Source organism: Deinococcus aerophilus (genome assembly GCF_014647075.1).
Classification (GTDB): Bacteria; Deinococcota; Deinococci; order Deinococcales; family Deinococcaceae; genus Deinococcus; species Deinococcus aerophilus.
The window spans coordinates 1-53,747 of sequence record NZ_BMOM01000006.1 but is presented as its reverse complement, the minus strand read 5'-3'; the positions used below and the strand labels follow the sequence as shown (position 1 = coordinate 53,747).

At 68.9% G+C, this 53,747-nt stretch carries 63 protein-coding genes and 1 riboswitch; of the genes, 18 read left to right on the top strand and 45 right to left on the bottom strand.

From position 1 onward, the window contains the following. Positions 1-237: 237 nt before the first annotated feature. A complete protein-coding gene (gene ndk / locus IEY21_RS05570; protein WP_188902212.1) occupies positions 238-654 on the bottom strand; it encodes a nucleoside-diphosphate kinase in 417 nt (138 codons plus the stop codon). A gap of 99 nt (positions 655-753) precedes the next feature. Here ndk and IEY21_RS05565 point away from each other — a divergent pair, with 99 nt between their 5' ends. The 4 genes from IEY21_RS05565 (at position 754) to IEY21_RS05550 (ending at position 5,814) form a co-directional block, all read left to right on the top strand. Then, complete coding sequence (locus IEY21_RS05565; protein WP_229752909.1) at positions 754-2,733, top strand: ABC transporter permease; 1,980 nt, start codon at positions 754-756, stop codon at positions 2,731-2,733. Then, positions 2,733-3,647, top strand: coding sequence for an ABC transporter permease (locus IEY21_RS05560; RefSeq protein WP_188902210.1), 915 nt, complete (start codon positions 2,733-2,735; stop codon positions 3,645-3,647). The genes IEY21_RS05565 and IEY21_RS05560 overlap by 1 nt, the downstream gene beginning before the upstream one ends. Before the next feature lie 82 nt (positions 3,648-3,729). Then, positions 3,730-4,503 (top strand): helix-turn-helix domain-containing protein, encoded by a 774-nt coding sequence (locus tag IEY21_RS05555; protein ID WP_188902208.1) that lies wholly within the window; start codon positions 3,730-3,732, stop codon positions 4,501-4,503. A 195-nt stretch (positions 4,504-4,698) separates the two neighbouring features. Next, the gene (locus tag IEY21_RS05550; protein WP_188902413.1) at positions 4,699-5,814 is read left to right on the top strand and encodes an AI-2E family transporter; all 1,116 of its coding nucleotides are present in this window, start codon (positions 4,699-4,701) and stop codon (positions 5,812-5,814) included. A gap of 70 nt (positions 5,815-5,884) precedes the next feature. Here the strand turns inward: IEY21_RS05550 and IEY21_RS05545 are convergent, their stop codons facing one another. After that, positions 5,885-6,247, bottom strand: coding sequence for a VOC family protein (locus IEY21_RS05545; RefSeq protein WP_188902206.1), 363 nt, complete (start codon positions 6,245-6,247; stop codon positions 5,885-5,887). 329 nt (positions 6,248-6,576) lie between these two features. On the opposite strand from IEY21_RS05545, the gene IEY21_RS05540 reads away from it, so the two are divergent. Both IEY21_RS05540 and IEY21_RS05535 read left to right on the top strand, forming a co-directional pair. After that, positions 6,577-7,596 carry an aldo/keto reductase gene (locus IEY21_RS05540; RefSeq protein WP_188902204.1) on the top strand — a complete coding sequence of 340 codons (1,020 nt, stop codon included), beginning with the start codon at positions 6,577-6,579 and terminating at the stop codon, positions 7,594-7,596. 80 nt (positions 7,597-7,676) lie between these two features. Beyond that, the gene (locus tag IEY21_RS05535; RefSeq protein WP_188902411.1) at positions 7,677-8,423 is read left to right on the top strand and encodes a chlorite dismutase family protein; all 747 of its coding nucleotides are present in this window, start codon (positions 7,677-7,679) and stop codon (positions 8,421-8,423) included. A gap of 99 nt (positions 8,424-8,522) precedes the next feature. Here the strand turns inward: IEY21_RS05535 and IEY21_RS05530 are convergent, their stop codons facing one another. From IEY21_RS05530 to IEY21_RS05475, 12 genes are all read right to left on the bottom strand, one after another. Beyond that, positions 8,523-9,320 carry a cytochrome C gene (locus IEY21_RS05530; protein WP_188902202.1) on the bottom strand — a complete coding sequence of 266 codons (798 nt, stop codon included), beginning with the start codon at positions 9,318-9,320 and terminating at the stop codon, positions 8,523-8,525. A 283-nt stretch (positions 9,321-9,603) separates the two neighbouring features. Then, positions 9,604-10,272, bottom strand: a complete 669-nt coding sequence (locus tag IEY21_RS05525) for a response regulator (protein WP_188902200.1) — start codon at positions 10,270-10,272, stop codon at positions 9,604-9,606. 13 nt (positions 10,273-10,285) lie between these two features. After that, entirely contained in the window at positions 10,286-11,305 is a 1,020-nt protein-coding gene (locus IEY21_RS05520) for a DUF4097 family beta strand repeat-containing protein (RefSeq protein ID WP_229752908.1), read from the bottom strand. Then, on the bottom strand, positions 11,302-13,020 hold the full coding sequence (locus tag IEY21_RS05515) for a sensor histidine kinase (protein ID WP_188902198.1): 1,719 nt from the start codon (positions 13,018-13,020) through the stop codon (positions 11,302-11,304). The genes IEY21_RS05520 and IEY21_RS05515 overlap by 4 nt, the downstream gene beginning before the upstream one ends. Before the next feature lie 122 nt (positions 13,021-13,142). Next, positions 13,143-13,946 (bottom strand): BON domain-containing protein, encoded by an 804-nt coding sequence (locus IEY21_RS05510; protein ID WP_188902196.1) that lies wholly within the window; start codon positions 13,944-13,946, stop codon positions 13,143-13,145. Between the two features lie 80 nt (positions 13,947-14,026). Further along, positions 14,027-15,445: a M1 family metallopeptidase gene (locus IEY21_RS05505; protein WP_188902194.1), complete on the bottom strand. Its 1,419-nt coding sequence runs from the start codon at positions 15,443-15,445 to the stop codon at positions 14,027-14,029. Between the two features lie 84 nt (positions 15,446-15,529). Continuing rightward, the gene (locus IEY21_RS05500) at positions 15,530-16,006 is read right to left on the bottom strand and encodes an NUDIX domain-containing protein (RefSeq protein ID WP_188902192.1); all 477 of its coding nucleotides are present in this window, start codon (positions 16,004-16,006) and stop codon (positions 15,530-15,532) included. 86 nt (positions 16,007-16,092) lie between these two features. Further along, positions 16,093-16,545: an acyl-CoA thioesterase gene (locus IEY21_RS05495; RefSeq protein WP_268237777.1), complete on the bottom strand. Its 453-nt coding sequence runs from the start codon at positions 16,543-16,545 to the stop codon at positions 16,093-16,095. Further along, a complete protein-coding gene (gene rbfA / locus IEY21_RS05490) occupies positions 16,542-16,826 on the bottom strand; it encodes a 30S ribosome-binding factor RbfA (protein ID WP_188902191.1) in 285 nt (94 codons plus the stop codon). Before rbfA ends, IEY21_RS05495 begins: the two co-directional genes overlap by 4 nt. Positions 16,827-16,926: 100 nt before the next feature. After that, positions 16,927-18,255 carry a LysM peptidoglycan-binding domain-containing protein gene (locus IEY21_RS05485; protein WP_188902189.1) on the bottom strand — a complete coding sequence of 443 codons (1,329 nt, stop codon included), beginning with the start codon at positions 18,253-18,255 and terminating at the stop codon, positions 16,927-16,929. A 223-nt stretch (positions 18,256-18,478) separates the two neighbouring features. After that, on the bottom strand, positions 18,479-18,961 hold the full coding sequence (locus IEY21_RS05480; protein WP_188902187.1) for a hypothetical protein: 483 nt from the start codon (positions 18,959-18,961) through the stop codon (positions 18,479-18,481). A 28-nt stretch (positions 18,962-18,989) separates the two neighbouring features. Beyond that, positions 18,990-21,059 carry a vWA domain-containing protein gene (locus IEY21_RS05475; RefSeq protein WP_188902185.1) on the bottom strand — a complete coding sequence of 690 codons (2,070 nt, stop codon included), beginning with the start codon at positions 21,057-21,059 and terminating at the stop codon, positions 18,990-18,992. Between the two features lie 281 nt (positions 21,060-21,340). On the opposite strand from IEY21_RS05475, the gene IEY21_RS05470 reads away from it, so the two are divergent. Next, positions 21,341-23,368: a DNA topoisomerase subunit B gene (locus IEY21_RS05470; RefSeq protein WP_188902183.1), complete on the top strand. Its 2,028-nt coding sequence runs from the start codon at positions 21,341-21,343 to the stop codon at positions 23,366-23,368. A gap of 177 nt (positions 23,369-23,545) precedes the next feature. On the opposite strand, the gene IEY21_RS05465 is transcribed toward IEY21_RS05470, so the two are convergent. The 3 genes from IEY21_RS05465 to IEY21_RS05455 form a co-directional block, all read right to left on the bottom strand. After that, positions 23,546-25,885 (bottom strand): tetratricopeptide repeat protein, encoded by a 2,340-nt coding sequence (locus IEY21_RS05465; protein WP_188902181.1) that lies wholly within the window; start codon positions 25,883-25,885, stop codon positions 23,546-23,548. Between the two features lie 170 nt (positions 25,886-26,055). Next, positions 26,056-26,535 carry an acyl-CoA thioesterase gene (locus tag IEY21_RS05460; RefSeq protein ID WP_188902179.1) on the bottom strand — a complete coding sequence of 160 codons (480 nt, stop codon included), beginning with the start codon at positions 26,533-26,535 and terminating at the stop codon, positions 26,056-26,058. Continuing rightward, a complete protein-coding gene (locus tag IEY21_RS05455; RefSeq protein ID WP_188902177.1) occupies positions 26,532-26,867 on the bottom strand; it encodes a 4a-hydroxytetrahydrobiopterin dehydratase in 336 nt (111 codons plus the stop codon). Before IEY21_RS05455 ends, IEY21_RS05460 begins: the two co-directional genes overlap by 4 nt. A gap of 222 nt (positions 26,868-27,089) precedes the next feature. Here IEY21_RS05455 and IEY21_RS05450 point away from each other — a divergent pair, with 222 nt between their 5' ends. The 4 genes from IEY21_RS05450 to mutL all read left to right on the top strand — a co-directional run bounded on the left by IEY21_RS05450 (position 27,090) and on the right by mutL (position 33,099). After that, positions 27,090-27,254, top strand: a complete 165-nt coding sequence (locus tag IEY21_RS05450) for a hypothetical protein (RefSeq protein WP_188902175.1) — start codon at positions 27,090-27,092, stop codon at positions 27,252-27,254. 86 nt (positions 27,255-27,340) lie between these two features. Continuing rightward, positions 27,341-29,893, top strand: a complete 2,553-nt coding sequence (gene mutS / locus IEY21_RS05445) for a DNA mismatch repair protein MutS (RefSeq protein ID WP_188902173.1) — start codon at positions 27,341-27,343, stop codon at positions 29,891-29,893. Between the two features lie 66 nt (positions 29,894-29,959). After that, positions 29,960-31,357, top strand: coding sequence for an FAD-binding oxidoreductase (locus IEY21_RS05440; protein WP_188902171.1), 1,398 nt, complete (start codon positions 29,960-29,962; stop codon positions 31,355-31,357). Between the two features lie 77 nt (positions 31,358-31,434). After that, complete coding sequence (gene mutL / locus IEY21_RS05435) at positions 31,435-33,099, top strand: DNA mismatch repair endonuclease MutL (protein WP_188902169.1); 1,665 nt, start codon at positions 31,435-31,437, stop codon at positions 33,097-33,099. A gap of 4 nt (positions 33,100-33,103) precedes the next feature. On the opposite strand, the gene IEY21_RS05430 is transcribed toward mutL, so the two are convergent. Beyond that, positions 33,104-33,574, bottom strand: a complete 471-nt coding sequence (locus IEY21_RS05430) for a YbaY family lipoprotein (RefSeq protein ID WP_188902167.1) — start codon at positions 33,572-33,574, stop codon at positions 33,104-33,106. Positions 33,575-33,694: 120 nt separating this feature from the next. On the opposite strand from IEY21_RS05430, the gene IEY21_RS05425 reads away from it, so the two are divergent. Beyond that, the gene (locus IEY21_RS05425) at positions 33,695-34,324 is read left to right on the top strand and encodes a DNA-3-methyladenine glycosylase family protein (protein ID WP_229752907.1); all 630 of its coding nucleotides are present in this window, start codon (positions 33,695-33,697) and stop codon (positions 34,322-34,324) included. A gap of 4 nt (positions 34,325-34,328) precedes the next feature. Here the strand turns inward: IEY21_RS05425 and IEY21_RS05420 are convergent, their stop codons facing one another. Continuing rightward, on the bottom strand, positions 34,329-35,024 hold the full coding sequence (locus tag IEY21_RS05420) for a flavin reductase family protein (RefSeq protein ID WP_188902164.1): 696 nt from the start codon (positions 35,022-35,024) through the stop codon (positions 34,329-34,331). A gap of 68 nt (positions 35,025-35,092) precedes the next feature. Between IEY21_RS05420 and xseB the strand changes: the two genes are divergently transcribed. After that, on the top strand, positions 35,093-35,350 hold the full coding sequence (xseB, locus tag IEY21_RS05415; RefSeq protein WP_188902162.1) for an exodeoxyribonuclease VII small subunit: 258 nt from the start codon (positions 35,093-35,095) through the stop codon (positions 35,348-35,350). Positions 35,351-35,352: 2 nt separating this feature from the next. Here xseB and IEY21_RS05410 read toward each other — a convergent pair whose 3' ends face one another. Then, positions 35,353-35,976: an SDR family oxidoreductase gene (locus IEY21_RS05410; protein ID WP_188902160.1), complete on the bottom strand. Its 624-nt coding sequence runs from the start codon at positions 35,974-35,976 to the stop codon at positions 35,353-35,355. Positions 35,977-36,049: 73 nt separating this feature from the next. Here IEY21_RS05410 and IEY21_RS05405 point away from each other — a divergent pair, with 73 nt between their 5' ends. The 5 genes from IEY21_RS05405 (at position 36,050) to IEY21_RS05385 (ending at position 40,184) form a co-directional block, all read left to right on the top strand. After that, entirely contained in the window at positions 36,050-36,727 is a 678-nt protein-coding gene (locus IEY21_RS05405) for a lysophospholipid acyltransferase family protein (protein WP_188902158.1), read from the top strand. A 23-nt stretch (positions 36,728-36,750) separates the two neighbouring features. Beyond that, a riboswitch (cobalamin riboswitch) is annotated at positions 36,751-36,885 on the top strand. 151 nt (positions 36,886-37,036) lie between these two features. Continuing rightward, the gene (locus IEY21_RS05400; protein ID WP_188902156.1) at positions 37,037-37,912 is read left to right on the top strand and encodes an ABC transporter substrate-binding protein; all 876 of its coding nucleotides are present in this window, start codon (positions 37,037-37,039) and stop codon (positions 37,910-37,912) included. A gap of 111 nt (positions 37,913-38,023) precedes the next feature. After that, positions 38,024-38,989 carry a FecCD family ABC transporter permease gene (locus IEY21_RS05395; RefSeq protein WP_308424821.1) on the top strand — a complete coding sequence of 322 codons (966 nt, stop codon included), beginning with the start codon at positions 38,024-38,026 and terminating at the stop codon, positions 38,987-38,989. 5 nt (positions 38,990-38,994) lie between these two features. Beyond that, the gene (locus tag IEY21_RS05390) at positions 38,995-39,804 is read left to right on the top strand and encodes an ABC transporter ATP-binding protein (RefSeq protein ID WP_188902154.1); all 810 of its coding nucleotides are present in this window, start codon (positions 38,995-38,997) and stop codon (positions 39,802-39,804) included. 5 nt (positions 39,805-39,809) lie between these two features. Further along, positions 39,810-40,184 (top strand): (2Fe-2S) ferredoxin domain-containing protein, encoded by a 375-nt coding sequence (locus tag IEY21_RS05385; RefSeq protein WP_188902152.1) that lies wholly within the window; start codon positions 39,810-39,812, stop codon positions 40,182-40,184. Between the two features lie 37 nt (positions 40,185-40,221). Here the strand turns inward: IEY21_RS05385 and IEY21_RS05380 are convergent, their stop codons facing one another. The 25 genes from IEY21_RS05380 to IEY21_RS05260 all read right to left on the bottom strand — a co-directional run. After that, a complete protein-coding gene (locus IEY21_RS05380) occupies positions 40,222-41,904 on the bottom strand; it encodes an HRDC domain-containing protein (protein ID WP_188902150.1) in 1,683 nt (560 codons plus the stop codon). Between the two features lie 148 nt (positions 41,905-42,052). Continuing rightward, positions 42,053-42,655 (bottom strand): adenylate kinase, encoded by a 603-nt coding sequence (locus IEY21_RS05375; protein ID WP_188902148.1) that lies wholly within the window; start codon positions 42,653-42,655, stop codon positions 42,053-42,055. A 141-nt stretch (positions 42,656-42,796) separates the two neighbouring features. After that, the gene (secY, locus tag IEY21_RS05370; RefSeq protein WP_188902146.1) at positions 42,797-44,134 is read right to left on the bottom strand and encodes a preprotein translocase subunit SecY; all 1,338 of its coding nucleotides are present in this window, start codon (positions 44,132-44,134) and stop codon (positions 42,797-42,799) included. Position 44,135: 1 nt separating this feature from the next. Further along, the gene (rplO, locus tag IEY21_RS05365; protein ID WP_188902144.1) at positions 44,136-44,600 is read right to left on the bottom strand and encodes a 50S ribosomal protein L15; all 465 of its coding nucleotides are present in this window, start codon (positions 44,598-44,600) and stop codon (positions 44,136-44,138) included. Further along, positions 44,597-44,764 (bottom strand): 50S ribosomal protein L30, encoded by a 168-nt coding sequence (rpmD, locus tag IEY21_RS05360; protein WP_188902404.1) that lies wholly within the window; start codon positions 44,762-44,764, stop codon positions 44,597-44,599. Before rpmD ends, rplO begins: the two co-directional genes overlap by 4 nt. Before the next feature lie 11 nt (positions 44,765-44,775). Then, positions 44,776-45,372, bottom strand: coding sequence for a 30S ribosomal protein S5 (gene rpsE, locus IEY21_RS05355; protein WP_188902142.1), 597 nt, complete (start codon positions 45,370-45,372; stop codon positions 44,776-44,778). After that, positions 45,362-45,706, bottom strand: a complete 345-nt coding sequence (gene rplR / locus IEY21_RS05350; RefSeq protein WP_188902140.1) for a 50S ribosomal protein L18 — start codon at positions 45,704-45,706, stop codon at positions 45,362-45,364. The genes rpsE and rplR overlap by 11 nt, the downstream gene beginning before the upstream one ends. Further along, the gene (gene rplF, locus IEY21_RS05345; RefSeq protein ID WP_188902139.1) at positions 45,706-46,263 is read right to left on the bottom strand and encodes a 50S ribosomal protein L6; all 558 of its coding nucleotides are present in this window, start codon (positions 46,261-46,263) and stop codon (positions 45,706-45,708) included. The genes rplR and rplF overlap by 1 nt, the downstream gene beginning before the upstream one ends. A 74-nt stretch (positions 46,264-46,337) precedes the next feature. After that, a complete protein-coding gene (rpsH, locus tag IEY21_RS05340; RefSeq protein ID WP_188902137.1) occupies positions 46,338-46,739 on the bottom strand; it encodes a 30S ribosomal protein S8 in 402 nt (133 codons plus the stop codon). Positions 46,740-47,034: 295 nt separating this feature from the next. After that, positions 47,035-47,220 carry a type Z 30S ribosomal protein S14 gene (locus tag IEY21_RS05335; protein WP_012693992.1) on the bottom strand — a complete coding sequence of 62 codons (186 nt, stop codon included), beginning with the start codon at positions 47,218-47,220 and terminating at the stop codon, positions 47,035-47,037. Positions 47,221-47,240: 20 nt separating this feature from the next. Next, a complete protein-coding gene (gene rplE, locus IEY21_RS05330; RefSeq protein WP_188902135.1) occupies positions 47,241-47,780 on the bottom strand; it encodes a 50S ribosomal protein L5 in 540 nt (179 codons plus the stop codon). Positions 47,781-47,838: 58 nt separating this feature from the next. Next, on the bottom strand, positions 47,839-48,186 hold the full coding sequence (rplX, locus tag IEY21_RS05325; protein ID WP_373290482.1) for a 50S ribosomal protein L24: 348 nt from the start codon (positions 48,184-48,186) through the stop codon (positions 47,839-47,841). Beyond that, positions 48,186-48,590 carry a 50S ribosomal protein L14 gene (rplN, locus tag IEY21_RS05320; protein WP_188902133.1) on the bottom strand — a complete coding sequence of 135 codons (405 nt, stop codon included), beginning with the start codon at positions 48,588-48,590 and terminating at the stop codon, positions 48,186-48,188. The genes rplX and rplN overlap by 1 nt, the downstream gene beginning before the upstream one ends. Continuing rightward, complete coding sequence (gene rpsQ, locus IEY21_RS05315; RefSeq protein ID WP_188902131.1) at positions 48,587-48,877, bottom strand: 30S ribosomal protein S17; 291 nt, start codon at positions 48,875-48,877, stop codon at positions 48,587-48,589. The genes rplN and rpsQ overlap by 4 nt, the downstream gene beginning before the upstream one ends. Continuing rightward, the gene (rpmC, locus tag IEY21_RS05310) at positions 48,874-49,092 is read right to left on the bottom strand and encodes a 50S ribosomal protein L29 (RefSeq protein WP_188902129.1); all 219 of its coding nucleotides are present in this window, start codon (positions 49,090-49,092) and stop codon (positions 48,874-48,876) included. The genes rpsQ and rpmC overlap by 4 nt, the downstream gene beginning before the upstream one ends. Next, a complete protein-coding gene (gene rplP / locus IEY21_RS05305; protein WP_188902400.1) occupies positions 49,079-49,504 on the bottom strand; it encodes a 50S ribosomal protein L16 in 426 nt (141 codons plus the stop codon). The genes rpmC and rplP overlap by 14 nt, the downstream gene beginning before the upstream one ends. Beyond that, positions 49,504-50,250, bottom strand: a complete 747-nt coding sequence (gene rpsC / locus IEY21_RS05300) for a 30S ribosomal protein S3 (RefSeq protein ID WP_188902127.1) — start codon at positions 50,248-50,250, stop codon at positions 49,504-49,506. The genes rplP and rpsC overlap by 1 nt, the downstream gene beginning before the upstream one ends. Next, complete coding sequence (gene rplV / locus IEY21_RS05295; RefSeq protein ID WP_188902125.1) at positions 50,250-50,666, bottom strand: 50S ribosomal protein L22; 417 nt, start codon at positions 50,664-50,666, stop codon at positions 50,250-50,252. The genes rpsC and rplV overlap by 1 nt, the downstream gene beginning before the upstream one ends. Then, positions 50,663-50,950, bottom strand: a complete 288-nt coding sequence (gene rpsS, locus IEY21_RS05290) for a 30S ribosomal protein S19 (protein WP_188902123.1) — start codon at positions 50,948-50,950, stop codon at positions 50,663-50,665. The genes rplV and rpsS overlap by 4 nt, the downstream gene beginning before the upstream one ends. Before the next feature lie 14 nt (positions 50,951-50,964). Then, positions 50,965-51,798, bottom strand: coding sequence for a 50S ribosomal protein L2 (rplB, locus tag IEY21_RS05285; RefSeq protein WP_188902121.1), 834 nt, complete (start codon positions 51,796-51,798; stop codon positions 50,965-50,967). 14 nt (positions 51,799-51,812) lie between these two features. Further along, complete coding sequence (locus tag IEY21_RS05280) at positions 51,813-52,100, bottom strand: 50S ribosomal protein L23 (protein WP_188902119.1); 288 nt, start codon at positions 52,098-52,100, stop codon at positions 51,813-51,815. Continuing rightward, positions 52,097-52,717, bottom strand: a complete 621-nt coding sequence (gene rplD, locus IEY21_RS05275) for a 50S ribosomal protein L4 (RefSeq protein ID WP_188902117.1) — start codon at positions 52,715-52,717, stop codon at positions 52,097-52,099. Before rplD ends, IEY21_RS05280 begins: the two co-directional genes overlap by 4 nt. A gap of 2 nt (positions 52,718-52,719) precedes the next feature. Continuing rightward, positions 52,720-53,340, bottom strand: coding sequence for a 50S ribosomal protein L3 (gene rplC / locus IEY21_RS05270; RefSeq protein WP_188902115.1), 621 nt, complete (start codon positions 53,338-53,340; stop codon positions 52,720-52,722). Next, positions 53,337-53,660: a 30S ribosomal protein S10 gene (gene rpsJ / locus IEY21_RS05265; RefSeq protein ID WP_014685998.1), complete on the bottom strand. Its 324-nt coding sequence runs from the start codon at positions 53,658-53,660 to the stop codon at positions 53,337-53,339. The genes rplC and rpsJ overlap by 4 nt, the downstream gene beginning before the upstream one ends. A gap of 5 nt (positions 53,661-53,665) precedes the next feature. Continuing rightward, the coding region (locus IEY21_RS05260) for an EF-Tu C-terminal domain-related protein (protein WP_188902398.1) at positions 53,666-53,747 on the bottom strand (82 nt) is incomplete at its 5' end.

Genomic DNA, 53,747 nt, shown 5'->3' with positions numbered 1-53,747 from the left:
TTCCAGGCGTCCCAGCACGGCATCCGGTCCACCCAGCCCGGCAGCGACACGGACCTGACGTGCCCCGGCGGTGACCGGTCCCCCCCACCACCAGACCGCAAAGGTTAAGACCTTTCGACGTTAAGCGCTGTCCATCCGGTGTGCGGTCTTCCCATCCGCGGGGCGTACGTGTGAGGCGGCAATGAACAGGGCCCCGACCAGCATGCACCGGTCGGGGCCCTCAAAAGAGGCGGACGCTCAGCTGAGCAGTTCGCCTTCCGCGAAGAACAGACCCAGTTCGCGCTCGGCGCTCTCGGGGCTGTCGCTGCCGTGGGTGACGTTCTCGCCGGTGGTGGTGGCGAAGTCCGCACGGATGGTGCCGGGGGCCGCGTTGGCCGGGTTGGTGGCGCCCATCATGGCGCGCCAGCCCAGAATGGCGTTTTCGCCTTCCAGCGCGATGGCCACCACCGGACCGCCGGTGATGAAGTCCACCAGCTCGCCGAAGAAGGGGCGCTCCTTGTGTTCACCGTAGTGGGCCTCGGCGGTCTGGCGGGAAATCACCATCTGCTTGAGGCCCACCACACGGTAGCCCTTGCGCTGAAGGCGGGCGAGAATTTCAGGGGTCAGGCCGCGGCGCACGCCGTCGGGCTTGATCATGGCAAAAGTACGTTCCATACCGCCCGGGAGAATAGCAGGACCGGCCAGGGACAACGGGAGGGGTCGGGACACCACGCCGTCTGCCCTTCCCCCGGGCTGCCCCCGTACAATGGCCGCGTGACCCACCTCTCTCAATCTCGTCCATCCGGGGACGCGGCGCGCGTCGCGCTGATCGCCTGCGCGGTGGCCGCCGCCGGAATGCTGCTGTTTCCCCTGGCAGCGCTGGGCCGGGGCTTCAGTGCCGACGCCGTCCTGCTGCACCTCAGCGGCTCGGTTCTGAACCTGGCCTCCAACCAGCAAGCTCCCCTGCCCGCCACCGCCACGCCCCTGGCCCTGGGCTGGGCCACGCTCGCGCTGCTGGCCGTCACCCTCTTTGGGGCCGCGCGGCGCACCGGCTGGTTCTGGGTCTCCGGCCTGCTGACCTTCCTCATGGCAGTCACGGCGGTCGTGATGCTCGACGGCGCGCTGGCCCACCAGATCGAGCGTGTGGCGACCGACTCCACCCTGCGGGCAGGAGCGCGGCGGCAACTGCGCAACTTCTATGACGGCGGCGGCATGAACCTGGGTCTGTTCCTGCCCATGCTCGCGGGCCTGATCGCCACCGGGGCGGGGCTCAGCGCGCGGTCGTGGTGGCTCGACCGCTTCAACCGCATGCGCGGGCTGCTGGTCCCCATCTCGGCCATCACGCTGGCTGTGGTGGTGGGCGCGGTCGTGGTTCTCGCCGTGCAGCCCGCCGTCAATCCCACCGGCAAGGCGCTGACGCTGTGGGGCGGCTGGCTGGCCAAAAGCGACGTGGTGTATTTCGTGTATTCCACCCTGTTTGCTCCGATCACCCGCCTCTCGCCGCTGCTGTCCAGCCTCAAGCTGGCGACCCCGCTGATCTTCACCGGCCTGTCGGTGGCCTTCGCGTTCCGCACCGGTCTGTTCAACATCGGCGCGCCGGGGCAGCTTACCGCCGGGGCCATCGGGGCCATGCTCGTCGGGGTGTACGGCCCCGCCTCGCTGGGCTGGGCGCTGCTGCCGCTGTCGGTGATCGCGGCCGGAGCCGGCGGCGCGCTGTGGGGCGCGATTCCGGGCATCCTGAAGGCCCGCTTCGGCTCCAGCGAGGTCATCAACACCATCATGCTCAACTACGTCGCCTCGGCAATCTTCATCTTCATGATCGGCAGCGACTCGTTTCCGTTCCTGGGCCGCGACTACCCGCTGCCCTTCAAGGCCCCCGGCTTTGAAGCCAAGAGCGAGGAGCTGCAACAGGCCGCCCAGCTGCCCAGCCTGCTCGACGTGTTCAATGTGGGTGCGCCGGGCGGAGGGTACGTGCTGAGCATCGGCATCGTGGTTGCGCTGATTGCCTTCTTCGTGGCGCGCCCTCTTCTGAAGACGGTTCGCAACGGCGCCGTGATCGCGCTGGTGATTGCCGTGGTGTTCGGAGCACTGACGTGGCGCATCGGCGTGCCGGCCGACGTGGCCGGCAGCCGCCTGAACGGATCGTTCCTGATCGCACTGGCGTGCGTGGCGCTGTTCGGCACCCTGATGTGGCGCACCGCGACCGGCTACGCGCTGCGCGCAGTGGGCCTCTCGCCCAAGGCGGCCGAGTACGGCGGCATCAGCGTGGCGCGCGGCACCATCCTGGCCATGACGCTGGCGGGCATGTTCGCCGGGCTGGCCGGCACCCATTACGTCAACGGCGGCGCGCTCGACGAGTACCGCCTGAAAAGCAACATGCCGGTCAGCGTGGGCTTTGACGGCATCGCCGTGGCCCTGATGGGCCAGAACACTCCCACCGGGGTGGTACTTGCCAGCCTGCTGTTCGGCACGGTGGACACCGGCGGCGTGGACGTGGACCAGCAGCTCGAAGCCGTCAACAAGGACATCGTGACCGTACTCAAGGCCCTGATCGTACTGTTCATCGCCGCCGGGGGCTTCCTCAGCCGCCGCGTGGTCGATCCACCGCCACCGCAACTGGTCGCGGCCACAGACCGCACCGGAAAGGATGACGGCGGCAAGCTCTCGCCCGGCGAGGCCGCGCGGCAGGCGGGCACGCCCAACCCGAACGTGGGCTACAGCAGCGAAGAGAACACCCGTGAGGGAGGCAAATAATGGAAGGTCTGTTCGCACAACTGCTGACCGCCGCCTTCCTGGCGACCTTTATCCGCAGCGTGGTGCCGCTGCTGCTCACCGCCCTGGGCGGCCTGTTCAGCGAGCGCAGCGGCGTGGTCAACATCGCCCTGGACGGCCTGATCATCTTCGGGGCGCTGGGCGGGGCCGTGATCACCAAGGTCCTTGAGCCCACCCTGGGCCCGGTGTCGCCGTGGTTCGGCTGGCTGGGGGGCGCCCTGGTCGGCGGCATCATCGCGTGGATTCACGCGGTCGTCAGCATCAAGTACCGCGCCGATCAGGTCATCAGCGGCACCGCCATCAACCTGCTCGCCTCGGGCGTGCCGCCGGTTATCCTGACTGCGCTGTACGGCAGCTCCACCGAGAGCCCCAAGGTCGAGACCGCCCTGCCGCTGTGGGGTGTGGGCGAGCTGCGCTTCTCGCCGCCGGTGTACTTCGCCTTCCTGGTGGTGGCGGTCACGTGGTACGTGCTGTACCGCACGCCCTACGGCCTGCGCCTGCGCGCCACCGGAGAGCAGCCCGGCGCGGCGGCGAGCATGGGCATCAACGTCCGGCGCATGCGCTACAGCGCCGTGATCCTCTCGGGTGTGCTGGCCGGCACGGCGGGCGTGTTCCTGAGCATCGGCAACCTGGACTCGTACGTGCGCAACATCAGTGCGGGGGGCGGCTTCATTGCGCTGGCCGCCCTGATCTTCGGGCAGTGGAAACCGCTGGGCGTGCTGGGCGCCACCGTGCTGTTCGGCTTTCTGCAGGCGCTGTCCATCGCGCTGGGGGGCACCAACCTGCTGCCGCCCACGCTGGTCACGGCCCTGCCGTACCTGATCACCATCCTGGCCCTGATCTTCACCGGACGCAGCCGTGCGCCGCGCGCCCTGGGCCGCCCCTATGACGGCTAAGGAATGCCTGCGAACACCTTGACCTTGGGGAGCCGGTGACCTCCCGGATGACGCAACGCGCTGAAGAGGAGGCCGGGGGCCAGTGAGCTTTGGCGAGATTCTGCGGCACACCCGGGAGGCGCAGGGCCTGACCCTGCGCGAGGTGGCCCTGAGCACCAACATTCGCCGGGACTACCTGCAGGCCCTGGAAGACGAACAGACCGAGCTGCTGCCCGAGCGCACCTACGCCCGCGCCTACCTGCAGCGCTACGCCCGTGAACTGAACCTGGACCCCTCTCCCCTGCTGGGGGCCTTTGACCGGGCCCACCTGAGCGGCACGGATGCTGCCCTCGGTGCCGCCGACCAGTGGCCCATGACCCTGCCGGAGGACCCGTCCGCGACCGCGCCCTCCCCCTGGGACGGCGGGCGCGGGGTCATCGTCGCCGTGTTGGTGGCGCTGCTGGTGCTGGTGGGGGGACTGCTGTACCGCAGCCGAGCCCCCGCCAGCGTGACTCTCACGCCGTCCGTCCCCACTGCCCCGGTCCAGCCGGACCCGGCCCCCTCCGTGGCTCCAGCGGACCCGGCAGACTCCCCGCAGGGCGCGGTGCGGCTCTCGGTCCGCAGCGTGCCGGGCGGCGCGCGGGTCTACCTGGACAACCGCAACCTGGGACCAAGCCCGGTGCTTGCCTTTCCGGTAGACGCCCGCTCCCAGGCCGAGCTGCGGGTGGAGGCGGCCGGATACGTCCCGTTGCGGCAGACCATCGCCCTGAACCGCAGCCGCAACCTGCGTGCCGATCTGGCACCCTCGGGGGGAAGCAGCCGCTTAACCGATCTGGATACCGGGGAGCAGATTCTTCCGGCCCCGGCCGTTCCGTGATGGGCCGCCGCACAGCGGCCCTTTATCCCTCATTGTGAACACGCACCGCCGCCGCCGGGTGACGTACAGTGAGGCGCAGTGAATCCCAACGGCCTGCCTCCCGATCCTCCTGTGGCCCCCGGCGCCGCGCCACGCACCCAGGCCAGCATTCAGGACACACCCAGTCCCCTGTCGGCCCGTCCGTCCCTGAGCACCCTGGGTCCCCGCGAACCCAACGCCTTCGCGTACCTGTGGCGCAATCCCTGGGTCCGCGCGGCGGCGTTTCTGCTGGTCTTTTACCTGGCCTTCCGGCTTTACGGAAAGATCCACACCGTCGTGGTGGATTTTCTGGTCGCCTTCCTGATCGCCTACCTCGCCAATCCGCTGCTCAACTGGTTGCAGCGCGGGCGGGTCAAACGCGGCCTGGGCGTGTTCTTCGTGTTCCTGATTTTCCTGGGCATCTTTGGGCTGGCGGGATTGCTGCTCGTCACGGTCTCGGCCCAGCTGATCAACCTGTTCCAGAAACTTCCGAATCAGATTGGCACGCTGGGTGACATCCTGGACCGCATGACAGTCTGGCTGACCGACCGGGGCATCACCGGCCTGACCAACACCCGCGAACAGATCATCACAGCCGCCCAGAATTACTTTCAGAACCTCGGGGACAACCTCGTGCCGCTGCTCCAGAACGCCCTGAACTCCACCGGAACCCTGTTCAACAGCGTCCTGCAGATCGGTGGGGTGGTGGGTCAGGTGGTGCTGATCTTGCTGCTGAGCATCTACCTGATGGCCGATTACAGCCGCGTGAACGCCACCCTGCTGGGCATCTTCCCGCGCCCGTGGCAGCCCCGCGTCCTGGAGTTCAGCAGCCTGATGGGCACGGCAGTGGGCGGCTACGTGCGCGGACAGCTGCTGATCGCGCTGTTCATCGGCGTGTTCGTGTGGCTGGGCCTGACCCTGATCGGCATTCCCAGCGCGGCCGCCATCGGCTTTCTGGCCGGGGCCTTCAACATCGTGCCGTACCTGGGGCCGATCATCGGGGCCACGCCCGCCATCCTGCTGGCGCTGACCATGCCCAACGTGCTGCTGACGGTCATTCTGGTGATCGTGGTGTTCGTGACCGCCAACCAGATCGAGGGCAACTTCCTCAGCCCCTACATCCTCAGCCGCACCACCGACCTGCATCCGGTCACGGTGCTGGTGGCCATTCTGGTCGGGGTGGCGTTGCTCGGCTTCGTGGGAGCGCTGCTCGCCGTGCCCGTGGTGGCCCTGGGCAAGCTGGCCCTGCAGAAGTACTACTATCCCAGCCGCATCTACACCGAAGGGCCCTGAGCGCGGCTGGGGTACAGGGGGGGGCCAAGAACGGAACGGCCCCCCTCTCCTCTGGCCCTGCGCGTGCCCCTCAGTCGCCGGCTTCCAGCAGTTCCACCTGCCGCCCGTCCGGGTCGAGCACAAAGGCCATGTCGCGGCCGCTGGGGCTGGGGGTCAGGTCGCGGCTGATGGTCACGCCTGCCTCCCGCAGGGCGGGCAGAATCTCCCGCAGGCCCGTCACGAACACGGCGATGTGCTCGGCCCAGTGGGCGTGGGGGCGGGGCGGCTCACCCGCGATCTGGAAGAATTGCAGCCGCCCGTCTCCCAGCCGAATCACGCCGCGCCGGTGGCCCTCGGCGGTGGTCAGGCGTTTCTCGGTCACGCCGCCCAGCCGTTCATAGAAGGCAAGGACGGCCTCCAGATCAGCCGTCAGGAAGGAAACGTGCTTGAGCATGGCCGCAGGGTAGCGCCTGGGCGCCTGGGCGCCTGCGTGGGGGCGTGGAGGCGCGGCCAGGGTGCCCATTGGGCCCCGCCCAACAGAGCCCAATCCGAGGCCCAAAACAAAAAACCCGCCCTTCGCGGACGGTGATAAGGAAAATATAGCGTGGTATGCAGACGCTGTCAACCGCCGCCGCCCTCCCGGAAAAACCCCGTGTGGGCCGCATTTTTCATAAGGACTTCGGCCCTAGGCTTATGCAATGACCATCCTCCCGACCGTGGGTTCGGGCCTGACCGATCGTTCGGGGCAAACCGTCCCCCCCACACGGTGGAATAGTACGTCTCATGGAATACCGCAACTTGAGAGGAACGGACCTGACGGTCAGCGCCGTGGGCTTTGGCGTGTGGACGGTGGGCACGACGTGGTGGGGCGTCAAGGACGAGCAGATGGGCAAGCGCCTGCTGCGCGAGGCCTTCGAGCGCGGCGTGACCTACTTCGACAATGCCGATACCTACGCCTCGGGCCGCGCCGAGGAACTCCAGCGTGAGGCGCTGGGCGACGTGCGCGACCAGATCGTGATCGGCACCAAGTTCGGCTACAACATCTACACCCATCCCGAGCGCCCGGGCCAGCAGGAGCGCCCGCATGACTGGTCGCCGGCCTACCTGCGCAGGGCACTGGAGGGCAGCCTCAAGCGCCTGGGAACCGACTACATCGACTATTACCAGCTGCACAACCCGCGCATGGACGCCCTTCAGGCCGATGACCTGTGGGCCGAATTGGACCGGCTCAAGGCCGAGGGGCTGATCCGCGCCTACGGCACCGCGCTGGGACCGGCCCTGAACGAGCGGCAGATCGAGGAAGGCATTGCCTCGGTCCGCGACCGCCGCGCCCCCACCCAGATCATCTACAACCTGCTCGAACAGGTGCTGGGCGAACAGATCCTGCCGGTGGCCGAGGAGGTGGGCGTGGGCGTGGTGGCCCGCGTGCCGCACGCCTCCGGCCTGCTGGAGGGCTACATGACCCTGAACACCGAGTTCGAGCCCGGCGACCACCGCAACTGGCGCATGACCACCAACGCCCGCCGCAAGGCCTGGATGGAGGACGGCCTGAAGAAGGTCGAGGACCTGCAGCCGTTCGTCAGCGGGCGCACCATCGGCCAGCTGGCCCTGCAGTTCGCACTGCGCTCCCCGGCCATGGCGAGCGTGCTGCCCAACATCTACGATGAGAAGGGACTGCGCGAATACGCCGCCGCCTTTGACGCCGCTCCCCTGACCAACGACGAGTATGCGGCCATCCAGACGCTGTACCGCGACAATTTCGGGCTGACGCACGACCTGCGCGGTCAGGAGGTGGCGCGATGAGCCGCCCCGAAAACGAACAGCCAGCCCCCGCCACCCCCCCGGCCGGCCGCCCCACCGGAGCGCCGGGCGGACGGCCCAAGATGATGGTGGACCTTGACCCCAGCGGGCAGGTCACCGGGCGGGAACCCGACCGTGCCAACCGGCAGTTTCTGAACTACGCCTTCTTCAAGCTCGACCCGGCCTTCCGCCGCCTGCCCGCCGGGGAACGCGCCGAGATCCGCGCCGAGTTTCTGGCCGCCGCCGAGGGCTGGGTCAGCGACGCTCCGGCCGAGAAGGGCCTGATCCAGCGCCCGTACTCGCTGGTCGGCGTGCGTGGCGACGTGGATTTCATGCTGTGGCGCATCGCCTTTGACGTGCGCGAGTTCCAGGAAGCCCAAGGCCGCCTGAACCGCACCCGGCTGATGGGCTACCTGACCCAGCCGTACAACTTCGTGTCCATGAACAAGCGCAGCCAGTATGTCAACCGTGTGGAGGGCAGTGGGCACGGCCTGGAAATCCTGCCCGGCCAGGGCCAGTATCTGTTTATCTACCCCTTCGTAAAGACGCGGGCGTGGTACGACCTGACCCCGCACAGCCGCCAGGGCATGATGGACGAGCACATCCACGCCAGCGTGCCGTTCAAGGGCGTGCGCATCAATACCTCGTACAGCTACGGCATCGACGATCAGGAGTTCGTGGTGTCCTTCGACTCGGACCACCCGCAGGAATTCGTGGACCTCGTCCACCGCCTGCGCTACACCGAGGCGAGCATGTACACCCTGCAGGACACGCCGATGTTCACCTGCGTGAAAAAGGAACTGGCAGGCGTGCTCGAAGACCTGGGGTAAGGCTCAACTTTCCAGGCACGACCCGGGGGCCGGGGGGACAACATTCTCCCCCCGGCCCCCCTTTGAACACCCGCGCTTTCGCCTCCGACCTATGGAAAATTACGGAACGGACTGGAAGCCGCCCAGCACAAAGTCATAGGCCTGTTTGGCGGCGTTGTAATTGGCCTCGAAGGTGGTTGGATAGCGGGTGGCCTGGACGGGCGCAGCGGGGACCGGCAGCGTGAAGGACGTCTTGCGTTCCAGCGCGGCCCGGGTGACCATGGGTTCCACGAAAATAAAATCGCCTCCGTAGTAGCCCGCGATCATCACCTGATCGAAGATCCCGTCCTTCAGTTCGCCGGGAGCCTTGAATTCGGTGACGGGCAGGCTGTGGTAGCCCATCCCGGGCACACAGAACTCCTTGGCCGGTGCGCCAGGAGGCACCGGGGGTACCCAGCCGGCGGGCACCTTCGCGGGATCGCTCTGGGTGGGGTCGGTGCAGTCAATGGCCTGGACCTGCGCCTTGGTCCGGGCGTGGTAATGAATGTCAAAGTGGGGGGCGCCGTAGCGTCCCACCGGATCGTGTCCCTGAGGCATGTAGTCCAGCGACAGGAAATTGATAAAGGTCGTGTCCTGCGCCACCTTTGGAAAACTCAGGGCGCTGATCTGGGGCGGGCCAGCCGCCGGCGCGTTGTTGACGGCCTGCATGGGCAGCGTGAAGCCCAGGGCGCTGACCTGCCCCTCGGCATTCAGCTTGGCCCAGGTGGTGACAGTGCTTCCGTTCAGGGTGCCGCTCTCGCCGTACACGGTGCGCGCTCCCCCGGCCCCGCCCAGAGCAGCGCAGCTGCCCAGAAGGCTGGCCCCCAGCAACATGCCGACGCCTGCCGTGACGACCTGCCAACGTCCGAGATCTTTCATGACTCCTCCCGACCTGGTATGGGTCTCAAGCCTGACCGCGTATGGAGGGTGTCTGTGCGAAATCGACAGGCAGAGCCGGGGTGACAGGCTATGCGGGAAATCCTTTCCCTGCTCCGCTTCACTTCGACGGTTCTGCCCTTTGTGCACGAATATCGCGGCTTACGTATCGAGACAACGCGTATTCAAGCTTTGTAAAAAAAGATACAATATATTCCGACCTGTAAAGGAAAAGCGAATCACATTCATTGGCCTGCCCGCTTGTTTGCAGGCCATGAACACCGCGCTAGCCCTCCACCCCGTCCAGGCTCGCGATCCCGTGTTTGAGGGCGTACAGCGCCGCCTGCGTCCGGCTTTCCAGGCCCAGCTTGCTCAGCAGCCGGGACACGTGCGTTTTCACGGTGGCCTCGCTGACCCCTTGATCGGCGGCGATGTCGCGGTTGCTGTGGCCGCGCGCGATCAGCTGCAGCACGATGGTTTCCTTGGGGGTCAGGGTCTCGCGCATCTCGGCGCCGCGGAAGTCGCGGACCAGCCGGCGGGCCGCTTCCGGATGCAGCCGGACCTCTCCACGCGCGGCGGCGTGGATGGCGTCGGCCAGCGTGTCGGAGGAGGCGTCCTTGAGCATGTACGAGATCGCCCCGGCCTCAATGGCCCCGTTGACCTTGTGCTCTTCCAGGGTGCTGGTCAGGGCGATGACCTCGGTTTCGGGCAGGGCGCGGCGCAGCGCCCGGGTCGCCGTGATGCCGTCCATCACGGGCATCATCAGGTCCATGACCACCACGTCGGGTTTCAGGCGTCCGGCCTCCGTCAGGGCCTCCTCGCCGTTGCCCGCCTCGCCCACCACCTCAATATCGGGGTCGAGGCCCAAGAACAGACGCAGGCCCTGACGCACGACGGCATGGTCATCGACGAGCAGAACGCGAACACAGGGGGACGACGTGGTATGGGGGGACATGTAGGGGCCTCCTTCAGGGGGTGGAATCCAGGGTGAAATTTCCGCTGGGCGCGTCAACGAACACGTCCAGATCGGGGGCGGTGGCGGGGGGCAGGCCGCGGGGCAGGCTCACGGTGTCGCGGTCGGTAAAGCGCACGCGCAGGCGCAGGCCCGCCGGCACCCGCAGGGTCACGTCGCCCCCCTGGGTGCGGACGTCGAGGTTGCCCCGCGTGCCGGGGCGGGCCGTCACGGTCACGTCACCGCTGGCGGTGGTCAGGGCGGCGCGTGGGACCTTGGCAGGCAGGATCAGGTCAATGTCGCCGCTGGCGGTGCCCAGCCCCAGCGTGCCGACGCTGGCCCCGGCGAGATTCAGCACCTGATGTCCACTGACGCTGTTGACGCGCAGCGCCTCGGGAGCCGCGCCGCGCGCCGCCGTGACGCGGATGTTCCCCGAGGTGCTCACCAAGGCCGCCGGTCCAGCGGTCCGGCCCGGAAGCGTGATGGTCTGATCGCCGCTGACGCTGCGGAGGTTCAGGCCACGCAGCGTCAGCGCGGACAGGTCCAGGGTCTGGTCCCCGCTGACGGTCCGCGCACCCAGGGTCAGGGGCACGGCGCGCGACAGCTGCAGGGCAATAACGTGCTGCACCGGTTCGGGACCGCTGACGATCATGCCGGGGCGGTCGGTGGGCTGCACCGTGAGTGCCAGCGTGACCTTGACCTGCCGCCCCACGCGCTCGCTGCGGAGCTCCACAGGGTTTCTTTCCCGGTGGGTCACGTGGCCTCCCACGAGCAGAGGACTTCCGGCAGGCAGGGAGTCCACCAGGACACTGGAGCGGTCCCCGCTGACCTGCAGCGTACCCGCCGCCGCCAGGTCGGAAGGCTGCGGGCCATCGAGCCCCACGCGGACCGGGGTGGTCGTGGTGCCCATGCCCGGGGTGGGCCGGACCTCCGCGCCCTGCCAGGTCAGCACCCCGCCCAGGCCCGCCAGTCCCAGACCCAGCGCCATGCGCGCCAGCACCGGCAGCAGCGGCCGGGGCGGCGGATGCACGGTCACGCGTCCACCGGCACGGTCCGGGCGGCGGGCAGCCGCAGGGTGACGCAGGTTCCCTCGCCGGGAGCGCTCCGGACCGTGAGGGTGCCGCCCGCCCCCGCGGCCCGCTCGCGCATGCTGCGCTGGCCCAGGGTGCCGCGCCCGCGCGCGCCGGGATCAAAGCCGCGCCCGTCGTCCCGTACGGTCAGGACAACCTCAGCCTTCTCCTCCAGCACCTCCAGCCACACCTCGTGCGCGCGGGCGTGCTTGACCACGTTGTGCAGCGCTTCCTGGGCCACGCGGTAGGCGGCGGCCTGGGTATCGGGGGTCAGCGCCGGCTCGTGGCGCAGCCGGGCGTGCACTGTCAGGCCATGACGGGCCTCCAGCGCGTGGGCATGCTGGGTGAGCGCGGCGACCAGCCCACCTTCCTCCAGCGCGTCGGGACGCAGGCTGAACAGCAGCGCCTTCATCTCCGAGACGCCGCCCTCAGCGAGCCGGATGGTGTAGTCCAGGCTGGCGCGGGTGCGTTCGGTGTCCCGGTCCAGCGTGGCCCGGGCGGTCTTGGCCCCCAGCGTGATGCCGTACAGCGCCTGGGCCACCGAGTCGTGCAGCTCGCGGGCCAGCCGGGCACGTTCCTGTTCGCCGGCCCGCGCCCCGGCCCGCTCAATCAATTCGGCAGCGTGCAGGGCCGTGCCCGCGTGGTCGGCGATGCTCAGAAGAAAGGCCAGTTCATCGCCCCCGGGACGGGTGCCGCCGGGGTACAGGGCGCGCAGGGTACCGCCCTCCAGCGTGCCCGCCGACGCGGGCAGCGTGACCGGCAGGGTGGCCAGCGTCTGGCCGTCGCCGGCCACGCGCACGTCCGCCTCGCCCTGGGCCGGCACGCGGTCCAGCGCCCCCAACAGCCCCGGACCGGGCGGGCCGCTGACGGCGCGCACGCGGCCCTCGGGCGTGACGAGGGCCACCGCCAGCGCAGTGCTCGCCGCGTGGGCCTGGGCCACCAGATCGGTCAGGGTGGCGTCCAGATCATCGCCCAGAGCCACCCGCCCCGCTGCGCGGCGCAGCGCCACCACCTCGCGCCGGGCGGCTTGGTCGCCGGCATCGCGGGCGAGCAGCGCCACCGCCAGCCGGGTCCACATGCGGCCCATCAGGTTCAGGACCCCCGCCGACACCAGCAGGCCGCCCAGCCCCAGCAGCACCAGCCCGAAGACCGACAGCGTGCCGGGCACCAGCGTCCAGTCGCCGAACACCACCGGAAAATCCTGCGGATACAGCGACCACAGCGGCGCGCTCAGCCCGAGCAGCGTCCCCCCCAGCAGCCCGGTCATCACCACCCAGCACACCAGCGCCAGCGGAAACTGCACCACATGGAACAGCAGCGTGCGGTACGTGGTCGGATCAGCCAGGGTGGTGCGCAGCCAGTCCAGCACCCCCCGGTAGCTGGGCGGCAGCGCGGGCTGGGCAAAAGACACCCCAAGCACCGACGCCAGTGCCCGCTGCATGTCGCCCAGGGCCCCCACCAGCCACAGCGACCCGACCAGCAGGGCCGCGCCCACCAGCAGCGCCAGGGTCAGCAGGCCGCCCACCACGCCGCCGGTCAGCAGCGCCGCCACGAAGCCGCCTACCGGCAGCGCCAGCAGGATGTACAGCGCTGCGCGGTACGTGCGGGCGTCCAGCAGGTCGGCCAGCACGCCCCCACGCCGGTCCTCCTGCTCCCGCCGGTCTTCCACACGCACCATCATGCGACGAAGCTAGCGTCAGGGACCGCGGGGCATCGTCCGCCGAAAGGGGGAAGGGACCGGGTGAACAGAGCACGAGCAGGAGGCCGGCACGGCGGCAGCGGCCCGGTTGCCTCCTCCCGATGTCAGCCCGGAATGCGGATCTGCTGGCCCACCGTGATCAGGTCGGGGTTGCTGATGTTGTTGTAATGGGCCAGCTTCTTGTACTCGGCGGCGTTGCCGTAGTACTTCTGGGCAATCGCGCCCAGGGTGTCGCCGCTCTTGACGGTGTACACGGTATCGCCGCTGTCTGCGTCCTTCTCCCTGCTCAGTTCCCGGGCACCCGCAGCCACACGCAGGCCGCTGATGTCCACCCCGGCCACACCCTCCACCCCACGGGCCAGCTTCTCGGCTAGGCGCTGTTCATGGTCGCTGTCGACCACACCGCGCAGGATCACGCTCTTGCCGCTTTGCAGCACGTCAATGGGATCGTCCTTCAGCTCGCCGTTGCTGCGGATGGCCTTCAGCACCGCCTTGGCGACGCGGCTGCGGTCTTCCAGCTCCTTGACCTCGGCCTCCATGCTCGCATTCGTGGCGCCACCGACGCTGGTTGGGCGAATCTCGGCGCGGACAGGGCCGGACGTGTAGCTGTTGTCCGAGGCGCTGGGTCCCGCGTCCTGCGCCTGAGGGGATGGGGCCGCCGACTGGGACGCGGCGGGAGCGGCCTGCGGCTCCTGGGCAATCAGGCCGCTGGTGTCCACGTTCTTGACGCCGTTGATGCCCTCCGCCACGACCCGGACCAGCGCGTCGTAGCGCCCGTTGGGCACCATGCCGGTGACGGTCACGTTGCCGCCCTTCTCCCGCACCTGCAGGCCCAGGTCCTTGAGGCGGGGCTGCTCGTTAAGGGCGTCCTTGACACGGTCCGCTGTATTTTTTCCGAAAGGCCACATGCGCCGAGGCTACCCCACCGGTCCCAAAGCCCCGCAGAAGGCCTACGTTTGCTCAAGGCCGCCTGAGAGAAGAGATGCGCTCATTCCGGCAGCGGCGGCAGGGTGGGGGACTCGGTCCACAGGCGCAGGGCCGCCTCCGCGTCCGCGCCCAGTTGCCGGCGGGTATGGGCAAGCAGATCGGCGGTGCGGGCCGGCCGGTCCGAGAAGGCCGCGACCCAGCCGCGCAGGTAGGCCTGGAAGGCCGCGTCGCCCACCGTCACGCGCACCGCCTGCAGCGCGAGCGCACCCCGGATGTACGAGGTGGTGTCGAACAGCTGGCGCTCGGAGGCGGCGACCAGCGGCCGGGTCGGGCTGCGGCCTGCGCGGTCATACCACCCACGAACGATGGCCGCACCGTCCTCACCCTGCGCCTGGGCCCACAGCAGCTCGGCGTAGGTGGCAAAGCCCTCGTTGAGCCACACGTCTGCCCAGTCGCCCAGCACCACGCGGTCCCCGAACCACTGGTGGGCAGTCTCATGCACCAGAACACGCACGTTGCTCGCACGCACCGGCATGGTGGAGAGGGTGGCGGTTTCCAGCGCCGGAATGCCGGGCGTGACCACCGCCGAGCCGTAGGCACCGAAGGGAAAGGGCCCGAACCACCCGGACAGCACCGTCAGGACCTCGCCCGTCCGGGTGTAGGCGTCCCGGGTGCCGTCCGGCAGATCGGAGGGAAAGTAGTCGCGCCGCGCCACGGCGGCCCCGCCCACGCCGACCGGCACCGCGGGCGAGTCCTGCCGCTCGAAACGGTTGACATGCAGGGCCAGGGCGTATGTCGGAATCGGCTGGGCCTGTTCGAAGGTAAAGGTCTGGCCGCCGCCCGGCGCGGCCTGGGCGAGCACCTGCACGCCGCTGGCCGCCGCCACGTACCCGGCCGGCACCGTGACGCGGGTGGTGAAGGTCGCCGGATCGGAGGGATGGTCGTTGACCGGCAGGAAGGTGCGCGTGCCGTCCGGCTCGCTGAGGGTGAAGTTGGCCCCCGGGCGCTTGCCGTCGGCCGCCACCGCCTGCCAGCCCACATCCAGCGGCAGTTCGGGGTCGGGACGCCGCCCCACCGTTCCGGCAAAACGCACCGTCACCGTCGCCTGTTCGCCGGGCCGCAGCGAACGCTGGATGCTGAGCTTGCCCGCCGCCCGGTCCTGGCGGTACGGCGCGGGCTGGCCGTTCCAGGTCACCGCCGCCACCGCCGGTCCCAGGAAGTCCAGGCTGAGCAGGGGCAAGGGACGGGTGGCGCCCACGGTCAGGGTGACCACGCCGCTCAGTTCGGAGGTACCGGGCCGGTCCACGTTCAGGTCCAGGGCGTAATGGCGCACGTCCAGCCCGGCCTGCCCCAGCCGGGGGTAGATAGAGTCCCCGATGGACTGGGCGGTGACCGGGGAAGCGGGCTGGGCCCCTGCGCCCACAAGCAGAACCGACAGCAGCGCGGCGCAGAGAGAGGCGCAGAAACTCGGGCGGCTCATGGCCGGTATTGTGCGCGGTGCGCGGGCACGTCCACCGTTACCCCGCTTCCTGTCCCCCGGCATCCCGTTCCAGGGCCCGGCCGCTCAGATCGGATAGTACGCGCGCGGCGTGCCTTTCACGAAGTCGCGGGTGGGCACCCAGATCAGGGGATTGCGCTCCTCGACCTCGGGCGGGGGCCCGTAGCGCACCAGCGCCTCGACCTGCGCAAACGGCACCCACTTCACGCCCACGACCTCCGGGTCGGTGGGGTTCAGCTCGCCGGAGAAGGTCGCGGTGAAGCGCCCGAACGAGGCGTAGCACTCGTTGCGGGTGCCGGTGAGCAGTTCGCCCTCCAGCAAGCTGATGAACACCAGATCCGTGACGGTCAGGCCAGTTTCGACGAGTACCTGACGTACGGCGGCGTCCCCCAGCGTCTCGCCGGGCAGCGCCTTGCCGCCGGGCAGGCCGTAAAAGATGCTGCCGTCGTCCATGCGCTCCTCGACGAGCAGCAGCTGGCCGTCGCGGACCAGATAGACGTGCGCGGCGCGCTTGATGGGCAGGGTGCGCGACAGGTGGCTCATGGCGTCTCCGCCGTGGACAGCAGGCGGCCACCGTGGTCGGTCCGGCGGGCGCGGCGGGGCAGGAAACAGATCATGTGCCGCGCAGTCTAGCGGACCGGTTCCGCCGCAGACACCCCGGCTCCGCCCAGCAGCGCCAGCACGTCTTCCGGCAGTCGGGCCGGGCGGTAAGTCTTGTCGGTGGCGATGTGGCGGGTCTCTCCGGTGGCGAGCAGTTCCGAACCGCGCATGACCGTGTACACGAAACTCAGCGTGCGGCTGCGCAGGGACGACACGCGGGTGGTGACCGTCAGGGTGTCGTCGTAGCGGGCGGCGCGGCGATACTCGACGTTCAAGCCCGAGAGCATCAGGTAGTAGCCGCGCGCCTCCACCGTGGCGTACGGCAGTCCCAGCGCGTGCATCAGGTCGGTGCGCCCGACCTCGAACCACACCGGATAAGTGGCGTGGTGAACCACTCCCATGGCATCCGTCTCGGCGTAGCGCACCTGGATGGTCGTGTCGACGCTGCGGCCCGGCTGCTCTGCCGTGGCCTTCCGCGTCACAGAATGTCCTCGGCCGAGCGGAATTCCAGCGTGGGCGTGCGGCGCATGCGAACCTGTTCGGCCACCTGACGCTGCAGGTGACCGCGTGCGTGGGTCAGGGCCTCAAGCAGTTCGGGAATGTCGGCCCCGATGGCGCTGACATACACGCGGGCCAGCCCGTAATCGGTGGTCAGGGTCACGCGCTCGACCGTCACGATCAGCGGCACACGCGGATCACGCAGGCCGGAAATGGCCTCGCTGAGCACGCGGGTCAGTTGCGACTGGAGCTGCTCGGGCTTCATGGGCGCGACCAGAAAAAGGTGGGGGGAAACATCATCCCGCTATGGTAGCGCTCCGGCCGCAAACGGGGCCCCGGCCCCAGGCCCGAGGCCGGGTTCCGGATCAGCGGATGTAGCGCCGCCCGGTGTACTCGGTGAACACGCCGATGCCGTAGCTGACCTTGCGGATGCTGTCGATCACAGGCCGGCCGTTCCAGGCCAGCCCGGTGGAGCTGCCGCCGTCGAGCAGCAGGGCATCCTTGATGCCCAGGCGCGCCATCACCTTGCCCATCTCGGTGGTGGTCAGGCGGGCGTGGGTGCTGACCATCACCAGATCGCGGTTGCTCACCAGCCCGATGGCGCTGCGGGCCGCGCGGCCGAACAGCGCCGGGTCCCGAAAGGCGTTGCTGTACTGCCGCTGCACCCGCCCGCCGATCAGGATGCGTGGCCCGGTGGCAACCACCGTTTCCATGCCTTCCCAGGTGCTGTCCAGCGGCACACGCAGCAGCGCCGTGGTGGCGGGCCGAATGGAGGCGCGGTTGTCGGGCGTGATCGCCAGCGCCTGGGGAATGCGGCCCCAGGTGAGCATGCGCCCCTGCATCACGATGTCCCCGGCAGGAGCGTAGCTGCGCGGGTGAAAGTAGCTGCCGTTGATCACGGCCTGCGCGCCGCTGCTGCGCGCAAGCTGCCCCACCCGTGCGCCGGAGCCGAAGGCCAGGCGGGTGCTGGGCAGCACCGGCGCCACGAGCACATCGCGCCAGCGCAGGTCCACATTGACGATCTGCACCGGAATGTTCAGGGGCCGCAGCTGCTTGTAGGTGGCCGGGTGGCCCTGCGGACGGGGCGGAATCGGCACCGGAATGCGCGACGGAACCAGCACCTTCTTGCCGGGCACGATGTACTTATAGCTGCTCAGGCCGTTCAGGCGGCGCAGCTTGTCCACGGTCAGGCGGTACTTGCGGGCGATGCCCTGCGGCGTGTCTCCGGCGTCCACGTGAATGTAGGTGTACAGCACCCGCACCTCGGTGGTCGGCCGGGGGGCCGGTGCTGCGGCAGGGGACGCGCCGCGCGCCGGGATCTTCAGGCGCTGGCCCGGTGTGATCAGCGTCCCCTTCAGGCCGTTGGCCGCCTGCAGCGCTCCCACGCTCACGCCATATTTCGCCGCGATCTTGCTCAGGAAGTCGCCGCGCTGGACGGTATAGGCACCCTGGCTGGTGGGGGCCCGGGGCGTGGAGGGTGGCGGGGCCGAAGCCTTGCTCAACCGCAACACCTGCCCGGGCCGGATGATGTCGGACTTCAGACCGTTCCAGGTCCGCAGCTGAGAGACACTCAGGCCCGAGCGGGAGGCGATCTTGGACAGGGTGTCGCCGGAACGAACCGTCACCGTGCCAGGCGCCGCGAGGGCCGGACCTGTCAGCAGCAGAAACATGAGGAAGAGATGAAGGGTCAGCATGAGCGCTCCAGATGAACACACCTGTGGGGGGTGCCGGATGAGCGAAGCTGACGGGCGTTTGGTTCTGTAGCCGGGTATTCCCCGCGCCTTGCCGGCGCAGAGCGGTGCCCCGGGAGCGCGGACGCCGTTGCAGCCGCCGGCCAGCAGGCCTGCGGCGGGCGGGCGCAGCCCCCCGCGGGCCTGTCTACTTCACCCCCCTCCCCTGCTCCCCGGGCGTCCGGGATCAGGTGCCCGGCGTGCTGCCCGGCAACACTGCGACCCGCCCGATCATGTAGGCGACGCCGTACAGAAAGAGGGTCACCACCGGCAGGAACTTCAGGCCGCTGCGGTGGCTGATCATGCGGCCCCTGATCAGCACCTCGATCACGTACAGGCTCAGCAGGGCGAAGGCCGAGTACATCCAGTGTTCCAGGTCGCGGCTGGGGTCGTAGGGCAGGCCGTATTTGGTCAGGCCGCCCCCCACGTTCACGGCGCTGGGCACCTTCGCGCCGCCCAGAGCCAGGATCACCCCGGTGGCCGCCGGAATCAGCGTCAGCACCCAGACCACGCGCAGCCACACCACAAACGAAGCGCTGACCGTGCCCTTGAGCGCCGGGGCCACGCTCCAGACGAACAGGATCAGCGTGGACAGGGCGTAGGGCGTGGGAAACAGCAGCGCCAGAGACGAGCCGAACTGATACCCGTGGATGGTGCGGAGCAGGTCCATAGGGGGCAGCGTAGCGCGGAGCGGGGGCTCAGGCGTCCGGCAGATCAACGGCGGTGGTGCCGGTCAGGTACACACCGGGCTGCAGGGGGGTCGGCTCCCCGCTGCGGCACAGGGCCAGCCCGGCGGGCACCTCGACGAGCAGCAGCTGCGCCCCGCTGAGGGTGACCTTGAGGCCGCTCAGGACCGGCGCGGCAAAGGCGCGGCCCAGGTCGCTCAAGCCCGGCGGCAGGGTCAGGGTATGAACGCCGTACGGCCCGGCCGCGCGAACATGCGCTCCCTCCCAGCGCAGGTTCAGCGGCAGGCCCAGTCCCGCAAGCGCCCCCAGCGGGGGCTGGGGCGCGCGGGCCGGGCGGGCCACCACGATGCCCAGCAGGGTACCGGGCCGCACCACGTCGCCGGCCCGCAGCAGCCGCGCACCCTGACTGACTTCCAGATCGGCGGGCAAACGGGTGATGCGCAGGCCGTCGCGGTGCTGCTCGGCGCGCAGGCCGCTGAGGTGCGGCACACGCGCCAGCTGCCCCAGATCAAAGGACCCGCCCAGCGGAATGGCGACCCCCGACACGTCACCGTTGGACGCAACCAGGGACAGCACCCGCCCCTCGCTGTACTCGATGCCCTCCACGGCGGGCACCGATTCGCGCGCCAGGCGGGGCAGTGGCGGCGCCCGCCGGCCCCGGCGGTCCAGCACGGCCAGCCTCAGCAGGCCCAGCGCGGCCAGCCCCAGCACCGTCAGCACCCCGACTGGAAGGAACGGCCGCTGCCCTGAAGGCGCCGGAGCCGGCGAAACCGGAGCGGTTGGCGGGGAGGAAGCGGCAGGGGCCGCAGGAGTCCGTCCGCCCGCCGACGCCACTACAGCGGGCAGGGTCAGTTCAAAGGGGCCGCCGCTGCGTCCCGGCAGCGACAGGACCGGCGTGACGGTCTGTCCGGTGCTGAGCTGGCGGTTGGTCAGCCGCACGGCAAACTCGCGCGCCCCCGGCAGACGCAGCACCTGCGCGTCCAGGCCAGGCGGCAGGTTCTGGACCGTCCAGGTGGCCGGGTCCGGGTCCTCCAGATTCATGCCCCGGGCGGCGCGGTACCGCAGCAGCGCCTCCTCCCCACGCTTCAGGTGCAGGTCCGCACCGGGGTTGAGCCAGCGCACGGGCCGCGCAGCGTCCAGGTTGACGCGCAGCAGGACGTGCTGGGACCGCGGCGCCACCGGACCAGCGTCGTCCGGAAGCGCGCGCGGCACCGGCGGAGCACACAGCAGGGCCGCCGTTCCGTAGGGCACCGATCCCGTGGCCCTCAGGGAGACCTGACCCTCCCGCACCACGCCGGCCGCCAGCCGCAGTCCGCTGTCCCCGGGCGCTGCCAGGGCCACCCCCGTGCCGTCGGCAAAGGGCACGGGCACGCCCGATTCCAGATCGGTGACGGTCCGGGTCCGCACGCCGCCCAGACCAGGGCGGCCCAGCGCAGGCGCGCGGCCCACCGGCACGGTCTGACCGTCGGCGTAATCGCTGCGGATCAGGGCCGCGCGGGCGTCGGCGGGAATGGCAGTGCCCAGCGCCACGTAGTGCAGCCGGTCCAGTGGACCGCGGGCGCTGAAGGCCGCCAGCGCCTGCGGAGCACCCACCCGGCCCGGATCGTTGTCGATGCCGTCAGTGAGTACGAACACCGTGGTCAGGTAGTCGCCGGCCTTCAGCGGCGCAAGCGCGGCCTGAACGCTGCGGTACAGGTAGGTGTTGTTGCCGTCGGCCTTCAGCGCCTCCAGCGCCCGGTTCCACTGCGGCGTTCCGGCAGGCCGGTCAAAGCCCTGGCGCGACCGCACCCCCGAATCGAAGGTCAGCAGTTCCACCCGGTCGGGCCGCTGCTGCCGGACATACTGGTTGAGGCTGGCCTTCACCGCCTCAAAGATGTTGGCCCGGCCGTCTCCCAGCCCGCGCATGCTGCCGCTGGTGTCCAGCAGGAACACGGCCCGCGTGCGCGTCGGCAGCGGACCCGCCGGCAACACGCAGTCCGGTTCGGGCTGCAGGGTGAGGGCGGCGGGCTGTGGAGCCGGGACAGCCTGCGCTCCGGCAGAACCGGAGAGCAGGACGGAGAGGAGAAGGGCGGCGCGCACCATGCGGCCCCCATTGTGCCTCGGAAGTGAAAACAAGGAACGCACCTCCGAAGGGACTCCCGGGACCCCCAGCAGGTTTTTGCCGCCCAGCGCGCTTTCCGCTGCCCGGCGTAGTCCCCCGAATGATTCTGTTGTCAGCGTAATTTATTTGACCGATTTCAACTGCTGTAGTATATTAAGGGTCGAGCAGAGGCGCAGTCCGCGCCCGAACACATCACATTTTTCCACCCTTCAGAATGGACCGCTGTCCGTCGCCGCAGGCGGACTGTCCCCGCAGGAGCCACATGACCAAAACCGACGATCAGAACGCCGTCCCCGCCGCCCAGTCCCGGGTGGAGGGCGGTCCCAATGCGCAGTACACCGCCGCCGACATCTCGATTCTCAAGGGCCTGGAGGCCGTGCGCAAACGCCCCGGCATGTACGTGCAGGGCGGCACGGGCGTGGACGGCTACCACCAGCTGCTCACCGAGATCATTGACAACGCCATCGACGAGGGCCTGGCCGGGTTTGCCGACGAGGTCCATGTGATCATGCATGCCGACGGCAGCGCCACCGTGACCGACAACGGGCGCGGCATCCCGGTGGACGTGATGAAGTCCGAGGGCCGCCCCGCCATCGAGGTGATCTTTACCGAGCTGCACGCTGGGGGCAAGTTTGGCCAGGGGGCCTACAAGGTGTCCGGCGGCCTGCACGGCGTGGGCAGCAGCGTGGTGAACGCGCTGAGCACCTACCTGGACGTGACCGTCAACAAGGGCGGCAAGCTGCACCACATCCGCTTCGAGCAGGGCGAGGTCACCACGCCGCTGGAAGTGCTGGGCGATACCCCGCCGGACGTGACCTGGGCCACCCAGGTGACCTTTCACCCCGACGCGGGCGTGTTCAAGGAGTTCGACAACGCCTTTAACTACGACCGCATCCGGGGACGTCTGCGCGAGCTGGCCTACCTGACGGGCCTGAAGATCGTGATCCGCGACGAGCGCACCAACCTGCACGCCGGACAGGTGCGCGAGGAGACCTTCTTCGAGCAGGGCGGCATCGCCAACTTTGCCCGCGCGCTCGTCACCGACGAGAGCAAGCTGCTGTACGACCAGCCCATCGTGATGCGCGGCAGCCACAACGGGGTGGAGGTGGAGGTGGCGTTCATCCACGCCAACACCTACGCCTCGGACAACATCTTGACCTACGCGAACATGATCCGCACCCGTGACGGCGGCACGCCGCTGACCGGCTTCAAGACCGCCTACACCCGCATCCTGAACAAGTACGCCAAGGACAAGAACATGGTCAAGGCGGGCAATCCGGTGCCCAGCGGCGACGATCTGCTCGAGGGCATCTACTGCGTGATCTCGGTCAAGCTGGGCGAGCCGCAGTTCGAGTCTCAGGCCAAGGTCAAGCTGCTCAACAGCGAGGCCCAGACCGCCGTGAACGCCATCGTGGGCGAGAAGTTCTCGGAATTTCTGGAAGAGAACCCCAAGGTCGGCAAGACCATCGTGGAAAAGGCCGCCGAGGCCGCCCGCGCCCGCGAGGCCGCCCGCAAGGCGCGGGACATTGTGCGCCGCAGCAATCCGCTGGAAAACGATGACCTGCCCGGCAAACTCGCCGACTGCTCCTCGCAGGACCCGGCAGAGAGCGAGCTGTTCATCGTGGAAGGCATCAGCGCCGGCGGCAGCGCCAAGGGCGGGCGCGAGCGCCGCTTCCAGGCCATTTTGCCGCTGCGCGGCAAGATCCTGAACGTGGAGAAGGCCGAGCTGAACAAGATCCTCAAGAACGCCGAGATCCGCGCCCTGATCGGGGCCATCGGAGCGGGCGTGGAGGGCACCGGCGACCGCATGCACTTTGACCTCTCCAACCTGCGCTACCACAAGATCGTGATCATGACCGATGCGGACATGGACGGCGGACACATCGCCACGCTGCTGCTGACCTTTTTCTACCGCTACATGCGTCCGGTGGTGGAGGCGGGATACCTGTACATCGCCCAGCCGCCGCTGTACAGGATCACGGTGGGCGCGCAGACCAAGAACAACAAGGGCACCTACCTGTACAACGAAGAAGAACTCAAGCAGCACGTCACCCGTGCCAACAAGGAAGGCAAGAAGTACGAGATCCAGCGCTTCAAGGGCCTGGGTGAGATGAACGCCGACCAGCTGTGGGACACCACCATGAACCCCGAGACCCGCGCCATGAAGCGGGTGGGCATCGAGGACCTGATCGTCGCCAACGAGGTCTTCGAGGACCTGATGGGCAATGAGGTCGCGCCCAGAAAACTGTTCATTCAGGAGAACGCGAGGTTCGCGGAAATCAGCGTCTAAGGTCCGGCGCTCCTCTCTGGACAGCCCCCACCTCCAATCTGGAGGCGGGGGCTGTTGTTTTGTTTCCATACCCCACCGGCCGCTTTACGGACAGGCCAGCGTGCCCTCATGCCCCTCGTTCACTCGGACCCCGCCCCCGCGCGCTTTCCCCACCGCGCTGCCCCCCGTCCAGGCCGGTCAGGAACGCAGTGAACGGCCCGGGGAGGGAAGGGTCAGGGTGGCGTTGCGCCGGATCTGGGCGACCAGTTCGTGCTGACCGGCTCTCCTGAGCATCTCCAGGGCGTCCTCGAAAGCGCTCAGGTCGCCCTCGATCTCGCTCAAATTGCTCAGGGCCAGACCCATCTGCCGGATGTCACCCGTTCCCGTCAGTTCGCTCAGGGCCTGACGGTACAGCGCGGCCGCCGCGGGCAAGGCCCCCTGCATCTGCCGGCGCACTCCCGCAAGGAGGTGGGCCGACGCCAGTCCCAGCCGGTCTCCGGCGCGGGTCAGCTCTACAATCGCCTCCCCCATCACGGCGTCGGCCTGTTCGGCCTGCCCCACATCCATCAGGGCCTGGGCGTAATTCAGCAGGGCGCTGCCCCGGACGCTCGGCAGACCCAGGGAACGGTCCAACACCCCCCGGAACGCCGTCTCCGGCGCGGCGCCCAGGCGCACCTGCATGCTTGCCACCAGCACCAGCTCGCCCAACCGCTCCTGCTCGTTGCCGCTCAGCTGCCACAGGTCGGCGGCAATCTGGGCGTGGCGCCGGGCCTCGTCCCAGGCCCCACGGATGTGGGCGGCGTGGGCCAGGACACTCGCCGCCCGCGCCGCTTCCGGGCCGCTGCCCCCGACGCCGCGCGCGAGCAGCGAGGCTTCCTCGTGGTGGCCCAGACGAACCAGCGCGGTCGCGCGGGCGACCACGGCGGCCGGATCGGCACGCTGCTTCCCGCTCAGCGTGTCCAGGCGGCGCAGCGCCTCGGCGTGCCGGCCCACCCCCAGCAGGGCCCAGGCATGGAGCACGGCCAGTTCGGGACGGTCGGTAAAGCCGGTCAGCACCCCGGTGGCGTCACCGGGATAGCCGCGGTCCAGCAGCTCTGCGGCGCGCCGGGCCGCCGCGTGGGCGGCCCGGTCCTCGTCGGCGTCTTCCCACAGGTCGCGGCTGAGGTCATAGTGGGCCCACGCCGCCGCCGGGGGCAAGGCGCGGGCCAGCTTGAGGTGCAGCAGGTGGGCCTGAACATGAATACATTCGACCCGCTCGCGGGCGGCGGCGGCGGCGTAGATGTGCCCGGTCTCGCGGCTCAGACCCTCGGTCACCAGCGTGCTCAGGGTCGCGGCGAACTCGGCGGCGTTCATGGCCAGCGCCCGGCAGGTGGCGCGCAGGTCCGGAACGTCCTGCAGGGCGAGCAGCAAAAATGCCTCGCGGGTGCGCGGAGGCAGCGCCCGGACCCGCGCTCCCTGCCGGGCGTCCAGCGGCTGCCCGCCGAGCACCGCACCGACCAGAGTGGGGTGGCCGTCGGTCAGGGCGTGCAGCCCCGGCCGCTCGGCGAGCACCTCGGGGGGCAGGGGCCCCAGGCCCAGATGCAGGTCCACATCGAAGGGGGGATGGCGGCGTGAAGCGACCACAATGGTCGCGCCGGGCCGCTGCCGGACCATCAGAGCCAGGGCGGCGCGGGTCGCCTCGTCCAGCCCTTCCCAGTCGTCAATGGCCACCCGCAGGGCCGGGTCCCGCAGAGTGGAGAGCGGGGCGACCGGGTCGGTGGACCTGCGGCCCCGCACCAGCAGTTGCGGGGTGCCGCAGGCATGGCCGGCGCGGGCCGGCAGCACCGTCCAGCCGCCGGCCCGCGCCAGTGCGAGCAGCAGCGCCGACTTGCCCATGCCGCCGGGTCCGCTGACCCAGGCCAGCGTTCCGGCCCTCAGGCGCGAGAGCTGACCCAGTTCCTTCTCGCGCCCCACGAACGGGGTGGCGTCAAGGTCCGGAGCCATGCCCAGCGACAGCCCCAGGGCATGTGCCTCGCGCTCCACCTGCGCCGAGAGCGGATGGCCGGCCAGCCGAAGCAGATGCCACAGCCGGGGCAGTTCCAGCGCGTCGGCGGGGGGCGCCCCCCTCAGCGTCAGGGCCTGCGCGGCCAGCCGCCCGGCCTCCTCGGTGCGGCCGTGCGCCGCCGCATTTCTGGACAGCTCCAGCAGGGCGCCGCGCACCTCCAGGGCCACCGCTTCCCGCGTCTCAAAGACCCATTCCTCCAGGTCCGCGCCCAGCGGGATGCTCAGCGTTTCCAGGAACGGCCCGCCATACAGCTGCGCGGCTCGGCGGGCCCGGCCACCGCGAACCACGTCTCTCAGCTCACAGGCGTCGCAGCTCACGTTGCCGGGCGCCACCTGGGTGCCACTTTCCTGCACGGCCCCCGGCAACGTCCGCAGGTGCACCAGATGCTGCGCGAGGCTGTTCATGGGATTGGCGGCCTCGGGCCAGAACAGCTGGGCCAGACGGCGGCGCGGCTGCGGCCCCTCGACACACAGGTAGGCCAGCAGGAGGAGCACCTTCTGCCTCCGGAAAGCTACCCCTTCTACGGACAGGTCTCCCAGTGTCCGCAGGTTCATACCAATATTCTGTTCCTGAACCGTCATGGATACAACAATTCAGGTTCCAATTCAGGGCTCTCGTGGAAGACGGGCCAGAGTTTTCTTTGCGGAGGGCGGTGTCCTGAGCCTCAGCGCTCCCCGCCGAAGCCGAAGCGGCGGGCCACCTCGGCGGGCGCACGTTTGGGCCGGCCGCTGACCGGATCGACCCAGATCCATTCGGTCTGGCATTCGGCGAGGCGCACCCCCTCCGGGGCGTCCCCGTCGTTCACGCGGTCGAGGGCGTAGGCCCGGACGCTGCGCAGGCCCGCGTGCAGCGTGAGCGCCGTGCGGACGCGCACCCGGTCGCCGCGCAGCGCCGGGCGGTGGTAGGTGATGACGTGCTGCCGGGCCACCGGCAGGGCTCCCAGGGTCCGCAGGGCGTCGGTCCCCATGTCCAGGCGACCAGCGTGGGCGCGGGCCGTCTGCTCGCACCACACCAGATACACCGTGTTGTTCACGTGGTGCATCTCGTCCAGATGCTCCGGTTCCACCGTCAGCACGCGCTCATGACGCCGCTCGGCGGGCAGATCGCTCCACAGGACATCCGCGTCGGGAATGCTGAGCTTCAACCCTCCCCGCCCTCCGCCGTCCCGCGCCCGGCCAGTTCGTTCACGGCCCGCGCTCCCTCGATGTCGGCTCCGGTGATGCCCCCGGCGTCGTGCGTGAAGAAGTTGAGGCGCACCCGTTTGTAAAAGATATGGATGTCGGGATGATGCCCGCGCTTCTCGGCAAGCGCGGCCACGGCCACGGCAAAGTCCACCCCGGCCTGATAGCTGTCAAAGGTGAATTCGCGGAACAGCTGCCCGTCGTCGCCCCACCAGCCCTCGGGCTTGAGCATGCTGACGTCGCCGTCGCTGAGCAGGCGGTCGGGGTCATATCCCATACGCGGATCGTAGGCCATGAACGCATGGTAAACGCCGCGGCCCCAGGTGAGACCGAACCCCGGGAACAGTAAATGGAGTTCTGCCGGCGGGATGGTACTTTTCTGGCATCAGCGTTACGTCAGGCCAGTGAGGTTTCCGACATGGATGAACTGCTCCGTCGCCTACATCTTCTCTTTGCCCCCCAACCTCTGCGCGTTGCCGTCCCGGTCATGGCCTCCACCGGGTCTACGCCTGCGTATATGCCACAGCGCCCGGTCTACATGACAGAAGGTCCGGCCGCCCGCACCTACTCGGGTGCCCACCAGTCCGCACCCGCCGAGACAGTGCCCCGTGGGCCGGCCACTCCCCGGGCCCCCGTCATCACCGAACTCGATCTGCTGCGCGCCTTCGGCTGCGACATCTAGACGGCTGAGACATCCAGAGCGGCCTGGGCACCGACCGTGCCCCCGCTGCGGTTGAGGAACCGTCCTGACCGGTATCCTGCGCCCATATGCGGGCCGCGCAGAGTGTATTGAAGGGAACGGGCCACGGGGCGCTGCCGCCGATGCTCGAGCAGTATGTGCAGATGCGCGATGAGGTGGCGGCGCAGTTGCCACACGCCATCCTGCTGTTTCAGGTGGGTGACTTCTACGAGACGTTTGGTGAGGATGCCGAGCGCACCGCGCGGCTGCTGCGCATTGCCCTGACGCACAAGAGCAGCCGGGACTTCAGCACCCCGATGGCCGGGATTCCGCTGCGCACGCTGGACAGCAACGTCGAGCGGCTGCTCGCGGCGGGCGTGTGCGTGGCCGTGGCCGACCAGATGGAGGAACCGGGCAGCGGTCTGGTCGAGCGCAAGGTCACGCAACTGCTGACCCCCGGCACTGTCACCGAGGAGCGGCACCTCAGCCCCGACGAGAACTATCTGGCGGCGGTCGCCACCGGCGACGGTTACGCGCTGTCGCTGCTCGACGTGAGCACCGGCGAGTTCCGCTGCGCCGCGTTCCACACCCGCTCGGCGCTGTACGACGAACTGGCGCGCTGGCGGGCGCGCGAGGTGCTGCTGGCCCCCGAGCTTTCGGGCAACGCCGCGCTGCTCTCGGATTTCCAGACCCGCTTTCCGGTGATGCTCTCGCCCGCCAACTTTGACGAGGCGGGCTGCGGGGAGGAACTGCGTGCCGTGCTGGGCGAGCTGCCGCCCCACCTGAACTCGGCAGCCCTGGTCCGGGCCTGCGGGGCCGTATTGGGCTACGCACGGGTCACGCAACAGGGGCGGCTGGACATGGTGCGCCGCGCCGTACGCTTCGAACCGGGCGCGCACATGCGCCTGCCCGAGGCGGCGGTGCGGGCGCTGGAACTGTTTGTGGCGCAGGCTCCGGGCGGCGTGACCCTCATGGACGTCCTCGCCCAGACCCGCACGGCGGGCGGACGGCGGCGGCTGCGGGCGTGGTTGCGCGCCCCGCTGCTCGACGAGCTGAGCATCCGCGCCCGGCTGGACAGCGTGGAAACCCTGACCCGCGCCGCCGACCTGCGCGGCGCGGTGCGGGCGCTGCTGTACCGCGCCCATGACCTCGAGCGCCTCTCGGCGCGGGTCGCTGTGAAGCGCGCCACCCCACGCGAGGTGGCCTCGCTGGCCCGCACGCTGGAACTGCTGCCCGAGGCGGTGCGGCTGCTCGGCGGACTGGACGGCCTGCTCGGCGGCGTGCGCGCCCGCCTGGACGGCCTGCCGGAGGTCGTGACCCGCATCCGCGCCGCGCTGGTCGACGATCCACCCATCCGCGCCGGTGACGGCGGACTGATCCGCGACGGCTTTCACGCAGGACTCGATGAGCTGAGAAGCGGGGCCGTGGGCCACCGGGCGTGGCTCGCCGAGCTGGAAGCCAGCGAACGGGTCCGCACCGGCATCGGCAACCTGAAGGTGGGCTTCAACAACGTGTTTGGCTACTTTCTGGAGGTCACCGGACCACACCTCTCCAAGGTGCCCGCCGACTACCGCCAGATTGCCACCCTCAAGGACCGTGCCCGCTTTACCCGCCCCGACCTGCGCGAGCGCGAGCGCGAGATCGCCCGGCTGGAGGCGGCGGCAGGACGGCTGGAACTGGAGGTCTTTACCGAACTGCGCGACGGCCTGAGCGCCCACGCCGAAGCCCTGTCCGAGGCGGCGGGCGCGCTGGCCGAGCTGGACGTACTCTCGGCGCTGGCCGAACTCGCCGTGGAATGCAGCTGGACCCGTCCGCAGACGGTGGAGGGAGGAGCCCGACTGATCCAGGCGCGGCATCCGGTGGTGGAGGGCGCCGCCGGCGGGCGCTTCGTGCCCAACGACGCGGTGCTGGACCGCTCGCGCTCCACGCTGCTGCTCACGGGGCCGAACATGGCGGGCAAATCCACCTACCTGCGCACCGTGGCGCTGTGTGCGCTGCTGCACCAGATCGGCTCCTTCGTGCCCGCCGACCACGCCGACCTGCCGGTCTACGACGCCATCCACACCCGCATCGGGGCCAGCGACGACCTCGCGGGGGGGCGCAGCACCTTCATGGTCGAGATGTCCGAACTCGCCGCCATCCTGCACGGCGCGACCGCCCGCAGCCTGGTCATTCTGGATGAGGTGGGGCGCGGCACCTCCACCCTGGACGGCCTCGCCATCGCGCAGGCCGCGCTGGAGCATCTGCACGGCACCGGCGCCCACACGCTGTTCGCCACGCATTATTTCGAGCTGACCCGGCTGGAGGGCGAGTACCCCGGCCTGATCAACCTGCATGTCGCCGCCGAGGAGGATGCCCAGGCCCACGACGGGCGCGGCGGCCTGACCTTCTACCATCAGGTGATTCCCGGCGCGGCCCGCCAGAGCTATGGCGTGGAAGTGGCCCGGCTGGCCGGTCTGCCCGCCCCCGTGACCGCCCGCGCCGCCCGGTTGCTGAGCGCCCTGAACACCGGCAGCGACCACGGCCGGCTGGTGCGCGAGCTCGCCGCCCTGGACCTGGGCCGCCTGACCCCCATGCAGGCGCTGGAATTGCTGCACGGCTGGCAGCGCAATCTGCTGGGAACACCGGAGGTCAAGGGGTAAGGTGGACCGGGGCGACTTTCCATCCCGGCCACTTCCCAGCCCCGCCCCGGCCGTGAAGGAGCACCGATGACGACCCAACTCCCGCGCCCCGATACCCTCTCCCCCGCCGCCCTGGCCGCGCTGCAGGCCCGCTTTGGCGAACAGCTGAGCACGGCCCAGGCGGTGCTGGACGCCCACGGACGCGATGAGAGCCGTCAGGAATCTGCCCTGCCCCACGCGGTTCTGTTTGCGCTCAGCGAGGCGGACGTGGTGGACGCGCTGCGGCTGGCGGGTGAATACCGTTTTCCGGTGGTGCCCTTCGCGGTGGGCAGCAGCCTGGAAGGACAGGTGGTCCCGGTGCGTGGCGGCCTCTCGCTGGACGTCTCCGGCATGAACGCGGTGCTGGACGTGCAGCCGGGCGGCTTCCAGGCCACCGTGCAGCCGGGCGTGACCTACCCGGAACTGAACCGGCAACTGCGCGCACGCGGGCTGTTCTTTCCGGTGGACCCCGGCGCGGAGGCCAGTCTGGGCGGCATGGCCTCCACCAATGCCAGCGGCACGGCCGCCGTGCGCTACGGCACCACCCGGGACAATGTGCTGGAACTGCGGGTGGCCCTGGCCAGCGGCGAGGTGATCCGGGTGGGCAGCAAGGCCCGCAAGACGAGCGCCGGCTACGACCTGAAACACCTGTTCATCGGTGCGGAGGGCACCCTGGGCGTGATCACCGAGCTGACGGTGAAGCTATGGCCGCTGCCGGCCCATCTGGTGGTGCTGCGCGCCCATTTTGAGAGTGTGGGCGCCGCCGCCGAATGTGCGGTGGGCATCATGGGCGCGGCGCTGCAGCCAGAACGCCTGGAACTCATTGACGAACATCAGATCCACGCCGTCAACGTCCACAAGGGCACCGACTTTCCCGAGGCCCCAACACTATGGATCGAGCTGGCGTCGCCCAGCCGGACGGCGCTGGACGAGGCCCTGCAGCTGTGCCGCGAACTCGTCACAGACGCTGGAGGGCAGGGCCTGCACGCCGCCCACAGCGCCGAGGAACGTGCCCGGCTGTGGGAAGCCCGGCACCACGCGTATTACGCGCTGACCGCGCTGCACCCCGGCCACGTCAACCTGACCACCGACCTGTGCGCGCCGCTGCACCACCTGCCCGCGCTGGTGGACTTCACCCGGCGCGAGGCCGACCGCGCGGGGCTGCACGCCAGCCTCGTGGGACACGTAGGAGACGGCAATTTTCATGTGCTGTTGCACGCCCCGCCGGACGACACGGCCACCTGGGAAAAAATCCGGGCCGTGTACGACGCCATGATCACCGAGACGCTGGCCCGGGGCGGCACCTGCAGCGGCGAACACGGCGTCGGGCTGCACAAGCGCGCCTATCTGGCCCGCGAGCACGCCGACACGCTGGACCTGATGCGCGGCCTGAAACAGCTGCTGGACCCCCGCGGCCTGCTCAATCCCGGCAAAATCCTGCCGTAGGCGGCGCTGCGGACGGCCTGCCCGATGGCGTTGCGGTCCTCAATTGCGCCGCAGCCCGTGCGCTACGCTTGGCCCGAATGATCCGCGTTCTTCCCCCCCAGGTGGCCCGCCTGATCGCGGCGGGCGAGGTCGTGTCACGGCCGCTGGACGTGGTGCGTGAACTGCTGGAGAACGCGCTGGATGCCGGAGCCAGCCGCATTGAGGTGGAGGTCGAGGGCGGCGGCCTGGACGGCATCAGGGTGCGTGACAATGGCGGCGGCATCGCTGCGGACAGTGTGGCCCTGGCGGCCGTTCGGCACGCGACGAGCAAGCTGGAACTCGAAGTGGCGTCGGTCGAGCATGTCACCACCCTGGGCTTCCGGGGCGAGGCGCTGTGGGCGGCGGCCCAGGCCGGGGAGCTGCACCTGATCACCCGCCCCGCCGCGCAGGTGGGCGCGTGCGTGGTGCAGGCGCATGGCGAGGACGTGCAGGTCTCGCGCACCTCCGCCCCGGCCGGCACCACCGTGACGGTGCGCCATCTGTTTGCCCGGTTGCCCGCCCGCCTGCGCACCCAGGCGCCGGCGACCACCGAGGTGCGCGAGATCACGGCCCTGTTCGGACGGTACGTGCTGCACCATCCGGGGCTGCACTGGCGCCTGACCGTGGACGGTGAGCCGCGGCTCACGCACGCCCCCGCCGATCACCGGGGCGCGGTGGCGAGCGTCTACGGGCCGCTGAGTGCCAACCGGGTGCTGCGGGTCGAGGCCCAGGGCAACGTCACCGTGCGCGGCGTGGTCTCGCGCCCCGAGCTGACCCGCGCCCGGCGCGACCGCATGCACTTCAGCGTCAATGGCCGGCCCATCCTCGCGCCGCCTGAGCTGGAACGGGCCGTGATCGAGGGCTACGCCGAGTTGCTGCCGGGCGGCAGCGCCCCGCTGTGCGTGCTGGACCTGAGCGTGCCGCCCGGCGATCACAACCCCAATGTCCACCCGGCCAAATCGGTGGTTGCCCTGGCTGATCTGGCCGGCGTGGCCGCCCGCGTGCGTGAGGCGGTGGCCGCCGCCCTGGCCCAGCATCCGCTCGCCCGCGCCGCGCCCGCGCTGAGCGCGCCCACCCTGCCCTCACAGGCACCCACCCACGACTCGTTTCCCCGGCTGACGCTGGTGGGCATCTATCAGGAGCTGTACCTGCTTGCTCAGGGCGAGGGGGACCTGTGGGTGGTGGACGCCCACGCCGCCCACGAACGCGCCCTGTACGAGCGCTTGACCCGCGAGCTGACGGACGCTCCACCCACCGAGCTGCCCGAGCCGGAGCTGCTGCACCTGACCCCGGAACAGCTTGCCGCCCTGCATGAGCGTGCCGCCGAGCTGCACGGCTGGGGGCTGATCCTGGAGGACTTTGGCGCGGGACTGGCCCGGCTGCGGACCCTGCCCGCTGCGCTGGCCGCCCTGAGCGTGCCCCGGCTGCACGAACAGATCGTGGAGGCCGCGCTGGGCCAGGGCCCGGACCCGCGCCGCGAGGTGCTTGCGCGGCTGGCGTGCGCCCCCGCACTCAAGGCAGGCATGATTGACCACGCGCGCGGCGCGGCGGTTCTGGATGCCCTGATGGCCTGCGACCACCCCTGGGCCTGCCCGCACGGGCGGCCCACCACCCTGCGCCTGTCGGAGCGCGATCTGGCCCACGCCTTCGGGCGGCGCGGCGTGCGCGACGTGGCCCGGGGGCGAGACGCCGAGCCACAGCCGCAGGGGGAGCGGCCGGTTTAAGTCCTCAGCGGGGCCGCACCGCCAGGTTCAGGGCGGCGCGGCGGGCGCTGGGCAGAGCCGCGTCGGCGCTGCGGTACAGCACCTTGCCGCGGGCGTCCACGATCTCGGCGCGGACAACGTACTCGTGCGTGTCCGACAGACGCACCGGGTTGTACACCAGCTGATACGGCGTGCTCAGCCGCGTGGTCCCGAAGGACACGTCGAGCAGGATCCTGGCTGCCGTGGTGTCCAGCACCGTCACGCGGACCTCGCTGCCGGCGGGCAGACGCAGCGCACTGCCGTTGGGTCCAGTTACGCGCCCCTTGATCTCGCTCCAGCCGCTCGGCACATCCTCGCCGGCGTAGCTGGCCGCCATGCTCACCGCCGGCGCCTTGGCCGGGGTCAGGGTCACGTTGCCGATCTGGGTCTGGGCGGGCGCTGTGGTCAGCAGGCCCAGGGTGATCAGGCTGAGGGCAGTGGTCAGAACTCGGTTCATGCGGTCATGCTGAGGGATGTCTGTGATCTGTTTGTGATGACCTCTTCATTCACTGCGCACACACCCGGTCCATTCACCCCGGGCTGACCCTTGCCCGAGCCATGCGTTTCAATGGGGAGCATGACCGTCTTCACCGCACCCCTGAGCCACCACGCCGACGCCGCCGCGCACCTCTCGCACGACCCGACGATGCGCGAGGTGATCGCGCGCAACGGCGACCTGCCCGTCCTGACGCCGACCTCCGACCCCTTTGGCACGCTGATCCGCTCGGTGGGGGGACAGCAGCTCAGCGTGAAGGCCGCCGCGAGCATCCACGCCCGGCTGCTGGAACGGCTGGGTCCCCTGACGCCCGGAACCCTGCTGCGCACCCCCGGCGAGGACCTGCGGGCGGTGGGCCTGTCGTGGGCCAAGGTGAGGACCGTGCAGGCCATTGCAGAGGCGGCCCAGGACGGCACGGTGGATTTTGCTCACCTGGCCGCCCTGCCGGATGAAGCCGTCGTGGACGAGCTGCTGCCGCTGCCCGGCATCGGGCGCTGGACCGCAGAGATGTTCCTGATGTTTGCCCTGGCCCGGCCCGACGTGTTCAGTTCCGGGGACCTGGCCCTGCGCCAGGGGCTGGCGCGGCTGTACCCCGGCGTGCCCGCTCCCGACGTCACTGCCCGCTGGGCCCCCTACCGCACGCTGGCGGCGCGTTATCTGTGGGCCGACAACCACCGCGTCCGGGCGGGCGGAGCGCCGCTGACCGGCTGAGGGGTCACAATTCCGGCCGCTGTATTTCCGAGTGCGGCGCTTCTGGCTGCTGCGCCTCACGCTTCAGCCACTCCGCATAGGTCACGCGGTCCACCTGAAATCCGTCGCGGGTCCGGGTGTACCCGCCCCGGCCCCCCATGCGGCCGATCAGGTCCAGCGCCGCTGTGTCCAGGTGATGACGCCCGGCATCCAGCACGGCGTCGGCGCGCAGGCTCAGGCCCAGCACCTCGCCCAGGATGACGCGGGTATGTCCAATCACCACGGTCTGTACCTCACGGCACTCCAGCGTGGCGGGGCTGGCGGTCACGCGCGGCACCGCAATCTTTTTTCCCGCCTCCAGCGCGATGTTCAGCGTGACCGGCTCGCCCATGCCGTGCGGAAATTCGGTGGCGGTGGCATTCATAGCTGCGGCGAGATCAGCGCTGACCAGATTCACGCTGAACTCGCCGCCCGCCGCAATGTTCAGGGCGGTGTCCTTGGGAGTACCGTTCGGACGGTCCCCGGGCGCAAAGGCCACCACCGGCGGGTCCGAGCCCATCAGTCCGAAGAAGCTGTACGGGGCCAGGTTGGGGACGCCGCCCGGACCCAGCGTGCAGACCCAGGCGATGGGCCGCGGCACCACCGTGGCGGTAAGCAGCTTGTAGCGCGCCCCGGCGGGCAGGACCGTCAGGTCAAAGTGCGTGAAGGCAGGCGAGGTCATGCGCCAGGGTAGCGGGCCGGGGCCCGAGCGTGCCGTATGAACGGGCCCATGCTCTAGCATGGCGGCGTATGGGCACCGAATCCCCGACCCCCTCCTACCGCGAGGCCTACGCGCGGCTGTCGCGCATCGCCGCTGAACTGGAAAGCGGCGATGCGGACCTCGACCGCGTGCTGCCGCTGCTGGAAGAGGCCCGCGAGGCCTACGCACAGTGCCGCGAGCGCATTGAGGCGGTGCGCGCCGTGCTCGCCGGCGACTGGGCCGACGGGCCCCGGACGGTGGAAGACGCCGGCACCGGGGACACCGACCCGGACGACCCGGAGGAATAACCCTACAGCTCGCGCAACGCCTCGGAAATGCTCTTTCCGCCCGAGGTCACCTCGAAGGTCCGGCCCACGGTGGAGGGCAGGTGCAGGCACGCCAGGACCACGGCGGCCACGTCGTCGCGCGTGGTCCTGCCGCCGGGCAGCGACCGCCCGACCGTGACCTGCCCGGCGCCGGGGTCATCGGTCAGGCCGCCGGGACGCACCACCGTCCAGTCCAGGGCGCTGCGCTGCACCCGCCCGTCCGACTCCGCCTTGACGCGCAGCACCGCCTGCAAGAAGGGCGGCATCTGCTCGGGCCGGTCCACGCCCACGCTGCTGACCGCCACCAGTCGGCGCGGGCCGCGCTCCTCCAGGGTCTGCACCAGCTGAATCAGGGCGTCGCCGTCAATGGCCTGAAAATTTCCACCTGCCCCCGCCCCCGCCGCCCAGACCACGGCGTCCGCGCCGCTCAGCACGGGCTCCCACCCAGCACTCAGGTCGCCCAGGACCGGCTCGGCGCCGTACAGCGCGAGCATGTCGGCCTGCTCCTGGCGGCGCACCAGTCCGCGCACCGCGTATCCCGCTCTGGTCGCCTGGGCCACCACCCGGCGGCCCACACCGCCCGCCGCGCCGATCACTGCAAGGTTCATGCCTGCCAGCCTAAGCCCCGCGTCCCTGGAAGTCTGCGGACACGCGGCTTGGGGTGGGCGTATTCTTCTCCTCATGAGCGACGCCGCCCAGTCCGATTCCACAGGCACCGCCGCCCCGGTCCCCGGTCGCGCGGTTCCGCACGCACCGGAGGGCAGGCGACGCCCGGAACCCGCCCCTCCCCACGTCAATCCGCTGGTGTACCGCGCAGTGGTGGCGGTGACCTATCTGCCGGTGGTCTTCAGCGGCGCGCATCTGGAAGTCCACGGGCGCGAGCACGTGCCCCCGCCCGGAACCCCGCTGGTGATCGCCTCCAACCACCGCTCGAACCTGGATCCCTTTCTGGTGGCACGCGCGCTGCCGCCGGGCCGGTTCCTGCAGTTCATGGCCAAAAAGGAACTGTTCGTGCCGGTCATCGGGCACATCATCAGTGCCGGGGGCAGCTTTCCGGTGGACCGCACCGGCAACGATTTGGCCGCCGTGCGCATGGCCGTGCGGATCCTCAAGGGCAACGGCACGGTGGGCATCTTTCCGCAGGGCACGCGCGGCGGCGCGGCGCTGCAGGGCGGTGTGGCCCTGATCGCCGCCCGGGGACGTGCCCCGATTCTGCCCGCCGGCATCAGCCGCGACGGGGACCGCTGGATCGTGCGTTTCGGAGAACCGATCTCGGCGCAGGGCGGCATCAAGGCGGTTACCGGCGAGCTGGGCGAGCGCCTGCTGGAGCTGGCCCAGCCGGTGGGCGACCGGCTGTGACCTTCCGGGGCGCTCCGCTGACCTATACTCGGCGGTGACGGGCGTGGGGGAAGCCGGTGACTGCCCTGCAAACGGGCACATTCCGGCACTGTCGCGCAACGGTAAGCCGCTCCTGGGGAGGGGCAAGTCCGAGCACCTGCCCCGTCCACGGTCCTGAAGACTTCAGAACCGTGAGGCTGACCTCTCGCGGAAGGAGGGAACGCTCGGGCCGGGTTCGGGGTGACCGAACCACACGTGCCGGACGGTTCTGCTTTCCGCCCCTGATAACGGGGCGGTTTTTCTATACGTGGGCGGCAGCGAGGAGCAACCATGAAAGCTTTGCTGACCCTTTCCATTTCTGTGATGACCCTGGCCGCGGCCGGGGCGGCGGGCGCCACCAGCTATCCCCTGACCCTCACCGACGACCTGGGGCGGACCGTGACGTTGCGGGCCGAGCCGCAGCGCATCGTGAGCCTGCTGCCCAGCGACACCGAGACGCTGTGCGCCATCGGAGCCTGCAGCAAACTGGTCGGCGTGGACGACTACAGCGACTACCCGCAGCAGGTGACCAAGCTGCCCAAGGTGGGCGGTCTGTACGATCCCAAGATCGAGGCCATCGTGGCGCTCAGGCCCGATCTGGTCCTGGTCAGCAAGTACGGCAAGCTGGAAGGACCGCTGTCGCAGGCGGGCATCACCGTGATCGCCGTGAATCCCGAGACCTACGAGGAGGTCTTCACCAAGACGCTGACGCTGGGCCGGATCGTGGGCCGCGAGACGCAGGCCAAGAACTTGGTCACGCAGATGCGCCGCGACATTGCGCGGGTGGAGATCCTGACCAAGAACGCGGTCCGCAAACCCACCGCCTACCTGGAAATCGATCCCACGCCGTACAGCGTCGGCCCCAACTCGTTCATGGGGGTGCTGCTCACCAAGGCAGGGGCGCGCAACATCATCCCCGCGAGTATGGGCGACTTTCCCAAGGTGGACCCCGAGTTCATCGTGAAGGCCAATCCGCAGCTGATTCTGGGCGTGGACCGCAAGACCGCCGCCGCCCGCCCCGGCTGGAGCACGCTGGCCGCCGTCAAGTCCGGTCAGACCCTGGACCTGCCCGGCGATCTGGGCCAGCTTCTGTCGCGTCCTGGCCCCCGGCTGCCGCAGGCGCTGCTAGGACTCGCGAAGATCGTCCATCCGGAACTGTTCAAGTAAGGAGGGTGGGTCGTGGTGGGTGATGGGTGGAAGAACAGGGCGGACCCCGGGCCGCGTCCGGCGCGCGCCACACGGCGGGGACCACGCACCCTGATCCCGCTGCGCACCGCGCTGCTGGTCGCCCTGCTGCTGCTCGCCGTGGTGCTCGGGACCGGACTGGGCAGCGTGACCATCGCGCCGGGTGAGGTGCTGGGAGCGCTGTGGTGTGGGCTGAGCCGGCCCCTGACCGGCGCAGAACTCGCCGGCAACGACGTGATCGTGTGGCAGATCCGCCTGCCGCGCGTGATGATGGGGGTGCTCGTAGGAGCGAGCCTGTCGGTGTGCGGCGGGGCCTTTCAGGGCGTATTCCGCAACCCGCTGGCCGATCCCTACCTGCTGGGGGTGGCGAGCGGCTCGGCGCTGGGGGCCACAGTTGCCATCGTGGCGGGCTGGCCGCGCGCGCTGATTCCGGTCACGGCGCTGCTCATGGCACTGGCCGCGGTGGCGATCACCCTGGCCCTGGCCCGCGAGGGCCGGCGTTTTCCGCCCACCCGCCTGATCCTGGCCGGGGTGGTGGTGGGCAGCGTCCTGAGCGCCGCCACGACCGCCCTGATCCTGCGCGGCGAGGACCGGGCGCGGCAGGTGCTCGCGTATACCCTGGGGGACCTGGGCTTCAGCGGCTGGCACGATGTGCTGACGGTGCTGCCCTACGCCACGCTGGGCTGCGGCGCCCTGCTGCTGCTTGCCCGCGCGCTGGACACCCTGCAGCTCGGGGACCTGACTGCCCGCTCGCTGGGCGTGCCGGTCGAGCGGCTGCGCCTGATCGTGGTGCTCGCCGCAAGCGTCGCCACGGCGGGCGCGGTGGCCTATGTGGGCGTGATCGGCTTCGTGGGGTTGATCGTGCCGCACATGGTCCGGCTGGCCTTCGGCGCGGGACACCGCACCCTGCTGCCGCTCTCCGCGCTGCTTGGCGGTTCGCTGCTCGTCTTCGCCGACCTGCTCGCGCGCACCACGCCGCTGTCGCAGGTGGGCATCGTGACCACGCTGCTCGGCGGCCCGTTCTTCCTGTGGCTGCTGCGGCGGGAGAGGGGGGCGTGAGGGGGATGGATCTCCAACCCGACACGCCGGTCCGGTCCGGCCCGCTGGAGGCCGCCAACCTGCACGTTCACGCCGGCAGCTTCCCGGCAATCCGGGGTGTGCAGGCCCGCTTCGAAGCAGGCTCCTTCTCGGCGGTCATCGGGCCGAACGGTGCGGGCAAAAGTACATTGCTGCGCGCGCTGCTGGGCCTGAACAGGCCGGAAGCGGGCGAGGTCCGCCTGTTCGGGCGGCCGCTGGCCCACTGGAGCCGCCCCGAACGGTCGCGGGCGCTGGCGTACCTGGCCCAGAGCGAGGAGCTGCCCGGAGACACCCGGGTGCGGGACGTGGTCGCTCTGGGACGCGGCGCGGGCGACTGGCGGTTCGGGCTGCTGCCCGGCCGGCCGTGGACTGCGGCCGATGAGGCGGCGGTGGACAGCGCCCTGGCCCGCACCGACACCCGCCGCTTCGAGGCACGCCGGGTTTCGGAACTCTCGGGCGGCGAGCGGCAGCGGGTCGCCCTGGCCCGTGCACTGGCCGGTGAGCCGCGCTTCTTGCTGCTGGACGAACCCACCAACCACCTGGACCTGGCCTACGCGCTGGAGGTGATGCGCTACCTGCGCTGCGAGGTCGCCGGCGGGCTGGGGGTGGTGGCGGTGCTGCACGACCTGAATCTGGCCTCCCGGGCCGACACGCTGCTGCTGCTGCACCAGGGGAAGGTGCTCGCCGCCGGAGCTCCACACGAGGTTCTGACGCCCCAGAACCTGCTTGCGGCCTACGGCGTGCGCGTCAGGGTGGTCCGCGATGCAGACCGGCTGCTCGTTATCCCCGAGGATTGAGGGCAATGCCTCCCAGATACTTCAAGACCTCCGGCCACCTGCTTGTCTGTCAGGGCCCGAACTGTCAGGCCCGCGGCTCGGCGCTGCTGTACAAAGCCCTCTGGAACCATCTGGAACGCGCCTCGCTGGCCTACTACAAGACCGGCGGCAGCGTGCGCCTGACCGAAAGCGGCTGCCTGGGTTCATGCAGCTTCGGCCCCAGCGTGTGCGTGTACCGCCAGACGGCGGCGGGGCTGGAGGAGGGCTGGTACGCCGCCGTGGACTTCCCGCAGGCCGCCCGCCTCGCCCAAACCGTGCATGACGGGGCGGCGCTGCCGGAAGAGGGCCGCTACGGCCCGGAGCCGGCGCCGCAGGAAACTGCGGTGCGCGGCGGGCGCTAGCCCGGAACGGAACGCCGGCGCTCCTGCCCGCCTGTCCTTACCCCCGCACCACTTCCAGAATCTTTTCGCCGTACTTGCGCAGCCGCTCGGGCCCCATGCCCTTGACCGCCTTCAGGTCCGCCTCCGTGTACGGCACGCGGCGGGCGATCTCGGCCAGGGTGGCATTGCTCGCCACGATAAAGCGGCTGATTTCCTGGCGCTTGGCCTCGGCGTTGCGCCACTCGCGCAGGCGCGCGTAAACGGCAGCCTGTTCGTCGGTCAGGTCGGTGGCGGGGTCTTCGCGGGCGGCGGGCAGGTCGGGAGGCAGCACCACCGGGGTTTCGTCTGCCGGAGCAGCGTCGTAGGTCGGTTCTGTGCGCTGCTCTGCGCGTTGCCCTGTGCGCTGCGCCCGCCCCCTGCGGCCCTCCTCCTTTTCTCTGGGGGCGTCAGGCTCTTCGCCGGGGCTGTGGTCGGCCTGATGGCGCACGTCCGGCACGCCCGCCTCCAGGGTGCTGGAATCCGGACCGGAGCTGATCGGGGTGGGCAGCCGCACCGGCGGGTGGCTCAGGTCGCTGTAGACGATCTCTGGCTCCCAGATCTCCTCGGCGGAGCTGGGCACCATCGACTCGGCCTCTGCCGGCTGCTCCGGCGCGGCGCTGGCGTCCGGGGAGGACTCGAACACGAACCGTTCAGGAGCCGGACGGGCAGGGGCGTCGGGCTCGCTGGGCCGATCGGTCTGGTCGGGCTGGTCCTCACGGCGGAAGTCGCCGCGCCGTCCGTCCGGCCTGGAGTCGCGCCGCCCACCGCGGTCCCGGCGGTCGTCCCGGCGGCCAGAACGGGGCTCCCCGTGCTCACGGCGGGGCGTCTCTGGTGCGCCCTGGGCCGGGGTGTGGTCCTCCTTGCGAGCGTCTCCTTCGCCTGCGTCTCCTTGGCTTGGGCCGTCGCTCACCGCGCCGTGCGCCATGCGCTCCAGCAGGGCCAGGGCCGCGTCCGGCTCTTCCAGGCCCGGCGTCAGCAGCACTCCGGCAGGCACACTGCGGGTGGCCGCGAGGACCCCGCCCAGCGGCTGATCGGTATCGGGTGCGGCGTCGGGGGCGAGCAACAGCGCGGTGGGTCCGGCCGGCTGGGCCGCCCCGCCCAGGCGGTCGGTCAGGGCCGCCACGGTGCGGGCGGCGCGGGCCAGCCGCAGCGGCAGGGTGGCCACGTCACGCAGGGCCAGCGCCACGCTCAGCTCACTGGGCGGACTGGTCACCGGGTCAGGAGTTTGCCCCGCACCAAACAGCACGGCCAGCGGCACATCGCCGTGCCCGGTCAGAGTTGCCCCGTCGCGGTACACGATCAGGTCTGCCCCCGCCTGCAGCCAGCCTCCCCCCGGTGCCAGGGTGGCGTCGGCGATCACGCGCACCCCGGCGCGGCGGGCTCGCTCCAGGTCGGCGGCCTCGGGTTCCAGCAGCCACACTCCGCGCGCTCCGCGCCAGTCGCCGTCCAGCGGCGCGGCGGCGAGGCCGGCCACCGCCAGCAGGTCGCGGTTCAGGCGCAGGCGGGAATCCACCCGCAGCGTGCCCTGACCCAGCATGGCGGCCAGTTGCCGGGCCAACGCCGCCTCGCCGGGCAGCAGCAGCCCCCACTCCGCTCCTTCCAGCGCCGCGAGCGCCCCCGCGAGTCGGGCGTGCGGATCGCCGCGTTCGGCGTGCAGGCGCACCAGTCGGGCATCGGGACGCGAATGTCTGGAATCAGTCATGCGACCTATTGTGCCGCACGGACGCGCAAAACATCACGGCCCATCTCCATCGCCCCTTCAGGCGGATCCCGCAGCGCCATGTGAAGGGGAGGATCAGGCCGCAGTGGCCCGCCCTCCCCCGTATGTTGATGATGTTGGTGCTGCGTGCTTACTTGCGCTGGGTCATCGAGGCCAGGATGCGGGCAAACACCTCATCCTGGGTGCCCACGCCGTCCACATGCGCCAGATGGCCGCGCGCGCTGTAGTAATCGATCAGCGGCTGGGTCTGCTCGCGGTACACCTCCTGGCGGTGGCGGGCCACTTCCTCGGTGTCGTCGCTGCGGACCGAACCCCCACTCTGGGCCGCCTGCCGTCCGCGCTCCACGATGCGCTCAATCAGCAGTTCGGTGGGCACTTCCAGCAGCGGCACCGCATTGACCGGCGCGCCCAGTTCTTCCAGCAGCATGTCCAGTTCCTGCGCCTGCGCCTCGGTGCGCGGAAAGCCGTCGAAGATCACGCGCACGTGTTCCATGTCGGCCAGACGGTCGCGGATCAGGGCCATCAGGATCTGGTCGGGCACCAGCTTGCCCGCGTTGAGCAGGGGCGCCACCTGCTGGCCCAGCGGCGTGCCGCGCTCCACGTGGTCGCGCAGGATGTCCCCGGTGCTGATCTTGACGAGATCCTGCTCACGGGCCAGCCGCTCGGCCTGCGTGCCCTTGCCGGCTCCGGGCGGACCCAGGAAGATGACGACTTTGTTTTTCGGTTGAGTCACTGTTTCCTCCGTTTCTGGCCCCCAGCTTAATGTCTGGGAGCGTCTCTTGCCCCACCCTGCCCAGCCCACCTGCGGGTCCGGGCATCCAACGCAGAAACCGCCCCCAGAGCAGGCAGGCGGTTTCCAGGCCGGTAACGGCGCTCAGTTGTTCAGGCGTCCGCGAATGCGGCCCTTGCTGATAAAGCCGTCGTAGCGGCGTACGGTGAGCTGCGCTTCGAGCTGTTTGAGGGTCTCGAGCGCCACCCCCACGATGATCAGCAGACCGGTGCCGGAAAACTGGAAGGTGGTGATGCCGGTGATGCGCTGCACGATCTGCGGAATGATGGTCAGCACGACCAGGAAGATCGCGCCCCACAGGCTCAGGCGGCCGCTGATGCTGCCCAGGTAATCGGCGGTGGGGTTACCAGGCCGCACGCCGGGAATGAAGCCGCCCGCCTCGCGCAGCTGCTCGGCAATGCGCTTGGGGTCGAACTGCACGCTGTTGTACAGGTACGTGAAACCGAAGATCAGCGCGGCTTCCAGCGCAATGTACAGCGGCTGCCCGAACACCAGGTTGGAGCTGATCCAGGCATTCACGCCCGGCGCACGGGTCGCCGTGGCGCTGGCGATCAGGTTGGGAATGATCAACATGGCGCTGGCGAAGATCACCGGAATCACGCCGGCCTGGTTGACCTTGATGGGCAGCCAGGTGGCCTGTCCTGCTCCGCCGCCGCCCGCACGGGCCGTCGCTCCGGTCGGTGCGCCGCCGCGTGCACGGGCGTAGGTGACCGGCACCCGCCGTTCGCCCTGATACACGTACACAATGCCGGCGATGGTGATCAGGATGATCGCAATGAATGCGAGCAACGAGAGCAGCTGCACCTGATCGGTGCTGAACAGCTGCGCGGTCGCCGAGATCTCACGCGGGTACGCGGCGATGATGCCCGCCGTGATGATTAGCGAGATCCCGTTGCCCACGCCCACCTCGGTGATGCGCTCGCCGATCCACATGGTAAAGGCGATGCCCGCCACCTGGGTCAGCACCATCACCAGAATCGTGAACAATCCTGGCGTCCAGCCCACCGCGATGTAGGCCGGGTTGCTGGTAATAAACAGCGAGAAGAACAGCGCCTGCACCGCCCCCAATCCAACAGCGGCGTAGCGGGTGAACTGATTGATCTTCTTGCGGCCTTCCTCACCCTCCTTGCTCAATTTTTCCAGAGCAGGGATGGTGGTGGTCATCAGCTGAATCACGATGCTGGCCGTGATGTACGGCAGCACGCCCAGCGCGAAGATCGAGAACTGCGAGAGATTGCCCCCCGAGATCATGCTGATCAAGCCGAACAGGCCGCCCGAGTTCGCTTGACTCAGGGCGGCGCTGTTGACGCCTGGGGTGGGGATGGCGCTCCCCAGGCGATACACGGCGAGGAGCAGCAGGGTGAAGACAATCTTCCGCTGAAGATCCGGAATCCGGAACGCGTCGCGGAAGGCGCGCAGCATGTTACTCGGCCTTCTGGGCTTCGGTGGTCTGGGTCTGAGGCAGCACGACGCTGCCGCCCGCGGCTTCCACCGCTTTGATGGCGGCTTCGCTGGCGGCGTCGACGTGCACCGTCACGGCGCGCGTCAGCTCACCGCTGGCCAGCAGTTTGACCGGACGGTTCTTGCGGCGCACCAAGCCCGCGAGTTCCAGCGCGGTGCGGTCGAAGGTCTCGCCCTGAGCGGCGTCGAGCTGCGACAGCTTGACGATCTCGTAGGTCGTACCCACATTGTTGAACCCGCGCTTGGGCAGGCGGCTGATCAGGGTGCTGCGGCCACCTTCAAAGAAGGGACCCTTGCCCGCGCCACTGCGCGACTTCTGGCCCTTGTGGCCACGGCCGGCGGTCTTGTCGGTGCCGCCGGGGCCACGCCCGACGCGCTTCCTGTTCTTGCGGCTGCCCTCGGCGGGCTTCAGGTCGTGAAGTTTCACGCTTCCACCTCCAGCAGGTGCTGAACGGTCCGGACCATCCCGCGCACGGCGGGCGAGTCGCTGACCTCACGGCTGTCGCCGATTTTGCGAAGTCCCAGCGCCTTGACGGTGTCCACTTGGTTCTGCGGACGGCCGATGATGCTGCGCTTGAGGGTGATCTTGATGGCTTTGGTGGTCACAGGCTACCTCCCGCCTCCGCCGCGCCAGCTTCGGTGGTGGCCGACTGGGCCGCGGGGGTCGTGGTGACGGGCTGGGCCGTGCGGGCCTGCACTTCGGTGCCGCGCAGAGCGCGGACCTGCTTGGCAGTCCGCAGGTTCTTCAGGCCGTCGAACACCGCGTAGGCCACGTTGACCTTGTTGCGGCTGCCGAGTTCCTTGGACAGCATGTTGGTGATGCCGGCCAGTTCGGCGATCGAGCGCGGCACGGTGCCGGCAATCACGCCGGTACCGGGACCCGCAGGCTTGAGCAGCACGCGGCTGGTGCTGTTGATGCCCACGATGTCGTGCGGAATGGTGCCGTTTTCCACGGGCACCGAGATCATGTTCTTGCGGGCAATGCTCTTGGCCTTCTCGATGGCCACCGGCACTTCCTTGGCCTTGCCGATGCCCATGCCCACGCGACCGTTGCGGTCACCCAGGATCACAAGCGCGGCGAAACGGAAACGGCGTCCGCCCTGGTAGGTCTTGGAGGTGCGGTTGACGAACAGCATCTTTTCTTCGAATTCGCTGCTCTCACGCTCCGCGTTGCGGTCATTTCTGCGATTAAAAGTCAAGGCCACCCTCCCGCGCCGCGTCTGCGAGCGCTTTGACGCGTCCGTGATAACGGTACTGACCACGGTCGAAGACCACCTGGGTCACACCCTTGCTGGCAGCGGCTTCGGCCAGGGCCTTGCCCACTGCAGCGGCGGTTTCAGACTTGGTGCCCGTCTTCAAGGCGGCGCTGCTGGCCGCAGCCAGGGTGGTGCCGCTGGCGTCGTCGATGATCTGGGCGTAGATGTGCTTGCTGGAGCGGAACACGCTCAGGCGCGGACGCTCGCCAGCGGCGACGCGCACCTTGCGGCGGGCGCGCAGCTTGCGGCGCACGACATTGGCATTCGAGGCGGCCATTATTTCTTCCCTTTCCCGCCCGTGGCTCCGGCCTTACCGGCCTTCAGGGCGATCTTCTCACCGGCAAAGCGCACACCCTTGCCGTGGTAGGCGTCGGGCTTGCGGACCTTGCGGACGTTGGCGGCCACCTGGCCGACGAGCTGCTTATCAATGCCGCTGACGTCGATCTTGGTGGGTTCAGGCACGGCGAAGGACACGCCGGCGGGCGGATCAATCACGACCGGGTGGCTGTAACCGATGGTCAGTTCCAGCGCCTTGCCGTTCAGCTTGGCACGGTAACCCACGCCACGCAGCTCCAGGTTGATGGTGAAGCCGTCGCTGACGCCCTTGACGGCGTTGGAGACCAGCGTGCGGGTCAGGCCGTGCAGGGCGCGGTGACGCTGCTGATCGCTGGGACGCTCCACGAGCAGCTGGTCGCCGTCGTGCTTGATGGTCAGTTCGGGGTTGTAGGGAACGGTGAGTTCGCCTTTGGGCCCCTTGACCTTGAACACGCCAGCGCTGGCGCTCAGGGTCACGCCGCTGGGCACGGCGATGGGTTGTCTACCAATTCGGGACATAGTGTCCTCCTTCAGTCCTTAAGTCAGCAGCCGCAGTGGCCCTGAGGTCAGGTTGAGATACTTCGATCAGCGGATTACCACAGAACGCAGATGACTTCGCCGCCCACGCCTTCCTTGCGGGCTTCGCGGTCTGGCAGCAGGCCCTTGGAGGTCGAGACGACGGCCAGGCCCAGGCCGCGCTGAATGCGGGGCAGGTTCTCGGCGCTGACGTAAGCGCGGCGGCCCGGACGGGACACGCGCTCGATGTGCTTGATGACCTGCTCGCGCTTCTGACCGTATTTCAGGGTCACGCGCAGCACGTCGAACTTCTGGCCCTCGGGAACCAGACGCTCGTAGGAGGCCACGTAGCCTTCCTTGACCAGCAGCTTGGCCAGTTCTTCTTTGAACTTGGAAGCCGGGATATCCACGGTCTCCTTGAATGTGCGCGTCGCGTTGCGAATACGCGTGAGCATGTCAGCGATGGGATCACTCAGCATGGTTCCTCCGGGGGCATACGCCGCGACTCACCGATGTTCGTCGCTGAGGCGGCAAGGCGCAGAGGCCCCGGTAGCTGCGCCGCACCACCTGTCTGGTGGCGGGCACGGTTCTCCCCATTCGGAATGTGGTTTCGCGGCGGTCCACACAAGCAGACAAAAAGGCCACGAACGCTTCTTCTGTTGGGTCTTGATCCACACACCGGACGATCACCACTCAAAAGCGAGTCGGTTCGTATCCGGCCGAGGGGGCGGAAAGGATCGCCCGGGGACACGGTCCCACAGGGCGCAAGAGGGTTTACCAGCTGCTCTTTTTCACGCCGGGCAATTCGCCCTTATGTGCCATCTCGCGGATGCAGATGCGGCACATGCCGAAAAAGCGGTAGTAGCCACGGGCGCGGCCACAGCGGGAGCAGCGGCTGTAGTTCTGCACGGCAAATTTATGGCCGCGCGCAGCCTTCACAACTTTCGAGGTATTCGCCATAAGTTCCTTTAGCCCTGCACTTACTTGCGGAAGGGCAGGCCCATCGCCTGGAGCAGCGCACGGGCTTCTTCGTCGGTCTTCGCGGAGGTCACGATGGTGATGTCCATACCGCGCACCTTGTCCACCATATCATAGGTGATTTCCGGGAAGATCAGCTGCTCTTTGATTCCGAGGTTGTAGTTGCCCCGGCCGTCAAAAGCGTTGGGGTTGATGCCGCGGAAATCGCGGATGCGGGGCAGGCCGATGTTGATCAGCTTTTCCAGGAACACGTACATGCGCTCGCCGCGCAGCGTGACCTTGATGCCCACCGGCATGCCCTGACGCAGCTTGAAGTTGCTGATGCTCTTCTTCGCCTTGGTCACGATGGGCTTTTGCAGGGTGATCAGGCCCAGTTCCTTGGCGGCCTTATCGATGGCCTTGCTGTCTTCCTTGCTGCTGCCCAGACCCTCGTTGATCACGATCTTCTCGATGCGGGGCACGGCCATCACGGAGGAGTAGCCGAACTGCTGCATCATCGCGGCCTTGACCGTTTCGTTGTACTTCTGCTTGAGCTGTTGCATGTGCCTACCTTTCGGGCGGACGGGTCGCCCAGGTCACGCGCGGGGCGTGACCCTGAAATCAGTCGATGTTCTTGCCGCTCGCCACGGCAACGCGGACCTTCTTGCCGTCCACGATCGCCTTGCGGATGCGGGTGGCCTTGCCGGTCTCGGGATCGACCACGGCGACCTTGCTGGCGTGCAGGGCCAGCTCGCGCTGTTCCTGGCCGCCGCTGGGGTTGCTGGCGCTGGGCTTGACGTTCTTGGTGACCATGTTGACGCCTTCCACAACGACCTTCTGGTCGCGCGGCAGAGCGAGCAGCACTTTACCGGTCTGGCCCTTGTGCTTGCCGCTCAGAACGATGACGTTGTCACCCTTCTTGACGTGCAGCTTGTCGTTGTGGTGGCTTCCGGCGCTGGGACGGGGCATTACAGCACCTCCGGGGCCAGGGAAACGATCTTCATGAAGCGGCGGTCGCGCAGTTCGCGGGCCACCGGTCCGAAGACGCGCGTGCCGCGCGGTTCGCCCTGGTTGTTGATGATGACGGCGGCGTTCTTGTCAAAGCGGATGGTGCTGCCGTCGGCACGCTTGATGGCGTGTGCGGTGCGCACGACCACGGCCTTGACCACGTCGCCGGACTTGACGGTGCCGCGGGGCGCGGCGTCCTTGACGCTGGCGACGATGATGTCTCCCACGTGGGCGTAGCGCTTGTTGCCGCCGCCCCCGGTCGTCAGGCCCTTGCCGCCGATGCCGCTGTTGAGCACGCGGATGCACATGATCTCGCGCGCGCCGCTGTTGTCGGCCACGTCGAGGCGGGACTGCGGAAGAATCATGCCTCACCCCCGGCCAGTTCGGTCTCTACGGCCGTGGTCTCGATGCCGCGGGGGCGATCGATCAGGCGCGTGACCTTCCAGGTCTTGGTCTTCGAGATGGGACGCACGGCGATGATCTCCACCTGGTCGCCCAGCTTGTACTCGTTGTTCTCGTCGTGCGCGGCGTACTTGTGGCTGCGCGTGACGACCTTGCCGTACAGGGGGTGGGCGAAACGGCGCTCGACCTTGACGCTGACCGTCTTGTCGGCCTTGTCGCTCACAACGACGCCCGTAAAGGTCTTCTTCATGCCTGCTCTCCCTGCCCGCTCTGGGCAGTGCGGCCCTGCTCACCACGGATGGTGTTCAGCTGGGCGACTTCACGGCGGAGCTGGCGGACGCGGTGCGGCTGGGCCAGGTTGCCCATGGCCGCCTGGAACCGCAGTTCCATCAGTTCCTTCTTGCGGGCCTCGATTTCCGTCTGGAAATCCTCGGCCTTCAGCTCACGCATTTCACTGGGCTTCATCGTAGACCTCGCGCTTGACCATCTTGGTCTGGATGGGCAGCTTGTGACCGGCCAGGCGGAAGGCTTCCTTGGCCTGGACCTCGGTCACGCCGGAGACCTCGAACATCACGCGGCCCGGCTTCACGACGCTCACCCAGAACTCCACGGCACCCTTCCCCTTACCCATTCGGGTTTCGGCGGGCTTCTTGGTCACGGGCTTGTCGGGGAAAATACGAATGTAGATCTTGCCGCCGCGGCGGAAGTGGCGGCTCATCACGATGCGGCACGCCTCGATCTGGTTGCTGCGGATCCACGCGGGTTCCATGGCCACCAGGCCGTAGTCACCAAACGCGACATAATCGCCGCCCTTGGCGTCACCGGTCATCCGGCCGCGGTGCTGCTTGCGGTACTTGGTACGCTTCGGAAGAAGCATCATTCACCTCCAGGGCGACGGCGCCCTGCGGCGGGACGGCGGCGGTTGGGACGATCCCCGTCTTCACGGCGGCGGTCGTCGCGGCGCGGCGGGCGGGCCATGGTCTCGGTCTTGCCCCCGATCACTTCACCGTTGAACACCAGGACCTTGATGCCCAGGATGCCGTAGGTGGTGCGGGCCAGCGCGGTGCCGTAGTCGATGTCGGCGCGCAGGGTGTGCAGCGGCACGCGGCCTTCAAGGACCTTCTCGGTGCGGGCCTGCTCGGCTCCGCCCAGACGGCCGGACAGGATGATCTTGACGCCACGGGCGCCCGATTCCATCACGCGCTGCGCGGCCTGCTTCATGGCGCGGCGGAACGCGAAGCGGCGCTCGATCTGCTCGGCGATGCGCAGGGCGACCAGCGGGGCGCTGATGTTGGGGTTGGGGATCTCGGCGACGTTCACGGCCACCGTACCCGCCGACACCACACGCTCGATGTCGCCGCGCAGCTGCTTGATGCTGTCGCCGCCCTTCCCGATCACGATGCCCGGCTTAGCGGCCGAGATGATCACGTTGACCTGCTGACCAGCGCGCTCGATCTCCACGCGGGCAATGCCGGCGGCAGACAGCTTCTTGTCAATCAGGTTGCGGATCTTCTCGTCTTCCTTGAGCAGGCCGGCGTACTGCTTCTTGCCGGCGTACCAGCGGCTGTTCCAGCCCCGGGTAATGCCCAGGCGGAAGCCGTTCGGGTTGATTTTATTGCCCATTATTTACGCCCCTTGCTCTCGCGCTCGCCCACGATGATGGTGATGTGGCTGGTGCGCTTCTTGATGATGTTGGCGCTGCCGCGTGCGCGGGGAATCAGGCGCTTGAGGGTGGGGCCGGCGTCCACGTAGGCTGCCGTGATCACCAGACGGTCTTCTAGCATGTCGTCGTTGTGCAGCGCGTTGTGCTTGGCGCTGTTCAGCACCTTGGCGACCGGCTCGGAGGCCGCACGGGGAATGAAACGCAGCAGGGCTTCGGCGTCGCTGACGCTCTTGCCACGAATCACGTCCACGACCAGACGCACCTTGCGGGGGCTGATGCGCACGTACTTGGCCAGCGCGTAGCCGGGACGGCGCAGTTTGACCTGCTGCTTGCGCTGCTTCTTGTTGCGGAACTGGGTCTGTTCAGGAGCGGTCATTTCTTCTTGCTCCCCTTGGCGCTCTTCTCCGAGCCGTGACCACGGTAGCTTCGGGTGGGCGAGAACTCACCGAGCTTGTGGCCGATCATCTGCTCGTTGACGAAGACCGGAATGTGCTGCTTGCCGTTATGGACGGCGATGGTGTGGCCGATCATCTCGGGCACGATGGTCGAGCGCCGCGACCAGGTCTTGATCACGCGCTTATCTTTGCGGTCGTTCTGGGTGTCCACCTTCTGCAGGAGGTGATCGTCCACGAACGGGCCTTTCTTCAGGCTACGGGGCATAAAGAGCGCCCTCCTTACTTCCCGCCGCGGCGGGTGATGATGAAGCGGTCCGAGATCTTGCGCTTCTTGCGGGTCTTGAGGCCCTTGCTGGGCTGACCCCACGGAGACACGGGCACGCGGCCTGCGCCGGTACGGCCTTCACCACCGCCGTGTGGGTGATCCACCGGGTTCATGGCGCTGCCTCGCTGATGGGGCTTGCGGCCGAGCCAGCGGCTGCGTCCGGCCTTACCGAGGTTGATGTTCTTGTGCTCGGCGTTGCCGACCGTACCGATGGTCGCGTAGCACTCGCTGTGCACGCGGCGCAGTTCGCCGCTGGGGAGGCGCAGGATCACGTAATCGCTTTCCTTGCCCTGCACCTGAATGCTCGTGCCGGCGCTGCGGGCCAGCTGCGCGCCCTTGCCGGGAACGAGTTCCACGCTGTGCACCACCGCGCCGACCGGCACGAAGCGCAGCGGCAGGGCGTGGCCCAGCTTGGGCTCGGCTTCGGGACCGGCATTGACGGTGGCACCCACCTGCAGGCCCTCGGGGGCCAGGATGTAGCGCTTCTCGCCGTCGGCGTAGTGCAGCAGGGCGATGCGGGCGCTGCGGTTGGGATCGTACTCGATGGCCGCCACCTTGGCGACCACACCGGACTTGTCGCGGCGCTTGAAGTCGATGATGCGGTACAGACGCTTGTGGCCGCCGCCGATAAAGCGGCTGGTGATGCGGCCGCGGTTGTTGCGTCCGCCGGACTTGGGCAGCGCGGTAGTCAGCGCCTTTTCCGGACGCTTCTTGGTCAGGCCGCTGAAGTCGGCGGTCGTCATCTGACGGCGCGACGGGGTATACGGACGGTACTTTTTAATCGCCATGTTCAGATCTCTCCTTAAGCCTGGCCTTCGAGTTGCTCGATGCGCTGGCCTTCGGCGAGACGAACCACGGCCTTCTTGCGGTCATTGCGCTGGCCCATGAAGCGGCCCACGCGCTTTTGCTTGCCGCGCACGTTCATGGTGCTGATGCCGATCACGCTGACGCCGAAGGCGCGCTGGATGGCGCTCTTGATCTCGGTCTTGCTCGCCTTGGGGCTGACCCAGAACGAGTAGACACCGCGTTCCATGCCTGCGTAGGCCTTCTCGCTGATCACCGGCTGGTGAATGATGTCGTAGTAGCTCATGCGACTTCTCCCCCGGCCTGTTCGTCATCCTGGGCCGGTTCCAGCGCCACCGCGTCAATGATCAGTCGGTCGTGACGCAGGATGTCGTAGGCGTTCAGGCCAGCGACGGGCAGCACGGTTGCCCACGGCACGTTGCGTGCCGCCTGGCGGGTCTGCACGTCGTCGGTGACGACCAGGACGCTCTCGGAACCGTTCATGCCGTTGTCGGCTGCCCAGCTCACGAAGCCCTTGGTCTTGCCGTCGAGGCCAAAGCCGTCCACGGCGAGCAGCTTGCCTTCCTGCTGACGGTCGGCCAGGGCCATCGCCAGGCCCAGCTGACGCACCTTGCGGGGCAGGGTGTAGCCGTAGCCGCGCGGCTTGGGCCCGAAGGCCACGCCGCCGCCCACGAAGGTGGGAACACTGCGGTCGCCGTGACGGGCGTTACCGGTGCCCTTCTGGCTGTACATCTTCTTGCCCGACGCGCTGACCTGCGCGCGGGTCTTGGTGCTGGCGGTGCCACGGCGGCGGTTGGCAAGTTGCCAGGTCACCACTTCGTGCAGCACGCCCGCGTTGGGTTCGGGCAGTTCCAGGCTGATCTGACGACCGCCGTTCTGACCGATCACGTTGATCTGCGCCATGCTTATTTGCCTCCCTTGGCAGCCTGGCGCAACACCACGAGACCGCCGTTGGCCCCGGGAATCGCACCCTTGACCAGGATCAGGTTCTCGTCGGCGCGCACTTCAACCACTTCGAGGTTCTGGACGGTGATGCGGTCCATGCCCATGTGGCCGGCCATGCGCTTGCCCTTGTACACGCGGCCGGGCGTCTTGCGCTGGCCGATGGAGCCGGGACGGCGGTGCCACTTCTTGGAGCCGTGGCTGGCCGGACCGCCCTTGAAGTTCCAGCGCTTCATAACGCCCTGGAAGCCCTTGCCCTTGCTGGTGCCGGTCGCGTCGATCTTCTCGCCTTCGGCGAAGATGTCCACGCTGACGGTCTCGCCTTCAGGATTGAAGTCGCGGAACTCGCGCAGGAAGCGCACGGGAGACACCCCGGCCTTCTTGAAGTGACCCATGGCGGGGCGGTTCACGCGCTTCTCGCTCTTGGGCGAGAAACCGATCTGCACGGCCTCGTAGCCGTCGCTCAGCGCGGTCTTGCGCTGCACGACCGGGCAGGGACCGGCGAGCACCACCGTCACCGGAACGGCGCGGTCGCCCTTCCAGATCTGGGTCATGCCGATCTTGGTGCCGAGCAGGCCCTTCATGCGCGGCCTCCCACCGTCTTGATCTCGATGTCCACACCGGTGGGCAGATCGAGGGTCATCAGGCTGTCGATGGTCTTCTTGGTGGGGTTCATGATGTCCACCAGGCGGTTGTGCGTGCGGATCTCAAAGTGCTCGCGGCTGTCCTTGTTCACAAAGGGCGAGCGCAGCACGCAGAAGCGGCGGATGCGGGTAGGGAGCGGCACTGGGCCGCTCACGTCCGCCCCGGTGCGCCGGACCGTGTCCACGATCTTGCTCGCGGACTGGTCCAGCGCCTTGTGGTCGAAACCACGCAGTTTGATGCGAATCTTCGGGGCAACCATTGCTATTACTCCAGGACCTTGGTAACGACGCCGGCGCCGACGGTGCGGCCACCTTCGCGGATGGCGAAGCGCAGGCCTTCTTCCATG

Excerpts from the sequence above, each read along its gene's own strand:
- IEY21_RS05485 (WP_188902189.1), bottom strand. The coding sequence starts at position 18,255 with ATGCTGACCCTTCATCTCTTCCTCATGTTTCTGCTGCTGACAGGTCCG.
- IEY21_RS05385 (WP_188902152.1), top strand. The coding sequence starts at position 39,810 with ATGCCTCCCAGATACTTCAAGACCTCCGGCCACCTGCTTGTCTGTCAG.
- IEY21_RS05530 (WP_188902202.1), bottom strand. The coding sequence starts at position 9,320 with ATGAAAGATCTCGGACGTTGGCAGGTCGTCACGGCAGGCGTCGGCATG.
- IEY21_RS05420 (WP_188902164.1), bottom strand. The coding sequence starts at position 35,024 with ATGACCTCGCCTGCCTTCACGCACTTTGACCTGACGGTCCTGCCCGCC.
- IEY21_RS05455 (WP_188902177.1), bottom strand. The coding sequence starts at position 26,867 with ATGGCCTACGATCCGCGTATGGGATATGACCCCGACCGCCTGCTCAGC.
- rplV (WP_188902125.1), bottom strand. The coding sequence starts at position 50,666 with ATGACCGCTCCTGAACAGACCCAGTTCCGCAACAAGAAGCAGCGCAAG.
- rplC (WP_188902115.1), bottom strand. The coding sequence starts at position 53,340 with ATGAAGGGCCTGCTCGGCACCAAGATCGGCATGACCCAGATCTGGAAG.
- ndk (WP_188902212.1), bottom strand. The coding sequence starts at position 654 with ATGGAACGTACTTTTGCCATGATCAAGCCCGACGGCGTGCGCCGCGGC.
- rpsJ (WP_014685998.1), bottom strand. The coding sequence starts at position 53,660 with ATGGTTGCCCCGAAGATTCGCATCAAACTGCGTGGTTTCGACCACAAG.
- IEY21_RS05450 (WP_188902175.1), top strand. The coding sequence starts at position 27,090 with ATGCCACAGCGCCCGGTCTACATGACAGAAGGTCCGGCCGCCCGCACC.
- IEY21_RS05440 (WP_188902171.1), top strand. The coding sequence starts at position 29,960 with ATGACGACCCAACTCCCGCGCCCCGATACCCTCTCCCCCGCCGCCCTG.
- IEY21_RS05540 (WP_188902204.1), top strand. The coding sequence starts at position 6,577 with ATGGAATACCGCAACTTGAGAGGAACGGACCTGACGGTCAGCGCCGTG.
- rplN (WP_188902133.1), bottom strand. The coding sequence starts at position 48,590 with ATGATTCTTCCGCAGTCCCGCCTCGACGTGGCCGACAACAGCGGCGCG.
- mutS (WP_188902173.1), top strand. The coding sequence starts at position 27,341 with ATGCGGGCCGCGCAGAGTGTATTGAAGGGAACGGGCCACGGGGCGCTG.
- IEY21_RS05430 (WP_188902167.1), bottom strand. The coding sequence starts at position 33,574 with ATGAACCGAGTTCTGACCACTGCCCTCAGCCTGATCACCCTGGGCCTG.
- IEY21_RS05390 (WP_188902154.1), top strand. The coding sequence starts at position 38,995 with ATGGATCTCCAACCCGACACGCCGGTCCGGTCCGGCCCGCTGGAGGCC.
- IEY21_RS05280 (WP_188902119.1), bottom strand. The coding sequence starts at position 52,100 with ATGAGCTACTACGACATCATTCACCAGCCGGTGATCAGCGAGAAGGCC.
- rplP (WP_188902400.1), bottom strand. The coding sequence starts at position 49,504 with ATGCTTCTTCCGAAGCGTACCAAGTACCGCAAGCAGCACCGCGGCCGG.
- IEY21_RS05545 (WP_188902206.1), bottom strand. The coding sequence starts at position 6,247 with ATGCTCAAGCACGTTTCCTTCCTGACGGCTGATCTGGAGGCCGTCCTT.
- rpsS (WP_188902123.1), bottom strand. The coding sequence starts at position 50,950 with ATGCCCCGTAGCCTGAAGAAAGGCCCGTTCGTGGACGATCACCTCCTG.
- secY (WP_188902146.1), bottom strand. The coding sequence starts at position 44,134 with ATGCTGCGCGCCTTCCGCGACGCGTTCCGGATTCCGGATCTTCAGCGG.
- IEY21_RS05335 (WP_012693992.1), bottom strand. The coding sequence starts at position 47,220 with ATGGCGAATACCTCGAAAGTTGTGAAGGCTGCGCGCGGCCATAAATTT.
- IEY21_RS05525 (WP_188902200.1), bottom strand. The coding sequence starts at position 10,272 with ATGTCCCCCCATACCACGTCGTCCCCCTGTGTTCGCGTTCTGCTCGTC.
- rpsQ (WP_188902131.1), bottom strand. The coding sequence starts at position 48,877 with ATGAAGAAGACCTTTACGGGCGTCGTTGTGAGCGACAAGGCCGACAAG.
- rpmC (WP_188902129.1), bottom strand. The coding sequence starts at position 49,092 with ATGAAGCCCAGTGAAATGCGTGAGCTGAAGGCCGAGGATTTCCAGACG.
- rplF (WP_188902139.1), bottom strand. The coding sequence starts at position 46,263 with ATGTCCCGAATTGGTAGACAACCCATCGCCGTGCCCAGCGGCGTGACC.
- IEY21_RS05425 (WP_229752907.1), top strand. The coding sequence starts at position 33,695 with ATGACCGTCTTCACCGCACCCCTGAGCCACCACGCCGACGCCGCCGCG.
- IEY21_RS05475 (WP_188902185.1), bottom strand. The coding sequence starts at position 21,059 with ATGGTGCGCGCCGCCCTTCTCCTCTCCGTCCTGCTCTCCGGTTCTGCC.
- IEY21_RS05470 (WP_188902183.1), top strand. The coding sequence starts at position 21,341 with ATGACCAAAACCGACGATCAGAACGCCGTCCCCGCCGCCCAGTCCCGG.
- rpsC (WP_188902127.1), bottom strand. The coding sequence starts at position 50,250 with ATGGGCAATAAAATCAACCCGAACGGCTTCCGCCTGGGCATTACCCGG.
- IEY21_RS05500 (WP_188902192.1), bottom strand. The coding sequence starts at position 16,006 with ATGAGCCACCTGTCGCGCACCCTGCCCATCAAGCGCGCCGCGCACGTC.
- IEY21_RS05405 (WP_188902158.1), top strand. The coding sequence starts at position 36,050 with ATGAGCGACGCCGCCCAGTCCGATTCCACAGGCACCGCCGCCCCGGTC.
- IEY21_RS05480 (WP_188902187.1), bottom strand. The coding sequence starts at position 18,961 with ATGGACCTGCTCCGCACCATCCACGGGTATCAGTTCGGCTCGTCTCTG.
- IEY21_RS05560 (WP_188902210.1), top strand. The coding sequence starts at position 2,733 with ATGGAAGGTCTGTTCGCACAACTGCTGACCGCCGCCTTCCTGGCGACC.
- IEY21_RS05380 (WP_188902150.1), bottom strand. The coding sequence starts at position 41,904 with ATGACTGATTCCAGACATTCGCGTCCCGATGCCCGACTGGTGCGCCTG.
- rplB (WP_188902121.1), bottom strand. The coding sequence starts at position 51,798 with ATGGCGATTAAAAAGTACCGTCCGTATACCCCGTCGCGCCGTCAGATG.
- rbfA (WP_188902191.1), bottom strand. The coding sequence starts at position 16,826 with ATGAAGCCCGAGCAGCTCCAGTCGCAACTGACCCGCGTGCTCAGCGAG.
- IEY21_RS05515 (WP_188902198.1), bottom strand. The coding sequence starts at position 13,020 with ATGATGGTGCGTGTGGAAGACCGGCGGGAGCAGGAGGACCGGCGTGGG.
- rplD (WP_188902117.1), bottom strand. The coding sequence starts at position 52,717 with ATGGCGCAGATCAACGTGATCGGTCAGAACGGCGGTCGTCAGATCAGC.
- IEY21_RS05505 (WP_188902194.1), bottom strand. The coding sequence starts at position 15,445 with ATGAGCCGCCCGAGTTTCTGCGCCTCTCTCTGCGCCGCGCTGCTGTCG.
- rplE (WP_188902135.1), bottom strand. The coding sequence starts at position 47,780 with ATGCAACAGCTCAAGCAGAAGTACAACGAAACGGTCAAGGCCGCGATG.
- rplR (WP_188902140.1), bottom strand. The coding sequence starts at position 45,706 with ATGGCCGCCTCGAATGCCAATGTCGTGCGCCGCAAGCTGCGCGCCCGC.
- mutL (WP_188902169.1), top strand. The coding sequence starts at position 31,435 with ATGATCCGCGTTCTTCCCCCCCAGGTGGCCCGCCTGATCGCGGCGGGC.
- IEY21_RS05410 (WP_188902160.1), bottom strand. The coding sequence starts at position 35,976 with ATGAACCTTGCAGTGATCGGCGCGGCGGGCGGTGTGGGCCGCCGGGTG.
- rpsH (WP_188902137.1), bottom strand. The coding sequence starts at position 46,739 with ATGCTGAGTGATCCCATCGCTGACATGCTCACGCGTATTCGCAACGCG.
- xseB (WP_188902162.1), top strand. The coding sequence starts at position 35,093 with ATGGGCACCGAATCCCCGACCCCCTCCTACCGCGAGGCCTACGCGCGG.
- IEY21_RS05535 (WP_188902411.1), top strand. The coding sequence starts at position 7,677 with ATGATGGTGGACCTTGACCCCAGCGGGCAGGTCACCGGGCGGGAACCC.
- rplX (WP_373290482.1), bottom strand. The coding sequence starts at position 48,186 with ATGCCCCGTCCCAGCGCCGGAAGCCACCACAACGACAAGCTGCACGTC.
- IEY21_RS05510 (WP_188902196.1), bottom strand. The coding sequence starts at position 13,946 with ATGTGGCCTTTCGGAAAAAATACAGCGGACCGTGTCAAGGACGCCCTT.
- IEY21_RS05400 (WP_188902156.1), top strand. The coding sequence starts at position 37,037 with ATGAAAGCTTTGCTGACCCTTTCCATTTCTGTGATGACCCTGGCCGCG.